This window comes from Shewanella sp. 10N.286.51.B8 (assembly GCF_041469325.1).
Lineage (GTDB): Bacteria > Pseudomonadota > Gammaproteobacteria > Enterobacterales > Shewanellaceae > Shewanella.
This window is the reverse complement of record NZ_JBFRKG010000031.1, coordinates 1-45713: the sequence shown is the minus strand read 5'-3', so window position 1 is coordinate 45713 and position 45713 is coordinate 1. Positions and strand designations below refer to the sequence as shown.

General features: G+C 41.6%; 44 protein-coding genes. 10 read left to right on the top strand and 34 right to left on the bottom strand.

What is annotated here, in order from left to right:
• From AB4160_RS11995 to AB4160_RS11975, 5 genes are all read right to left on the bottom strand, one after another.
• On the bottom strand, positions 1-649 hold a 649-nt coding region (locus tag AB4160_RS11995; RefSeq protein WP_372004765.1), incomplete at its 3' end, for a DUF502 domain-containing protein.
• A 208-nt stretch (positions 650-857) separates the two neighbouring features.
• The gene (phoU, locus tag AB4160_RS11990) at positions 858-1568 is read right to left on the bottom strand and encodes a phosphate signaling complex protein PhoU (RefSeq protein WP_102437679.1); all 711 of its coding nucleotides are present in this window, start codon (positions 1566-1568) and stop codon (positions 858-860) included.
• Between the two features lie 77 nt (positions 1569-1645).
• Positions 1646-2464: a phosphate ABC transporter ATP-binding protein PstB gene (pstB, locus tag AB4160_RS11985; protein ID WP_102437681.1), complete on the bottom strand. Its 819-nt coding sequence runs from the start codon at positions 2462-2464 to the stop codon at positions 1646-1648.
• Positions 2465-2492: 28 nt separating this feature from the next.
• On the bottom strand, positions 2493-4151 hold the full coding sequence (gene pstA, locus AB4160_RS11980) for a phosphate ABC transporter permease PstA (protein ID WP_102437683.1): 1659 nt from the start codon (positions 4149-4151) through the stop codon (positions 2493-2495).
• 58 nt (positions 4152-4209) lie between these two features.
• Complete coding sequence (locus AB4160_RS11975; protein WP_102475668.1) at positions 4210-6465, bottom strand: ABC transporter permease subunit; 2256 nt, start codon at positions 6463-6465, stop codon at positions 4210-4212.
• 253 nt (positions 6466-6718) lie between these two features.
• On the opposite strand from AB4160_RS11975, the gene AB4160_RS11970 reads away from it, so the two are divergent.
• Both AB4160_RS11970 and AB4160_RS11965 read left to right on the top strand, forming a co-directional pair.
• Complete coding sequence (locus tag AB4160_RS11970; RefSeq protein WP_102437687.1) at positions 6719-7225, top strand: glycine cleavage system protein R; 507 nt, start codon at positions 6719-6721, stop codon at positions 7223-7225.
• A gap of 229 nt (positions 7226-7454) precedes the next feature.
• Positions 7455-8273 carry a DUF2797 domain-containing protein gene (locus tag AB4160_RS11965; protein WP_102437689.1) on the top strand — a complete coding sequence of 273 codons (819 nt, stop codon included), beginning with the start codon at positions 7455-7457 and terminating at the stop codon, positions 8271-8273.
• Between the two features lie 153 nt (positions 8274-8426).
• Here AB4160_RS11965 and AB4160_RS11960 read toward each other — a convergent pair whose 3' ends face one another.
• Positions 8427-9008, bottom strand: coding sequence for a DUF4136 domain-containing protein (locus tag AB4160_RS11960; protein ID WP_372004762.1), 582 nt, complete (start codon positions 9006-9008; stop codon positions 8427-8429).
• Positions 9009-9353: 345 nt separating this feature from the next.
• On the opposite strand from AB4160_RS11960, the gene AB4160_RS11955 reads away from it, so the two are divergent.
• Positions 9354-9953 carry a LysE family translocator gene (locus AB4160_RS11955; RefSeq protein ID WP_102437693.1) on the top strand — a complete coding sequence of 200 codons (600 nt, stop codon included), beginning with the start codon at positions 9354-9356 and terminating at the stop codon, positions 9951-9953.
• Positions 9954-9977: 24 nt separating this feature from the next.
• Complete coding sequence (locus AB4160_RS11950; protein ID WP_102437695.1) at positions 9978-10526, top strand: DUF1415 domain-containing protein; 549 nt, start codon at positions 9978-9980, stop codon at positions 10524-10526.
• Positions 10527-10541: 15 nt separating this feature from the next.
• Here the strand turns inward: AB4160_RS11950 and AB4160_RS11945 are convergent, their stop codons facing one another.
• From AB4160_RS11945 to AB4160_RS11855, 19 genes are all read right to left on the bottom strand, one after another.
• Positions 10542-11849, bottom strand: coding sequence for a BamA/TamA family outer membrane protein (locus AB4160_RS11945; protein WP_102437697.1), 1308 nt, complete (start codon positions 11847-11849; stop codon positions 10542-10544).
• The gene (locus AB4160_RS11940; protein ID WP_198589253.1) at positions 11836-13251 is read right to left on the bottom strand and encodes a DUF4056 domain-containing protein; all 1416 of its coding nucleotides are present in this window, start codon (positions 13249-13251) and stop codon (positions 11836-11838) included. Before AB4160_RS11940 ends, AB4160_RS11945 begins: the two co-directional genes overlap by 14 nt.
• Positions 13248-14162 (bottom strand): alpha/beta fold hydrolase, encoded by a 915-nt coding sequence (locus tag AB4160_RS11935; RefSeq protein ID WP_372004759.1) that lies wholly within the window; start codon positions 14160-14162, stop codon positions 13248-13250. Before AB4160_RS11935 ends, AB4160_RS11940 begins: the two co-directional genes overlap by 4 nt.
• Positions 14163-14167: 5 nt before the next feature.
• A complete protein-coding gene (locus AB4160_RS11930; RefSeq protein WP_241900939.1) occupies positions 14168-15064 on the bottom strand; it encodes a virulence protein in 897 nt (298 codons plus the stop codon).
• A gap of 311 nt (positions 15065-15375) precedes the next feature.
• Positions 15376-15777, bottom strand: a complete 402-nt coding sequence (locus AB4160_RS11925) for a hypothetical protein (protein ID WP_102475670.1) — start codon at positions 15775-15777, stop codon at positions 15376-15378.
• Entirely contained in the window at positions 15778-16611 is an 834-nt protein-coding gene (locus tag AB4160_RS11920; RefSeq protein ID WP_372004756.1) for a class I SAM-dependent methyltransferase, read from the bottom strand. It lies immediately after the preceding gene.
• A gap of 194 nt (positions 16612-16805) precedes the next feature.
• Positions 16806-18794, bottom strand: coding sequence for a methyl-accepting chemotaxis protein (locus tag AB4160_RS11915; protein ID WP_372004753.1), 1989 nt, complete (start codon positions 18792-18794; stop codon positions 16806-16808).
• A 190-nt stretch (positions 18795-18984) separates the two neighbouring features.
• Positions 18985-20577, bottom strand: a complete 1593-nt coding sequence (locus AB4160_RS11910; protein WP_102437707.1) for an ABC-F family ATPase — start codon at positions 20575-20577, stop codon at positions 18985-18987.
• Positions 20578-20743: 166 nt separating this feature from the next.
• The gene (locus tag AB4160_RS11905; RefSeq protein WP_102437760.1) at positions 20744-21088 is read right to left on the bottom strand and encodes a hypothetical protein; all 345 of its coding nucleotides are present in this window, start codon (positions 21086-21088) and stop codon (positions 20744-20746) included.
• Positions 21089-21209: 121 nt separating this feature from the next.
• Positions 21210-22160, bottom strand: a complete 951-nt coding sequence (locus tag AB4160_RS11900) for a M14 family metallocarboxypeptidase (RefSeq protein WP_241904128.1) — start codon at positions 22158-22160, stop codon at positions 21210-21212.
• Positions 22161-22350: 190 nt separating this feature from the next.
• Positions 22351-22551, bottom strand: coding sequence for a hypothetical protein (locus tag AB4160_RS11895; protein ID WP_102437762.1), 201 nt, complete (start codon positions 22549-22551; stop codon positions 22351-22353).
• A 376-nt stretch (positions 22552-22927) separates the two neighbouring features.
• The gene (locus AB4160_RS11890) at positions 22928-23686 is read right to left on the bottom strand and encodes an SDR family oxidoreductase (protein WP_076539852.1); all 759 of its coding nucleotides are present in this window, start codon (positions 23684-23686) and stop codon (positions 22928-22930) included.
• 87 nt (positions 23687-23773) lie between these two features.
• Complete coding sequence (gene mmsB, locus AB4160_RS11885) at positions 23774-24682, bottom strand: 3-hydroxyisobutyrate dehydrogenase (RefSeq protein WP_102437711.1); 909 nt, start codon at positions 24680-24682, stop codon at positions 23774-23776.
• A gap of 72 nt (positions 24683-24754) precedes the next feature.
• Complete coding sequence (locus AB4160_RS11880; RefSeq protein WP_372004749.1) at positions 24755-25870, bottom strand: enoyl-CoA hydratase/isomerase family protein; 1116 nt, start codon at positions 25868-25870, stop codon at positions 24755-24757.
• 141 nt (positions 25871-26011) lie between these two features.
• Positions 26012-27169, bottom strand: a complete 1158-nt coding sequence (locus AB4160_RS11875; protein WP_102475676.1) for an acyl-CoA dehydrogenase family protein — start codon at positions 27167-27169, stop codon at positions 26012-26014.
• Between the two features lie 242 nt (positions 27170-27411).
• The gene (locus AB4160_RS11870; protein ID WP_372004746.1) at positions 27412-28905 is read right to left on the bottom strand and encodes a CoA-acylating methylmalonate-semialdehyde dehydrogenase; all 1494 of its coding nucleotides are present in this window, start codon (positions 28903-28905) and stop codon (positions 27412-27414) included.
• Positions 28906-29115: 210 nt separating this feature from the next.
• A complete protein-coding gene (locus AB4160_RS11865; RefSeq protein WP_102437719.1) occupies positions 29116-30318 on the bottom strand; it encodes an acetyl-CoA C-acyltransferase in 1203 nt (400 codons plus the stop codon).
• Positions 30319-30703: 385 nt separating this feature from the next.
• The gene (gene metA, locus AB4160_RS11860) at positions 30704-31648 is read right to left on the bottom strand and encodes a homoserine O-succinyltransferase (RefSeq protein ID WP_102532228.1); all 945 of its coding nucleotides are present in this window, start codon (positions 31646-31648) and stop codon (positions 30704-30706) included.
• 49 nt (positions 31649-31697) lie between these two features.
• Positions 31698-32108, bottom strand: coding sequence for a YbaY family lipoprotein (locus tag AB4160_RS11855; RefSeq protein WP_102437723.1), 411 nt, complete (start codon positions 32106-32108; stop codon positions 31698-31700).
• A 126-nt stretch (positions 32109-32234) separates the two neighbouring features.
• Between AB4160_RS11855 and AB4160_RS11850 the strand changes: the two genes are divergently transcribed.
• Positions 32235-32975 (top strand): SDR family NAD(P)-dependent oxidoreductase, encoded by a 741-nt coding sequence (locus AB4160_RS11850; protein ID WP_372004743.1) that lies wholly within the window; start codon positions 32235-32237, stop codon positions 32973-32975.
• A gap of 75 nt (positions 32976-33050) precedes the next feature.
• On the opposite strand, the gene ompW is transcribed toward AB4160_RS11850, so the two are convergent.
• Entirely contained in the window at positions 33051-33695 is a 645-nt protein-coding gene (gene ompW / locus AB4160_RS11845; protein WP_102437727.1) for an outer membrane protein OmpW, read from the bottom strand.
• 440 nt (positions 33696-34135) lie between these two features.
• On the opposite strand from ompW, the gene AB4160_RS11840 reads away from it, so the two are divergent.
• A complete protein-coding gene (locus AB4160_RS11840) occupies positions 34136-35236 on the top strand; it encodes a hypothetical protein (RefSeq protein ID WP_241900941.1) in 1101 nt (366 codons plus the stop codon).
• A 39-nt stretch (positions 35237-35275) separates the two neighbouring features.
• Positions 35276-35521 carry a hypothetical protein gene (locus tag AB4160_RS11835; RefSeq protein ID WP_372004741.1) on the top strand — a complete coding sequence of 82 codons (246 nt, stop codon included), beginning with the start codon at positions 35276-35278 and terminating at the stop codon, positions 35519-35521.
• 100 nt (positions 35522-35621) lie between these two features.
• Here AB4160_RS11835 and AB4160_RS11830 read toward each other — a convergent pair whose 3' ends face one another.
• The 6 genes from AB4160_RS11830 to phhA all read right to left on the bottom strand — a co-directional run bounded on the left by AB4160_RS11830 (position 35622) and on the right by phhA (position 41268).
• A complete protein-coding gene (locus tag AB4160_RS11830; protein ID WP_102437731.1) occupies positions 35622-36173 on the bottom strand; it encodes a nucleotidyltransferase family protein in 552 nt (183 codons plus the stop codon).
• Positions 36174-36205: 32 nt separating this feature from the next.
• Positions 36206-36856 (bottom strand): maleylacetoacetate isomerase, encoded by a 651-nt coding sequence (gene maiA, locus AB4160_RS11825; RefSeq protein WP_372004738.1) that lies wholly within the window; start codon positions 36854-36856, stop codon positions 36206-36208.
• 95 nt (positions 36857-36951) lie between these two features.
• The gene (locus tag AB4160_RS11820; protein WP_076539825.1) at positions 36952-37938 is read right to left on the bottom strand and encodes a fumarylacetoacetate hydrolase family protein; all 987 of its coding nucleotides are present in this window, start codon (positions 37936-37938) and stop codon (positions 36952-36954) included.
• Positions 37939-38301: 363 nt separating this feature from the next.
• Positions 38302-39840 carry a transcriptional regulator TyrR gene (gene tyrR / locus AB4160_RS11815; protein ID WP_102437737.1) on the bottom strand — a complete coding sequence of 513 codons (1539 nt, stop codon included), beginning with the start codon at positions 39838-39840 and terminating at the stop codon, positions 38302-38304.
• A gap of 203 nt (positions 39841-40043) precedes the next feature.
• The gene (locus tag AB4160_RS11810) at positions 40044-40382 is read right to left on the bottom strand and encodes a 4a-hydroxytetrahydrobiopterin dehydratase (protein WP_102437739.1); all 339 of its coding nucleotides are present in this window, start codon (positions 40380-40382) and stop codon (positions 40044-40046) included.
• A gap of 82 nt (positions 40383-40464) precedes the next feature.
• Positions 40465-41268: a phenylalanine 4-monooxygenase gene (phhA, locus tag AB4160_RS11805; protein ID WP_102437741.1), complete on the bottom strand. Its 804-nt coding sequence runs from the start codon at positions 41266-41268 to the stop codon at positions 40465-40467.
• 407 nt (positions 41269-41675) lie between these two features.
• On the opposite strand from phhA, the gene galE reads away from it, so the two are divergent.
• From galE to AB4160_RS11790, 3 genes are all read left to right on the top strand, one after another.
• Positions 41676-42689 (top strand): UDP-glucose 4-epimerase GalE, encoded by a 1014-nt coding sequence (galE, locus tag AB4160_RS11800; protein WP_102437743.1) that lies wholly within the window; start codon positions 41676-41678, stop codon positions 42687-42689.
• Positions 42690-42808: 119 nt separating this feature from the next.
• The gene (gene napF / locus AB4160_RS11795; protein ID WP_102519031.1) at positions 42809-43303 is read left to right on the top strand and encodes a ferredoxin-type protein NapF; all 495 of its coding nucleotides are present in this window, start codon (positions 42809-42811) and stop codon (positions 43301-43303) included.
• A gap of 196 nt (positions 43304-43499) precedes the next feature.
• Positions 43500-43928: a polymer-forming cytoskeletal protein gene (locus tag AB4160_RS11790; RefSeq protein WP_102437747.1), complete on the top strand. Its 429-nt coding sequence runs from the start codon at positions 43500-43502 to the stop codon at positions 43926-43928.
• Positions 43929-44098: 170 nt separating this feature from the next.
• Here AB4160_RS11790 and AB4160_RS11785 read toward each other — a convergent pair whose 3' ends face one another.
• Positions 44099-44791, bottom strand: a complete 693-nt coding sequence (locus AB4160_RS11785) for a DUF2982 domain-containing protein (RefSeq protein ID WP_372004734.1) — start codon at positions 44789-44791, stop codon at positions 44099-44101.
• Positions 44784-45584 (bottom strand): ElyC/SanA/YdcF family protein, encoded by an 801-nt coding sequence (locus AB4160_RS11780; protein WP_102475685.1) that lies wholly within the window; start codon positions 45582-45584, stop codon positions 44784-44786. Before AB4160_RS11780 ends, AB4160_RS11785 begins: the two co-directional genes overlap by 8 nt.
• Positions 45585-45713 lie beyond the last annotated feature (129 nt).

Here is a 45713-nt window from a genome sequence, read left to right as displayed (position 1 = left end):
CACTATTGGCATTAGCGTTTGTATTTGTATTTGTATTAGTATTAGTATTGGCATTAGCGTTTGTATTAGTATTGGCATTAGCAATCGAGATCCCCGCAGTTAAGTTAAAGCGCATGGCATCTTCAAATGACCAATAGACTTCAATTAAATCTTCACGCTTGACTAAACTCGTCACCCCAGCCATTTGGTAGCTAAGCTGAAACAATACTGGCACCCAATCACCTTCAGGTAGGGCTTCAGTAAGCGGTTTAGGCGCCTGTTGATTCATGATAAAGCCAACCACATAACCGCCATTGGCTTGCTTGATCAATACGGTTTTTTGATTCTTTGGCTTACCGTCTCGTTTCATTAAGTTCGCAATATCACGAATACTGCCATAGACAGATTTAAACAGCGGGAACTTCATTAATTGACGCTCAAGCCAAGCGTATAACCAAGCAAATGGGCTAAATGAAAATAACAGCCCTGAAATAAACACTAACACTGCCACCAAAATAAACCCGGCGCCGACAAAGCTGTTTTCTAAATTAACAATATCCAGCAGTAAATGGCCTAAACCATCTAAAGAAATAAATAATGACCAGAATAACCACAGACTCAGTGCCATTGGCAGTAAGTTAGTTAAACCACGAGAAAGGGTGTTTTTCATTGAGCCTACAAAACGAACGAGGAATTACAGAAATTTTAACACAGTTTGCTAATGCTCCAGCCTATTTAGCCCCCTTGTTGAGCAAAGGCTAATTAACTTTTGTGAGTTGGCTCACAGCATTAGCACTACCAGCATAAAAGTGACAGCAATAAAAAAGTCCCATTAACCATAATGAGACTGTTATTTTTTGCTTGCAGGCAAACATAGCTTACATATTTAGATCTTTTTCCATCTCTTCATAGGAAGTATGGCGAACATCTTTACCTTTAACGAAATAGATAATGTACTCACAAATGTTTTTACAGCGGTCCCCCACACGCTCAACCGCCCGCGCAGCCCAAAGTACATCTAACACACCAGGAATTGAGCGAGGATCTTCCATCATATAGGTCATTAACTGACGAATAATCCCTTCATATTCTTTGTCTAGTTTGGCATCTTCTTTGTGTAACTCTAAGGCATTATCAGCATCCATACGTGCAAGCGCGTCCAGTGTCGAATGCAAGGTACGGGTTGCATGGCGACCCATGTTTTCAATACTCACCAATAATGGCTGTTGATTGTTTAAACGTTTATCTAATGCTGCTTTTGCGATACGTACACAAGCATCACCAATACGCTCTAAATCTGTAATAGTTTTAGTTATGGTGATAATTAAACGTAAGTCACTTGCCGCTGGTTGGCGCTTAGCAATAATGCGGGTGCATTCTTCATCAATTGACACTTCCATGCCATTTACGCGGTGATCGCCATTAATCACTTTTTGGGCAAGCTCGGCATCTAAGCTACCAAGAGCATCAAGGGCTTGTTCAAGTTGGCGCTCAACTAAACCGCCCATGGCCAAAACACGGTTACGAATATCTTCTAATTCAGCATTAAACTGTCCAGAAATATGCTTATTTAAACTTTTGTTTTCCATTACTTTATTACCTTAATTATCTCTGACTTTCTCACCAATGACTTGCCATAAGCGCCAGCTTACTCACTTCGTTATTATTAACCGTAACGACCTGTGATGTAATCTTCGGTTTTACGCTTTTGCGGCGTGGTGAAAATGGTATTGGTATCCGCATATTCAATCAACTCGCCCATGTACATAAAGGCGGTTTGATCAGAAACCCGCGCCGCTTGTTGCATGTTATGGGTCACTATCACTACTGTGTATTTCGATTTAAGCTCAGTGATCAGCTCTTCGATGGTTAAGGTTGAAATAGGATCCAGTGCTGATGTGGGCTCATCAAGCAATAACACTTCAGGCTCAATAGCAATAGCGCGAGCAATAACCAAACGTTGTTGCTGACCACCCGATAGGCCAAAAGCATTATCGTGTAAGCGATCTTTCACTTCATCCCAAATCGCAGCGCCACGTAATGACATTTCAGCAGCTTCGTCTAGTTCGCGGCGATTACTCACCCCTTGTAGGCGTAAGCCATAAACCACATTCTCATAAATTGATTTAGGAAATGGGTTTGGGCGCTGGAAAACCATACCGACATTTCGACGCAACTGAGCGACATCAACATTTTTGTCATAAATATTTTGCCCGTTCAGTAAGATTTCACCACTGATTTTACAGGTTTCAACCAAGTCATTCATGCGGTTAATACAACGCAGTAAGGTTGATTTACCACAACCACTTGGGCCAATAAAGGCGGTGACTTGTTTTTTAGGAATTTTCATTCCAACGTTATATAACGCCTGCTTATCACCATAACGTAAATCAAGGTTACGAATTTCTAGGGCAGTATCCTGTGCGGGTAAGTTTGCTAAATCAATAATGTTAGATTTAGTTGCGCGTTGATCAATTGAAATCATTTTTGTATTTTCCTCAGGATATCGCTAATTAATGTTCTAGCGAACGGAATTTTTCACGTAAGTGATTACGTACACTAATTGCTGTTAAGTTAAGTGTCACAATCACAGATACTAATAAGAATGAAGTCGCGTAAACCAATGGTCTCGCCGCTTCAACGTTAGGGCTTTGAAAGCCAACGTCATAAATATGGAACCCAAGATGCATAAACTTACGTTCTAAATGCACAAACGGGAAGTTCATATCAATCGGTAATGTCGGCGCCAGTTTTACCACGCCCACTAACATCAGTGGTGCTACCTCACCTGCTGCTCGGGCGACCGCAAGAATAAGTCCGGTCATAATCGCAGGGCTTGCCATTGGAATAACAATGCGCCATAAGGTTTCAAATTTGGTTGCCCCTAAGGCTAAGCTGCCTTGACGCACGGCACTTGGAATACGGCTTAAGCCCTCTTCCGTAGATACAATCACCACAGGTAAAGTTAAGATAGCCAAGGTTAAGGCTGACCAAATCACCCCTGGTGAACCAAACGTTGGCGCAGGCAATGCTTCAGGGTAAAACAGCTGATCTAACGAACCACCAAGCATATACACAAAGAAGCCCAAACCAAATACACCATAAACGATTGATGGCACACCGGCTAAGTTAATCACCGCAATACGGATCATCTTAGTAATTGGCCCTTTTTTGGCGTACTCATGTAAATAAATTGCCGCGATTACGCCAAATGGGGTCACGATAACCGCCATGAGCATCACCATAAATACCGTACCAAAAATAGCAGGGAACACGCCGCCTTCGGTGTTAGCTTCACGTGGGTCTTGGCTAATAAAACGCCCCATGCCCACAAACCAATGACCGAGTTTATCGACGATGTTCATGTGATTGACATAGCTAACATCAAGCACGCTATCAAGTTTTAAGGTGACCTCTTCACCGCGCATATCACGCACAACCACTGAATCTCGCGCCGCTTTGTCGCGCAGGGCAAATAAGTCTTTTTCCATGACTAAGTAGTCTTGGTTTAACTGCTCTGCTTGGGCGTCCATCTCAGCTTTAATCGCTGGAGTGAGTTTGCCATCCAGTTCATATTTACGCTCTTTTAGGCGCAAACGCTCTAAGGCATAGTTCACTGAACCAATTTCAGACTTTTGCAGTGCCAGCGCCTCATCAGCAATATCAACTGCACGCTTGATATGTGCTACTAACGAAGTTTCAATGGCCTCGCCGGTAATATTTAAGCGCTTACCGTCTTCAATGACCGCAATTGGATAACCGTAAAAGTTACCATTTTTAGCCCTTTCGAGCATGGCCACATCAGCTGGCTTTTCACGGCTGACGATATCGGTGCCGAGGATCCAGCGAAAATCTAAGCCAACGAATTCACGGTTACCGGTTTTAACTAAGTAACGAGTCACAAACTCGCCAGGATGTTCATCAAACTGATGACCCGCTGCAATTAAACGTTCAGTGGGCACTTCTTCACGGTCGTAGATTTCACCAATTAGGGTTGTTTTAACGCCATTATTGTCTTCTAGCTGCCACTGATAAATATCGGCAGGCCAGAAGTAACTTAAGCCGCGCCACGCAATCAATAACAACAAACCCAGTACTGCAATCAAACAAATGCTCACCGCACCGCCAGTCATCCAAATCCATGGAGAACCTGATTTAAACCACTTACCCATTGCACAAACCTCTCAAGGCGATTGGCGAAATATTAAAAACTCTGTTCATCTTCATTCCTTAAAGTGAGCTATAACGTTCACGTAGACGTTGGCGTACCACTTCAGCAATGGTGTTAAAGACAAAGGTGAATACAAACAACACAAATGCCGCAAGGAATAGCACACGGTAATGGGAACTACCAATGGCAGACTCTGGCATCTCGACGGCGATATTTGCCGCTAGAGTACGCATCCCTTCAAACACACTCCACTCAAGGATTGCGGTGTTACCTGTTGCCATTAATACAATCATGGTCTCCCCCACTGCGCGGCCTAAACCCATCATGATGGCAGAGAAAATACCTGGGCTTGCCGTAAGCAGCACCACGCGGGTTAAGGTCTGCCAGTTAGTCGCGCCCAGTGCCAGTGAACCATTTGATAAATGACGTGGCACTGAGAAAATCGCATCTTCAGCAATGGAGAAAATTGTTGGAATAACCGCAAAACCCATCGCAATACCCACAACAAAGGCGTTGCGTTGATCGAATGTAATGCCTAAATCATTGGTAATGAACTGACGGGTATTACCATCAAAGAAGGCGATTTCGATTACAGGGCTAATCTCAAATGAGAACCAACCCACAAACAAAATCACTGGAATTAACATGATCTCTTGATAGGTTTCCGGTAGGCGTTGCTTCCATTTCGCTGGCAATTTACTCCAGGTAAATGCACTGACTAAAATACTGGTGGGCAGTAATGTGAGTAACACTAAAATGCCCGGTAAGTGATCTTCAATCAATGGCGCTAACCAAAGGCCAGCTAAGAAGCCTAAAATTACTGTCGGCAGTGCTTCCATGATTTCAATGGTCGGCTTAACCACGCCGCGCACTTTTGGCGACATAAAGTAGGCGGTATAAATCGCCCCTGCAATGGCCAGTGGCACGGCAAATAACATTGCATAAAATGCCGCTTTCATGGTGCCAAAAGCTAACGGCATTAAGCTTAATTTTGCTTCAAAATCATCTGAGCCCGAGGTTGACTGCCATACATATTGTGGCTCTGGGTAACCTTCGTACCAGACCTTTTCCCACAAAGCACTCCAAGACACTTCAGGGTGAGCATTATCAACCGCGAAAATGTTGAGCTTATTATTAGCTTCAACCACTAAGGCGTTTGAACGAGGGCTAAATGCCATCGCGCCCGGGTTGGCGATATCAAATGTTTCAGTGAATAAGTTGCGCTGACTGGTGGTATAAAGCAGTGATAGCTCACCTTCAGGGCTGACTACCGCAAAACTTTTACGGTAAAACTCTGTCGTCATGGCTCCGACTTTAGCGTCATTGTCAAAGTGTCTTATTTTTTGATACAAACGACCACTGCGACCACTGACTTGGAAATACTGGTCAATTAAGCCATTATCATAACTGACTAAAATTGAACTAGCACCTGCTAGCAGCATCACTTTCGACACCACTGACTTACCATTTTTCACATCGATAACTTGCAACAAGCTAGGTTCGTCACTATTGCGAATATCATAAATAAACAGTTTATTCGATGTTGGCAGGATCAATTGACGATGATCCGGTGTCATTAAGGCCGTAAAGGCATTATTGGGTGCATCTTTGATATAGGTTAAATCTGAATACCATTCGATTTCTTCAGTCATCATGTTTTCTTCGCCTTCAAGGCGACTTAGCTTCCACGAGCCATTGTCATCTTGATAAGCAAAACCAACACGATTATCGATATAATCAAAAACCAGATTGTTAAGGGCTTGGCCTTCATCCACCATAATCGGTGTTTCACCCAGTGGATAACGTAATCTTGGGGTAATGGTGCGCTTGTTATCTGGGTAAGTTACTCCAAAATCCACCCCGACGATTAATGCTTCACCAGTGCTTAAGCCTAAGGCAAAACGTTGCTCGTTAGGTTTAGCTTTAGCGCTACTAACAACCGTTGCGCCCTTAGGAAGCTTAGGTTTGAAGCTGGTGATTAACTGACGCCCTGCAACTGAATAAAAATCAACTTGGCCATCGACTAATACCCGATAAGCAATTTCATTTTGCTCATCACTGCCGACCATTAAGGTCGCGACCTCAGTTTGTTGATAGCTGATGGTTGAAATAGGCTCAACATCGGCGCCATCAAATATAGGTTTAATCACATACAATAAATAAAAGAAAATCAGCAACAAAGCGACAAATACCATGGTGCCACCCACAGTGACACCCACTTCAGCTGCCTTATCCATAAACGCTCTACGGCTGGTTTGTCTGTTTACTAACAAACTCTTCGCCGCAGAACCAGGCTGACTTACCTGACTTTCCATTAAGAACCTCTATAATTAATCGTTAACGATATTTCGCTATGATTGTTTGATTCGCTGTGTTACTAACTAAACGGTGCTTTTTACTTAAGCGAACTGTTTTTTCTTTAAGCAAATTGCCAGTTTTAAAACAGCTATTTAGCTTGTGTTTATGGCAGACTATAAATGCCATATTTTATTGAGCTGAATTATATGACGTCTTTATGACAGTAGTGTTACAGCAGATTTATTTGTTAAAATTTTGGGAGTTTATTTTATGCTTCATTACCTGATAACCCTTCAAGCACCTGATAGAAAAGGATTAGTTGAACAAATCGCCAATGTAATAAGTCGTCATAACGGTAACTGGCTGGACTCAGAAATGCGTCATATTGATGGCATTTTTGCGGCAATATTACAGTTAGAAGTATCAGCCCTTAAATGGGACGCATTATTAGATGCTTTAGAGTGCATTGACGGCCTAACCTGCAGCTTTAATAAAACCAGCCAAACCCCTGTACCAATAAAACGTCTCAGCTTCAATTTAGTCGCTTATGACCGTGAAGGCTTAGTGCTGGAAATCTCAAATAAGATCAATGCCCTTGGGATCAACATCGAGCAATTTAGTAGCAAACAAGAAACTGCTGGCCACACAGGCATCGCCTTGTTCAGGGCTACAATGGGCTTGGGGTTATCAGATCCATGCCAAGAAGAGCAACTTACTGACTCTTTGTATGAGTTAGGTGATGATGTGGTATTAGATAAGCTCAGTAAAAGCGCTTAATAGTCAATATTTTTCAAGGCACTTGAACAGCATATTCAGAAGTATTGAAAGCTTGAGATGCAAAATAATCAGTCATGGCCAAGTCCATGACTTTTTATCCCCTACTTGAGCGTATTTAAGGAGTATTTCTCCCTAAAGCCAATCTAAAAAAGCGGTTAATCTAACGGGCATTCATCTGGTAGACTGCATGACATAATCAACAATAACACCACAATATAAGAGAATACCGATGTTAGGCACCTTATCAAAAATGCGCACTCACCTTAATGAACAAGATGAAGTGCAGTACGAACTGCCGGTTGGCGATAATAGCGTTGCGCTAAACCCATTAATTGGTAAAACCCTAACCCTTAGCCATACAGGCAATATTTTCTGTTGTAATTGCGGTAAAAAAACCAAGAAGAGCTACTCTCAGGGCCACTGCTATGTGTGCATGCAAAAGCTGGCAAGCTGTGATTTATGCATCATGAAACCTGAAACCTGCCATTTTGATCAAGGTACTTGCCGTGAGCCAGAATGGGCGCAAACTCATTGTTTTGTGCCTCACTTTGTTTACCTATCAAATACTTCAGGCATCAAAGTCGGCATTACCCGTTACACCCAAATCCCCACGCGTTGGATTGACCAAGGTGCCACCCAAGGGCTACCTATTTTCAAGGTCTCAACTCGCCAATTGTCAGGTTTAGTGGAAGTTGAGTTTGCTAAACTCATCAATGATAAAACTAATTGGCAAGCCATGTTAAAGGGCAATGCTGATGATGTTGATTTAGTAGAAATGGCTCAGCAATTAATGCCTGAAGTAGAGCAGAGACTCGTTGAACTGCAGCAAGAAAACCCTGATTTTGTTATCGAAAGGCTCGATAATTCGATACAAAGCATTCATTTCCCTATCACTGAATTTCCTAAAAAAGTTAAGTCGCATAACTTTGATAAAACACCTGAGGTCACCGGGGTTTTACAAGGTATCAAAGGCCAGTACTTAATCTTTGACACTGGGGTGATTAACATCAGAAAGTTTTCATCTTACGAAGTAGAAATCGCGCAATAGCCAGTCACCTTGCGTTAATTCTTCATATAAATGTGATTGTTTAGATTAATACTAACAGCTTGCTTTAACAAAAAAGCCGCCGACATCACTGTCGGCGGCTTTTAGTTTTTGGACGCAATTGCTTAATTAAAGCCTTGTTAATTATTAAATAATTCAGTAGCTGTCATTATGTGGGATAGCTCTTAGCATCATGGTGGTTAATTTATCAAAGCGTTGTTCTCGATTTTGAACCGGTTTATCTGTTTCAGTGAAACCTTGAGCAAGTACACGCCAAATAGGTTGTTGACTATTAGGAATAAATATCGCTACAAGTACAGAACCCTTTTCAAACTCGTCATCTATCCCTGCTGTTGATAGTCCAGCGACTAAGCCAGCCTTGTCCATAATATCTTTATCGCTCATTTCAGACTCTAACGCCATGCCAAAGCCAATGACCATACTTGGTGATTGTGTTTCATCCACCAAAGAATAGCCTTTTTTATCCATAATTTTGGTGATTGACTGCCGCATATGGCGGATCAGTTCTTCATCATCTAGCTTATTAGCAGTATGAACACTAAACATCGTTGGATGCCAAGCAAAGGTTTTGCCATAAGGCGATATTGCGCCTAAATCACCAGTGGTAACCATAGTAACACTTGTTGGCACATGGACTTCTGTGGCCTCTTTACTGGTGCAGCCAGTTAAGAAAATCAATAATAAACTCACCCATAAAAAATGTTGTTTCTTTATCATTTACGCCTCAACTATCTATTTCAACCAGATTGGTAGTTTAGAAGGTTACAAAACCTCTTATTAATATAAATCTACCATATAAACCATAACCTAACCTGACTGAAATTCAACGAGATCACAAACTTAATAGCCAGTATTCACCATCCAAGCACTTATAAAACAAAACACAGGCGTAACACCAGCGCCACTCAAACCCATCATTTAGCAAACCAATGTAACTCACAAAAAATGCTGGCATTGTCATTCGCATCATTCAGGGATTAATTTTCACTAGGTTACTGTTTAAATTAAGGCTAATATGCAGTTCAAAAATCTTTTATCCTAACCCCCAAAACAAAACCTTATATGGAATTAATTTTTACTATTGCATTATTCGCCTTTTCAGCCGGTATAACCCCTGGGCCAAACAATATTATGTTGATGACCTCAGGAGTGAACTTTGGTGTTAAACGTAGTATTCCCCACTTGATGGGTATTTCTTTGGGCTTTCCGACCATGATACTGGCCATTGGTCTGGGGTTAAGTAGCTTATTTCAAACCTACCCCATCATGCACCAAATTATAAAAGTCGTTGGGATCACTTACTTACTTTACCTTTCTTGGCTAATTGCTAACAACAACAGTAATTTAGAAGGTAAACAAACCAGTAAACCCTTTAGCTTTATACAAGCTGCAGCCTTTCAATGGGTCAATCCTAAAGGCTGGATAATTGCAATTGGTACCATTGCGACTTTCACGAACATTGAGCAACCGCTAACACCTCAAGTGCTCACTATTGCCATGGTCTTTTTATGTATCGCACTGCCCTGTGGCTCTGTGTGGCTAAGTTTTGGGGTTGGGCTAAAAAAGTTATTAAAAAATCAACGACAGCAACGCATTTTCAATGTTTCGATGGCAGTGTTATTAGTGCTGTCGATCATTCCGATGATCCTACCCAATAGTTAACCCAAGTAGTAACAATAGGTTTATATGTCTGAAATTAGCCAAGTCGAATTAGAAACTGCCAACTGGGTTTCTAAAGTGATTATGAAATACAATATTTGTCCTTTTGCCCGCCGTGAAATCGAACGCAATAGCATTCGCTATTTCACTTGTGAACAAACCAAAGTAAAGCAGGTAATGAAGGATTTTTTAACTGAATGTCAGTATTTGGATGAAAATCCACAAGCAGAAACCACACTGTTTATCTTGCCTCGTGGCTTTGAAGGGTTTTACAGCTATCTTGATATTGTTGACTTGGCCAATGACAAGTTACTTGAGCATGACTATGAAGGGGTGTATCAGTTAGCAAGTTTTCACCCTGACTATTGTTTTGAGGGAGAGCCCCAAGACAGCGCAGCAAACTATACCAATCGTGCGCCTTATCCAACCATCCATATTATTCGCGAAGCCAGTATGGAAGCCGCCTTAGCCGAATATAACGAACCTGAAACCATACCAGAGCGTAATATTGCTTTTGCAGAAAGAAAAGGCAGCGACTTTTTTGAAGCGTTATTAAAGCAGTGCAAACAGAGTTAGCACTGCTAAGGGCCGCTAGAAGGCTTCATTGACGTTAAAGTAAAAGCCGCTGTCACCATCACCAAACGCTAAATCTAGGCGTAAATTGACTTTAGGCTTAACCTCTAAACGATAACCTATACCAATATTAGGCAGTAACTCATCAAAGGACAATTCGCCCACTTTGTCTGCAATACTGCCTGCACCAACCCAATAAACCATGCCGTGCCTGCCAGTTAAATGTTGTCGATACTCCACCTGAGCCAGCAGCATTTGTTTGTCACGATAGCGACCAGTGGTGTAGCCCCGTAATGAATTACCTCCACCGATTTTAGATAGCTGATCCCAAGGTACATCGCCGTGGGTGAAGCGTCCGCGTACTTGCCATGCTATGGTGTCATCATCAAGGATTGGATAATAGGCACTGTATAAAGCGTTATAGACTTCAAAGTCGTGCTTGCCGCCAAAATCTTCGCGATACACGCCAATCTCAAACTGGCTAATGCTCCCCTGCTGCGGGTTAAGCACATGATCGCGGGTATCATAGTTAATTAATAAATTGACCCCAACATTACGAGAAACTTCTTGTAAAGGGTCAACATCCACATCAATTGAGACCACATCAACATCCGTGGCCTTTGCATAGGTAAAATCAAAACCTGCTCCCACAAAACTATGGGCGGATATGCGCTGCAGGAACATAGGGTTAACTTGAAATGTTTGACTATTAAATTCAACCCGATTTAAGTCTTGCTGGTTAAATTCATAACCTACGCCGTAGTACACATCCGGTATGTCATACACATTGGCATTTAAATAAAGACGTTGGTTATCACCATTAAAAAAGGTTTTATTTTCAATCCCGACCCCTAGCGCGCCATTGATTGAGGCTAAACCATTAATAACCAAAGAAGATAAATCACTTACAGTATCCTCTGGGTCGACTTGATATAGCCCAACCACAGATATCCCAACACCTAAACTCATTTCAGGGTTATAAAATGGCCCAGGTAAATAGCTAAAATCAATGCCCTTATCTGGATCAAACTCACCATCGGCACCGAGGTTAGTCAGTAGGTTTTCAAACCAGCCTTGATCTTCAGCTTCATCGGTTATGGTTTCAAGCTGATCAGCGCCAACCAATACTGCCTCTCCTTCGCTTGTTGTTATTGGCGCTGACGTTTCTGGCTTTATTGTTGAATTTACTTGTGAATTTATTTCTGCGTTGGCAGAAATAGCCGCATTCGCCTCCGTTAATGGGGCAGCAATAGCGGCATTGATGGCAAAAAAGCTGGCACAATTTACAATCAGTAGGCGAGTAACAAACGGACTAATTATTTTCATTTAACAGCGCACCTATTGCTGGTTCAATTGTGGCAGCGTCATTAATAGCTGCACCAGTGTCTGCAGCATTTTGAGGCTCTGTTTGTTCGCGAGTGTCTGGCAAGTCATCTAGCGGCGTTTGTTGATGGGTCAAATGAGGGTTTTCAGCTAAATGCTGCTTTAACAACTTATAATCCTCACGTTCATCATATTTAGCAATCTCTACAAACTGCAAATGGGTAAAGCCATCAAGCCATAATTCTTCTGGTACGTGGCTAAATGAACCTGCAAACTTTTTATCTACACTAATGTGCTGCACAGCCACTTCATCAAAGTTAATCCCAAAAAGCTCAACGGCTAATGATAAGTGTTGTGGTGATGCAGGCGCGTCGTAAACTGCTGCTACCTTGTCCCATTGATCACTCGCCTGAGCTTGCTCTTTACTGACCAAATAAGGTGATTGTTTGTCGCCGAGTAGGTAATGACGTTTAAGTAATACGAATTTATTTGGTAGTGGCTCGTTTGAGTCCCACCAGTCACCATCGATTGCCCTAAAGAGCGCATTGGTTTGCTCTTTAGATAAAGGCTCCAACCAAGCCAATGTGGCCGCTAACCAACCCGTCATATGATAATCATATTGCTGCTTGGTCATGGCTAAATTGTTGGTCAGGATTGCTAACGCAATTTTGGCTCCCAGCATGTTTGAATATAAATCTTCTAACGAATAAGCCGATACAGCTTCTGTCCATAAGGCAAAACTGCGATAACCATGCCACTGGGATATTTCATGGGCTTCAGCCATAGTAAAGGCTAAGCGTACCGCCATGGCCGCCGCTAACTCCCAACGGTCATCTGCCGATAAATAACTCACATCAAAAGCGGCAAGTTCAAAGGTTCTATGGCCAATTTCTAATGGTAATTCAATTGACTGTGCCTGACCCAGTTTAGGCTGAATAAGATAAAACAGGGCAATAGCATTATCAGCGGTATCACGCACATGGGCTAAATCAATAAAGCCGCCTTTACGGGTATAAAGCATGCCATTGTTTTCCATGCTCTTACCGCTATCAGGTGAGCCTTTTTCATAACTAAATGTACCGGCATCAAATGCATGTGCGCCAATATCCTCAAGCGCTACTGTGTTAGCGTGACGATAAAAAGGGATCGGTAATAACCCCATAGCGACTTTTTGGTCAAAACCAAAAGCACAACAAGGTCTGACACTGGCGGGCATTGAAAGTGCTGCATTTTCAGGAAGGGTAATATCTCTGACTAAGGCATTATCAGGTATATCATCTAAAGCGGCACTGACCGCAATATCTGTGGGTAATGCGCGCACTTGCCACTCATTACTAGAGCAAGCGCCTAAGGTCATAACTAAGCCTAAAAATGATATCGCTACGGGAATTTTTATGATTTTCATTGAATAAAAGCCCTGATTTCTTTATTAATTTGTTTAGGAAAGTCATTACTCAATCCGTGAACACCGTCAGGTATAACTATGATAGGTGCATTTAAAAACTCAGCAAAACGATGACCGTTATCTAATGGGAACACCACATCCTTTTCCCCCCAGATTAAGATGGTTGACGGTAAAGAGTCGGCAAATTCGTCGGGGTTTAATTGATCCCGATAAGCCGGCAAGGTGGTAATAAGAGATTCTTTTTGTGGCAGAGAGTCGGCAAAGTAATATTCATAAACCTGCTGGTCGATGAACGCTGGCATCCATGGATAATCAACGAAAGTTTTTTCAAGTAAACGTCTTACTTCAGGGCCATTTTTAGGCACAAACACCGCTTCAGGCACATCGGCACCAAAACGCTTAGTCATTGCTAGCATATCCTCATCTGAAAATATCAGTCCAGGACTTGCTAGCATCACCACCTTATCCACTTTGGGCTCGTGGATCATTAAATCAAAAGTGACAAAACCACCAAAAGAAATACCCACCAGGTTAACGCTGCTTAACGCTAATTGGCTTATCAACTGTTGCATAGCTTGGGTTTCACTACTGATAGTGGCAGGTGCAGCGCTATAGGACTCACCAAACCACAGTAAATCCGGCACTATCACTTGATAATCCTCACTCAAGTCGAGCATCATTTCATACCAGCTGGTCATGCCATTACCACCAAAACCGTGTAGTAATAATAAAGTGGGTTTAGCGCTATCGCCCCCTTGCCAGTAATGTAACTCGCCTCCCTCAGTCAATGACATTTGATGACGCTCAAAACCGTTTTTGAGTAAATTGTTTTGTTGGTGATCATCAACCATGGCAACAATGCTGCAGCCACTAAGCAATAGCGCAAAAAAACTAAGGATTATGAGTCTCATCAATATTAAAACCTATATCCAATACCTGCCATAAAACTAGTACGAGTACCAATACCGCCCTCAAGCAGTAAATCAAACCCTTTACCCAACTCAATTTGGCCACCAATTAAACCATTCCATTTATCGGCTAAATGTTGGTTAACTTCGAATTTAGCACCAGGAATAGGCACGCCAATATCCTGTAAAAAACCACTGAAGGTTTGCTCAACATTTTGGTACATTCCGCCAATCCAAATTTGGGTATCGTGACCACGGATATCAAAACGGTAGCCAACTCTTGGTGAAACAACAATTGAACTGATTTCACCTTCTAAAATATCTAAATCTGTATTGGTATAATTAACATCGAGCAAGGCAAACCAGTTACCAATACCGCCAACAATGGTGCCACCGGCGCCATAGGTTAAGCCTTCGAAATTTAAGGCAAAGTCAAAAGGAGCGGTTTCTACCGGCTTAAATGGAGGAGGAAGATCTAAGTTGACCGTGACATTTGCAATACTACTACCTGAGGTTTTACCAATAATGCCGTATAAATTTAAAAAAGGCAGCACCCACATATCAGCACGAAAGGTAATTGTTTCTGACTCTTGAATCGCTTCACTGCCTTTAATTGAGACAATTTCATCAAGCAGACCTAATCCCGAGAAACTGACATTTTCTACCACCAATGGCTGATCCATATTCATATAGGTCACCCCTATGCCATACGGCTTAGGTAACTCATAGCCTAAATCAATGGCATCTTGTGCCCAAATAGGAAAAACTCGGTCATATTTAGGCTGAACTTCGATAGCTTCATCCGCAGCTTCTGTAACCGACTCGTTAACGGACGCATTCACGTTTGCTTGAGTGGCAAAAGCAGTAAAACCTAAAAAAATACCTGATAAAACTCTTAACATCATGTAGGGATATCCTTGAATAACCATGATTCTTTAATAGGCTATAAACTGAATAAATTCAACTTTAGCTATTATAGTGTACTGACAATAAAGCGTTGATATTTTGTACAAAAAATACCAAGCTGGGCATAGTAGAGACGGAAGCTGAATTTATATTAAAAGCCCTCAATATAAAAATAAATTCATTTAAACATAAGCACTTAATACGCAATTTCTCCATCAGGTTTACAGTCATAATGTTTTTGAATATAAAAACAAACAAATCTATAACAAACCTAATAACCTTGTTGAGACGCGATTGTTAGAAATGGTTATTAATTAACGCTGCAACTCATTGTCGCAGCCTCTGAAATCGTAATTACCACTCTTTTATGAATTTCAAAATTAGTAATATAACCGCACTCACCTGCGATGATCTCGCCACTATCAAGCTCTATGTGATAACGATATGCGCCATCTAACTGCGCTAAATCATAATACAGGGTGTTAGTATGCATGGCGGCGATGTCACCAAAGTCTAAGCGGCTATGGGGAAGTTTTACCACCGCGGATTCAACACCTTGAGCTGATTGATTACTGATGGTCAAACTGGGACTGAGATATAAGTACGACCAATATATTAATAAAATAAGCCCGCATAATAATATCGACACTTTGGCAAATAGTGCCCTCCAGCCAGTCACGACCTTAAGTTTATTACCCTTTGTAAAAACCATTTAGACTTTGGTTCCTTTCACTGTAAACACTAAAGGCACTGAGTTACCTTTAACAATAGAATGAAACTGATTAGGCGCTTGCTCTATCAAATTTTCAAAGCAGTTATAGGGGCTAAATGGATACTCGTTAAGACTATCAATTCTGATCCCTGCTTTGATTAGCGCATTAATAACATTACTTAATGAATGCGGCCAAGTCAGCATAGTTTGTGGTGTCGAAGCTGTTGATTGCGGTGAAGATGCAGACTCGAAATTACCGTGTGATTCGGTATAACTACCCTCAACGACCACATCAGCCTCAGTTTTATGAAAATAACTATAACCTTCTAAAACATCCTGTAGTGGATGAAACTCAGCCATATAAAAACAGCCACCCTGCTTTAAACTCTTGGCAATGATGTTTGCCCAACGATCAAGACAAGGCAGCCAACAAATGGTGCCGTATGAGGTAAATACAATGTCAAAATCAGTGACTTGCTTATCGGTAAATTGGGGCAAACTTTGATCGCCAAATTGATACACATCGGCGCAAATAAACTCGGCTTTTAGCTCACATTGCAATGCCAGCTCATTAGCTTTAGCAATGGCAACATCCGATAAATCAACTGCAGTGACAATTGCACCTTTACGAACCCAAGATAAGCTATCAAGACCAAAATGGCATTGCAGGTGTAATAAAGATTTTCCACTAACATCAGTAAGTTCAGCGGTTTCAATTTCGGTTAATGAAGATTTTCCCTTCAAAAAACCAGCCACATCATAAAATGATGAATCGAAATGCACTTTTGCTCTTTCATTCCAAGCAAGCTTGTTAATTGAAACATAATCCTGCATAAAAACCTTGTAAGTCATTATTAATATTGTTTATTTTTCACAACATACCATCTGTAATTACTGGCTAGCTAACTACGCACCAAATAAGTCACAACCAGAACACAATTTACAAACATTATGCCTAAAAATATTTCTTACGGATATAAAAAAAGCCGACAATTAATTGTCGGCTAAAAGGGGAATGACTCGATTTATTAACTTAGAGTAAACTTCTGCACTTGTTGTGACATTTCCGCCGCATCTTCTAACAAAGTTTCATTTAGCTGGCTCAAAGATGTCGCTATAGTTTGTGTTTGGCTATAAATTTCACTGATTTGCATGGCATTTCTATTCACCTCTTCTGCCACTGCAGCTTGCTCATGTGTCGCAGAAGCAATTTGTTGGTTCATGCTTTCAATGGTATCAATATGGCTAACAATTTGATGCAACTCATTACCTGCCGCTTCAACTTCAATGACGCTTTCATCAGCACTAACCATACCACGTTCCATGGTTTGCACCGCTAATTGAGCGCCAGATTTTAAACGTTCAGTCATGCGTTTAATATCGTCTGTTGAAGACTGTGTTCTTTGGGCGAGGGTTCTCACTTCATCGGCTACCACCGCAAAACCTCGGCCTTGCTCACCCGCCCTTGCCGCTTCAATAGCGGCATTTAACGCTAGCAAATTAGTTTGCTCTGAAATCGCACTAATCACTTCTAAAATGCTAGCAATGGATTGCACATCTTGATCTAAGGTCTTTATCGCTATTGATGCTTCGTTGATTTCACCTGCAAGGTGTTTAATTGAAGTAACCGTTTTTGAAACACCAACATTACCGATATTTGCCTCTTTATTGGCTAAAGTTGACGCATCAGATGCTTCTACGGCATTGGCTGCAATTTGCGTCACTGTAGCACTCATTTCCGTCATCGCAGAGGCTACCTGTTCAGCTTCTGAGTGACCTTTTTCGACATCTTGTCTCATGGTGCTAGCATAGTTATTAACTTGCTCAACCACATTAACAAGCTGACTAGCATTGTGTCTAACTTGACAAATAACACTCTCAAAATCAGACATCATCCCATTGAAGGCTTTTGCTAGCTGACCAAACTCATCGGTTGAGTCATGCTCAATGCGAGTACTTAAATCAAAATGATGCCCTGCATGGGTCACTTTATTAAATAATTGACTTAAACTGCGATTCAAATATCTAGAGATAGATAGACTCAGCCAGGCTAACAATAATATTGATACCGTTAATGTAATGAACGAGCTCCACATTTGTTGAGTCGCAGTGCTCAGTTTGCGCTGGGTTAGTGTCACGAGTTCATTGGCGAGGTATTGCTCAAATTTGGCAAATTGATTAATTCGGTTAGTGGATATTCTAAACCAAGTTTCAGGTTGCTGATTTTTAATGTCTGTCGCATCTTGTGAAAATGCAATTTGACGCATAGCCTCGACAGCATTCGCTTCATTAGAGCGATTATCTTGTTCAAAGCGCGCATTCGTATTGCTGGTCGCTAACGCAGAAAAACGTTCTGCATAGGTTTTTTGCTCAGCCACTAAAGTCACAAATTTAGCATAGCCGCCAGCCTTAAATCCTTGCTGGCCAAAGGTTGAACTCATTACTGCCCGCTCAATACCTGCACGTTCCTTTAATTGTAAAAAAGCACTAAATGAGGCCAGCTTCAAAGATAATTCACTAATGCTACTTTGCACTGCAGTTTCATCAACCACGGATAATAGGGTTTTATTTAAATCTGAATAATATTTCACTTCTTCAGCCACTGAGATACTCAGGTCATCTACCGAGCGGCGCATACTTTGAAGTTGTTGTAGTTGCGATTCTATTTGTCTTAATGTTGAACTGATTTTTGCAGGAAAGTGCTCTGCAGCTGGAATACTAGAAAAAATAACCACTTGTTGGTCTGTCATTGAGCGTTGCTGAGGTAAATCCTGAGCAAATGATTGACCTTTAGAGCCCAGAAAACCTGCACTCATGCCACGCTCCTTTTGTAATTCATGTACTAGGGCGCTGTTGATAACGGCCAGTTCACTTAACGAAAGTACCGTATTAAGCTCTGTTTGTATTTCATATTTATTGTGCACAAACATGCCACCATAAATTAAACAGATTAACAGTGGAGGAATAATTAATAGTGAAAGTTTGAGTCGAGTATTGAGATCGATAATCCATTTCATGACAGCTGTGACCCTTAAGAAGTGTGTTATGTTTCTAATTGAAATTACATTCATTAATGTAACTACAGCGACAGGATTTTCTAAAATATGTATTCTAAAATTCTAAAATTTATAATTATCTTTTTTAGGCAAAAAAAAACCTGTAAATCGCTTTACAGGTTTTCGGCTTAATGTAAAAAACTTTAATTAATTATCCTTCAACGCCTTTACTGGCAAGGAACTCATCATAAGTACCTTTAAAGTCATTGATGCCATCAGCAGTAATTTCAATGATGCGTGTTGCTAGTGACGATACAAATGCACGGTCATGAGACACAAACATTAATGTACCTTCATACAATTCTAATGCATTGTTTAATGACTCGATTGATTCCATGTCCATGTGGTTAGTTGGTTCATCAAGTAATAAGATATTTGGCTTTTGCATGATGAGCTTACCAAAGTACATACGACCCTTTTCACCACCAGATAACACTTTAACTGATTTTTTAATGTCGTCTGAGCCAAATAACATGCGGCCTAAGATGCCACGTACTGATTGGTCGTCATCTTCAGGTTTACGCCATTGGCTCATCCAGTCAAATAAGGTCATATCATTAGCAAAATCAGCTTCATGATCCTGCGCGTAATAACCAATGTTACTGTTTTCAGACCATTGAACCGTACCTGCATCTTGCGGGATGTCATGCACTAAAGTACGTAATAAGGTGGTTTTACCCACACCGTTATCACCTAAGATAGCAACACGCTCGCCAACTTCAACCATCAGGTCAAGTTTGCTGAATAATGGCTTATCAAAGCCTTTCGCTAATTGCTCAACCACTAAAGCATTACGGAATAATTTCTTTTCTTGCTCAAAACGAATGAACGGATTCACACGGCTTGAAGCCTTGATATCCTCAAGCTTAATCTTGTCAATTTGCTTAGCACGAGATGTTGCTTGCTTAGCTTTTGAAGCGTTAGCAGAGAATCGTGCTACGAAACCTTGTAGCTCAGCAATTTGGGCTTTTTTCTTAGCATTGTCAGATTGTAAACGCTCACGAGCTTGCTGGGCTGCCATCATGTATTCATCGTAGTTACCTGGGTAAACACGTAGTTCACCGTAATCGATGTCAGCCATATGGGTACAAACTGAGTTCAAGAAGTAACGGTCATGGGAAATAATCACCATGGTACTGTTACGTTGGTTAAGCATTTCTTGTAACCAGCGAATGGTGTCGATGTCCAAGTTGTTGGTTGGTTCGTCAAGTAGCAAAATATCTGGATCAGAGAACAAGGCTTGAGCCAAAAGTACACGCAGTTTAAAACCTGGTGCGATTTCACTCATTAGGCCAAAGTGCTGGTCTACACCAATACCTACGCCCATTAATAAATCACCAGCACGAGATTCAGCGGTATAACCGTCCATCTCAGCAAATTCCATTTCAAGCTCAGCGACTTTAATGCCGTCTTCTTCACTCATTTCTGCGAGTGAATAAATGCGGTCACGCTCTTGCTTCACTTCCCACAACTCTTTGTGGCCCATGATAACGGTATCAACCACTGAGAACTCTTCATAAGCAAATTGATCTTGATTCAATTTACCAAAACGTTCACCAGGATCGATTGATACATTACCGCTTGTTGGCTCAAGATCGCCAGTAAGGATCTTCATGAAGGTTGACTTACCACAACCGTTTGCACCAATTAGACCGTAGCGATTACCGCCACCGAATTTGACAGAGATATTTTCAAATAACGGCTTGCTGCCGAACTGCATGGTGATGTTGTTGCTGTATATCACGTAGGAGATTCCATTAGTTTTTGGACGAAAAATTGTCGCGATTATACATTATTCGACTCAAGCTTTACAGCCAGAATATTGATTGATTTATTTTTGCCTATTTGTCAGATTGTTGCAGTAGCTATACTCATGATTAACTCAAGATGTAATCTAAACTGAGCTAACGTTAGCCTTTCACAATTTCGATTAATCTTGTAATAAACAACTTAACTGATTCAGCCGTTTCAAACTTAAAAGCTAAACCATAGTGGCTTTCTTTTAAGCTTTTATGGCGACGAGTCGGGAAACGGGTCATCTGCGCATTATGGTGATAGTCATATTGTGCATGTACCCCGTCTAATGTGGCTAACTCACCAGAGAACACTTCAAAAGCCGGGCGAATAATGAGTACCGGAGTGTTGCTGTCAATATGTAAATACACCGGCTCTTTAAGCTTAGGCAGCATGTATTCGGTAACATTACTAATGGTGAAATTGGTACGGCAATCTAATTCATTTAATGCTGTGCGCATATCTTCTTGGCTAATAATCATTTCTTTTCGCTTGAGTAGTAAGGGCAATGACGCTAACTGTAATGCCAAATCAACAAAAAGCCTCGAAGTTTCGTTCGAGGCTTAGATATAAATCACTGACTTAGATTAAGTTTAACTGGGTTAAAATATAATCCAAACCACCAGTAATTGCTGCCACTTGGGCATCATTACATTCTTGGTCATTGACCAATGGGCTATCAGGATACACTTCAGTGGTGGTATTATAGTGATTGTTTGTCATCCCCGCACATAAGCCAAGCTTTTTAGTTGGGTAGTTAATGACCCCAAACTGCTCAATATCAACACCAATTAACTGACCATTATCATCTGGGGCAATATGGGTTACTTTGGCTACCGACTCAATAATCGCCTGTTGAAAGTCAGGAGTTGGATTTTCTGAGTCACCAACCAAATAAAAACCATCTGGAATAACGCCTTTTTCATAGTCTTTGCCATCACGAGCTGATAATGCGGGGCGAAATTCTAGCTCGTCAGTATCTGTGGTTTCATGCAAATCAATATGGGCATAAACGTCACCAAGGCTAGCTACAAATGCCATTAAATCTGCCGATTCATTGGCTGGGCTGTCAGCATAAAAAGAACGGTTTGGGTCCACTGCGTATGGGTTCCAGCGATTAATTGTTTCATAACCCCATGGGCTCACACACGGCGCTACCGCAATATTAAAGTATTGGCTGTAATGCTCAGCCTGAGTCGCTAAAAACTGAATCGCGCCATGTACGCCACTGGTTTCATAACCATGAACACCGCCAGTTACTAAGATAGTTTTTTTGCTGCTATCCCAATGTTTAGATTTAAATGCAAATAGCGGATATTTGTCGGCATCATAAGCTAGAGCACCATATTGCACTTGTTCAAAGCGTGAGGCTAAAGGCGCTAATTTTGTTAGCACTTCTTGTTGATAGCTACGTTTAATGGTTACTTGGGCAAGCCACTGGGCCTTTTCTTGTGCATTCCAAGGTTTGCCTGGGGTGCCAATGGGGAAACTTGACATAAAAAATACCTTATTTGCTGTCTTTCTCTTATTCATTGCTTTGAATCCTATCGCAATGTCAGCACAATTTCTATTTAAGTGGTGGTTCATTTGCGGATAACAGGGTGTTCGCAGCTAGGTAAATGATAACCACAAACGTCAGTAACGAAAAACTGCCATTAGGGCTAAATACCCATTGCCGCCAATAAAATAAGCTATCTGCCTGTTGCGGTTATAACGCGAGGAGTTATTTATTGGTAAAGGTAAATTTGTTTTTAAGCCAACTAAGACTGGCAATTTGCTGTGTTTTCGTTAGGCCAAAGTAAATACAAACCCATGGGCAAATTAATAAAAACCAAGGTAATGCTGCTGTTGGTACGCCACTAAAAAAGAAATACAAAAAGCCGCCATACATGACGATAACCCCAATAATGCCCACCACTAACATGACTTTTTTCATCAAACTTTCTAAGCGTACAATATTCACAACTATCCTTACTGTCATTGAGCACTGCCGAGATGCAGCTTTATTTCGATTGAAATAAACTAAGGCAAAAAATATAACCACAGGGTAACATTTTTAGAAACCCAGAAAAACTTATCTCTTTGCTTTTGTGCTCGCCTAAGCTGTAACCCGCCACCTAAATTAACCAATATAAATAAACACTTATAATCTTGTGTGCGCATACTTGCGGTTCAAAAACAAAAAATCCCTACCAGAAAACCGGCAGGGATTAATACTATTAATGAGCCAATATTATTATCGCTACTGCGACTAATATTGTTATCGCTAATGCGACTAATATTGTTATCGCTAATGCGACTTAAAGGCGAATACCGCCATCAATTTCAAACACACGGCCATTAACGTAATCATTCTCAACGATAAATTTAACCGTTGATGCGATTTCTTCAGCTTGACCTAAACGCCCAACTGGCACCATTTTCTCCATTCGCTCTAGGGCTTCTGGTTTCATTGCTGCGGTCATTTCAGTGGCAATCACACCAGGTGCTACCGCTGCGCTACGGATATTATAACGGGCTAGTTCTTTCGCCCAACCTACGCTCATGGCAGCCACACCCGCTTTAGAAGCTGAGTAGTTAGACTGACCCATGTTGCCTGCTTTAGCGACACTTGAGATATTAATAATCACCCCAGGCTGCGCGGTTTCAATCATCACAGCCGCAGCTTCACGCCCACACAGGAAAGTACCGGTTAAGTTGACATTGATAACTGACTGGAATTGCTCATATGACATACGGTCAGTAACCTTGCCATCTTTTGCCTTAACCATTAAGCCATCACGCAAGATCCCAGCGTTGTTGATAAGAATATTAACCTGACCAAAATCTTCACGGATGAAATTAAACCCCGCCACCACATCTTCTTCATCGGTGATATCTAACGCATAGCCTTGCACTTCAGTACTTGCACCTAAATCAGCACAAGCACGTTCTAGCTTTTCTTGATCAACATCGATAAGTGCTAATCTTGCGCCTTGGGCGGCAAACTCTTGCGCCATAGCCAGACCTAACCCACCTGCACCGCCAGTAATGACAACAACTTTATCTTTAATTTCCATTAACTGGATCCTTTCTCTATTTATTTAGTGTTTTGCATACTCACATTCCGGCGCGGTTGAATGGCTCAACCAGCCTTCAAGCAGCTGTTATTTATCTTCATCTGCTTTAGCAAACTGTTCAAAAATACTTGAAAAATCACGGCGACCATTGCCTTGACGGGCATGGTTAACATATAAACTGCGCGCCAATGCCCCCATAGGAGTGCTGGAATTCGATGCCAGCGATGCTTGCTGTGACAAGCCTAAATCTTTCACCATCAAATCAACCATAAAGCCGCCCTGATAATCATTTGAAGAAGGCACATTGTCCATTACATCAGGGCACGGGTTGTATTTTTCGAGGGTCCAGTTGCCACCGCTACTGACTTTCATGATATCAGATAACACTTTAGGGTCTAAACCATTATCAATACCTAGCTGCAAAGATTCACTGGTGCCGACCATTAATACTGATAACAGCATATTATTACAGATTTTGGCAATTTGGCCTGCGCCTGCCGCACCTGCATGAAAAATATTAGCCCCCATAACCGTTAATACTGTTTGCGCTTTATCATAGGCGTTATCACTGCCACCACAAATGAATGTTAGTGTGCCAGCAGCTGCGCCCGCTGTGCCGCCTGACACTGGCGCATCCATAAACTCAATGCCTTTGGCTGCAGCTTGTGCCCCAACCGTTTGCGCCGTGCCTGCATCTATGGTGGAGCAATCAATTAATATGGCATCTTTAGCGACCACATCCAGTAAGCCTTTGTTGTCATCATCGCCAATATATAAACTGTGTACATGCTTACCTGCAGGCAACATGGTAATGATATAATCTGCTGCTGCCGCTGCGCCGCAAGCGGTTTTTGCGCTTAACGCGCCCTGTTTAGTTAATGCCTCAACCGCCGCTGGTACTAAATCAAATACCGTGACTGTCATGCCTGCTTTAATTAAATTGGCTGCCATTGGGCCGCCCATATTACCTAAACCAATAAATGCTACTGTTGCCATGATAAATTCCTTTTAGATGTCTTTTAGCTAGATGCCTTTTACTTAGATGCCTTTTACTTAGATGCCTTTTACTTAGATGCCTTTTAACGGATGGTCATCGGCTTGCCAAGGTGATGTCAGCAATTGGGTCACTGCTTCTGCGGTCACTTCACTTGCATGACTAAATCGCCATTGTGGATTGCGATCTTTATCAATGAGTAATGCCCTTACCCCTTCACAAAAATCGCCATAGGAGCAGCAATTGACGCTAATACCTAGCTCCCACTTAAAGCACTCTGCTAATGTTTTATTCGTACCTAAGTTGGCTTGAGCAAAAATTAAAAACCAACTTAATGGGCTACCTTTTAAAGCCGTTTTTTGAGCCCGTTTAAGCCAATCTAATTCAGTGTCTAAACTGGTGAGTTGATGATGCACCTCTTCAATTTCACCCGCCATTAATTGATCAATCTCAGTTTGAAATTGCTCAAGTGGGCTTTGGCCTATTTTAGCTGTGGTATTTTGTTGCTGGGTATTTAACACCATACTTAGCTGCTGATGATTTAACTCAGCATCATCGCTCCAACTGACGTCAGCAAGGGCATCAAATAACGGCTGTTTATCATCGCTTGCTAAAAAGTGATTGCCCAGTCCAACATGCAAAGCATCGGCGGCGTTCATGTTATAAGCGGTTAAGCCTAAAAATAAGCCTAATTTACCCGGCATACGATTTAAGAAATAACTGCCGCCTACATCAGGGTACAAACCTATGGATATTTCAGGCATGGCAATGCGGCTTCGCTCTGTCACCACTCGGTGACTGCCACCCGCCATTAGCCCTAAACCGCCGCCCATAACAATGCCATCGCCCCACACCAGCACTGGTTTACCATACTGATGTAGTAAATAATCTAATTGATACTCTTGGGTGAAAAAATCGCATGCTTCTGCAGTCATGGTATTAGGATTAGCAATCGATGCATGGTAAATCGCCCTGACATCACCGCCAGCGCAAAAGGCTTTATCCCCTGCGCCATCAAGCACAACAAAAGCAATATCATCATTTTGCTGCCAAGCAAGCAGCTGCTTGGTCATGGCATTGACCATGTCTAAATTCAAGGCATTTAAGGCCTTTTCAATATTAAGGGTTACCACCCCAATTGATTTACCAGACAGGGTCCCTAGAGTTTGAAATATTACATCTTGAGTCATTAGCTATTATTCCAATTCAGTATATTGTTTTACAGCTTATTAAGGCTTATTTTCCGGTAATCCAAGCTATCATTGCGACTAGGGTAAATACCCATGTTGGCTAATTTCATTAGCCAACATAAAGCGCTTGGCTAGTAACTGTTACAAAATAGCGTGCGCATTTTCATCTAGCAAACGACGAGCAATAATTAAGCGCATGATTTCATTAGTGCCTTCAAGAATTTGATGTACCCGCACATCTCTAAAATGACGCTCTAATGGGTACTCACGAATATAGCCATAACCGCCGTGAAGTTGCAGGGCGTTATCACACACTTGAAAACCAATGTCGGTAGCAAATCGTTTTGCCATTGCGCAGTAAGCTGTGGCTTCTGGATCTTTTGAATCTAATTTGAAAGCAGCTAAGCGCACCAACTGCCTTGCAGCGACTAACTCTGTCGCCATATCAGCTAACTTAAACTGTAATCCTTGAAATGCCGCAATGGGCTTACCAAACTGCTTACGTTCATTCATGTATTCTGTGGCACGGCTCAGCGCAGCTTGCGCTGTACCGATAGAACAAGTGGCGATATTAATACGACCGCCATCGAGGCCCTTCATGGCAAAAGTGAAACCTTGGCCTTCTTCACCGAGTAAATTAGCCACTGGCACGCGGACATTTTCAAAGGTTATTGAACGTGTTGGCTGGGCATTCCAGCCCATTTTATCTTCGGCTTTACCATAGCTTACACCAGCAGTATCTGCTGGAATAGCTATAGCTGAAATACCTTTTGCGCCCGCTTCGCCTGTACGGCACATCACTACTAATAGCTCAGTTTCACCCGCACCAGAAATAAACACTTTTGAGCCATTAATGATGTAATCATCACCATCACGAACCGCTTTAGTCGCAAGTGATGCAGCGTCACTGCCTGCACCCGGCTCTGTTAGACAATATGATGCGAGTAATCGACCTGTGGTTAGACCTTCAGACCACTGCTGGCGCAATGTTTCACTACCCCAAGTGGTGACCATCCATGTGGCCATATTATGAATAGTCAACATGGCGGTAGTTGCTGTGCAGCCTTGTGATAACTCTTCAAAAATAATCGACGAATCTAATCGGCTTAGCCCCATTCCACCTTCTGACTCAGGCGAATACAAAGAGCAAAAACCTAGCTCGCCAGCCTTGTGAATTACATCCTTTGGAAAGTGATGCTCTTCATCCCATTTTGCGGCAAAGGGTGCCAGCTCATCTGCGGCAAATTGACGGGCTAATTCTGCGAATTGGCGTTGGTCTTCGGTTAAATTAAAGTCCATGGTGTTAATCCTTTTACTATGACTCTTTAGGTCATTTTATGGCTAAACAATCCTGTGCTTTTATGTGAGCGTGTTTGCAAAAACTGAGTGACTTTTGCAAACTGATTTTTACTAAATGCTTATAGCTAACCGCATTTTAGTTACACGCTATTTGGTTACACGCACAGTGATCATTAAGTGAGTCTTGTGGTTTGCTTGTCTGAATAATTAACTGGTCTTCTCCCATCAGAAGACCAGTACATTTACTTAAGATTGATGCTCATATTCGGGCCACTCACCACTTCGTCATCAAACCATCGTGAAGTGATGGTTTTAGTTTCAGTGTAAAAACGCACCGCTTGTTTACCGTAAGCGTGCTGATCGCCATAGAAACTGCCTTTCCAACCGGTAAATGAGAAGAATGGTAATGGCACAGGAATTGGCACGTTAATGCCCACTTGGCCCACTTCGATGTGGTGTTGATACTTACGCGCTGCGCCGCCGGATGCGGTAAAAATTGAAGTGCCGTTACCATATGGACTGTTATTGACTAACTCAATGGCGTCATCAAGGTTGTCAGCTTCCATGCAGCACAAAACAGGACCGAAGATCTCTTCTTTATAAATGCTCATATCGGTAGTGACTTTGTCGAACATGGTTGGACCAATCCAGTTACCTGACTCATAGCCCTCAACCGTAAAGTCGCTACCATCGAGTAAACAGTCCGCGCCTTCAGCTTTACCTTGGGCAATAAGCTTAAGTACACGCTCTTTGGCAGCGGGGCTAATAACTGGGCCATAGGCGGCATTGTCATCATTCCATAAACCTGGGCGTACTTTTGCTAGTGCTTCTTTAAGCTCTGGGATCCACTCTTTAGCAGCGCCAACAAACACTGCCACAGAAATCGCCATACAACGTTGACCAGCAGCGCCAACTGATGCGCCAACCATGTTATTGATCACTTGCTGCTTATTAGCATCAGGCATGATCACGCAGTGGTTTTTCGCGCCAGCAAAGGCTTGAACACGCTTTAAGTTATCAGTACCCGTTTTGTAAATGTATTGCCCTACAGCCACAGAACCAACAAATGAAATCGCTTTAATGGCAGGATCTGCCAACAAAATATCCACCGCGGTTTTATCACCATGAATAAGCTGCAGCACGCCTTTGGGCGCGCCCGCTTCAACAAACAATTCAACTAAACGCTGCGGCGTCATTGGATCTTGTTCTGAAGGCTTTAAAATAAAGGTATTACCGCAAGCAATCGCTAACGGGAACATCCATAACGGGATCATCGCCGGGAAGTTAAACGGGGTAATACCCGCACACACCCCTAATGGCTGGGTGTAGCTATAAGTATCAATATTACGCGCCACATTCTCAACGGTTTCGCCCATTAACATTGAGGCGATATTACAAGCATGCTCTGCCACTTCAATACCACGCCAAACATCACCTTTTGCATCTTCAAAGGTTTTACCGGTTTCTTGGGCCAGAATAGTGGCGATTTCATCGTGATGCTCTTTTAAAAGGTGTTGATAACGGAGCATTACGCGAGCACGCTCTGACACAGGTACTTCTTTCCACGTAGTGAATGCTTGTTTTGCACTGTCTATGGCTTGATTAACTTCTGCAACCGTTGCAGCGTTAATATTGGCAATAACGCTGTTGTTAGCTGGGTTAGTAACATCAATGTTTTGACTACCTGTACCTTCGGTGAATTCACCGGCAATATAATGTTTAACTTGTATGGTCATCTTGCTTCCTAAATCCTGTTACAGATTATTGTTGAGCCCCAAAGCTCTTGAGTAATAATAAGCACCAACCCAGCTGTTATTGTTAGCATCACTCTATGATGATTCTTTGCCATAGCCTTCACTGGTGCTTATTTGTTGTTAATAACGCCAACATCAAAAGTGACGCAATTAACAACGAGTCTTGTTAAATCTTAATCAATTACAACGAGGTTAAACTTCAATCGCCATAGCAGTTGCTTCGCCGCCGCCAATACATAATGACGCCACACCTTTAGCTGTGCCTTTAGCCAAACCTTTAGCTTGTAGCGCATGGATGAGGGTCACTAATACACGGGCGCCAGAACAACCAATTGGATGACCTAATGCACACGCTCCGCCATAGATGTTCACTTTATTGGCATCAAGTTGTAGCTCTTGGATTGCTAACATGGTCACCATGGCAAAGGCTTCGTTGATTTCAAATAAATCAACATCTGTTTTTGCCCAGTTAACCTTGTCGAATAATTTGTTCATCGCGCCCACTGGCGCTGTGGTAAACATTGATGGCTCTTGTGAGTGAGTGCTATGGCCTTTAATCGTGGCCATCACTTCCAAGCCTAATGACGCTGCCTTTTCTCGGGTCATTAGCATTACTGCTGCGGCGCCATCAGAAATCGAGCTTGAGTTGGCGGCGGTAATGGTGCCGTCTTTAGTAAATGCGGGGCGCAATGTCGGGATTTTTTCAGGGCGGGCATTGCCAGGTTGCTCATCGGTATCAACGGTCACATCTCCACGGCGATTTGCAATGGTAATTGGCACAATTTCAGCTTTAAACGCACCTGAATCAATCGCTTTATTGGCTTTTTCAAGTGAGCTTAAGGCAAAGTTATCCATTTGCTCTCGGGTGAGGCCGAAATCATCTGCAGTTTTTTGCGCGAATGTGCCCATAGCGCCGCCAGTGTAGGCATCTTCTAATCCATCAAGAAACATATGGTCTAACACTTTGCCATGCCCCATACGCATACCGCCGCGCGCTTTATCAAGTAAATATGGCGCTTGACTCATACTTTCCATACCACCAGCAATAACCACTTCGCTGCTGCCAGACTTAATTGCATCATGAGCTAACATCACGGTTTTCATGCCTGAACCACAAACCTTATTCACGGTTGTTGCGCCAACACTCAAAGGTAGGTCAGCGCCCAATGTCGCTTGTCTTGCTGGCGCTTGACCTAAGCCTGCCGGTAATACACAACCCATAAACACTTCATCAATTAAATCAGTATTGATTTGAGTTTGATTGACTAAGCCTTTAATTGCATTAGCCGCTAAGGTTGGCGCTGGTACGGCTGATAGTGCGCCTTGAAAGCCCCCCATTGGGGTGCGTTTAGCTGCAACAATGACAATATCTTGGGGTGATTGGTCTGTACTCATAACTTCTCCGGTCTAAACTGCTGGTAAGTAAGCGGACAAAATCAGCAAAAATGTGATCTAGTTCAACTATAAAATAATAGTTACACTCTGACGTTTACGCTAACGTAAAGCAAGTGGTTTGAATGTGATTATCAATAGTGAATATTTTATGAGTGTCACTGAAGATTTACATCAAGCGTAAAGCCCTGATTTAAAATAGCTAAAATGTAATAAATCCCACTAAAAAAGTCATAGCCAGCGTTAAATTATCAAGGTGTTTTTGAGGAGATTTGCCATAAAAAAGGGCGATATCGAAAACGATATCGCCCTTTTTATTAATACTTGTAGCATGATGTTTGGCCGAATTTACGCCATATTTTGTTTAAACACCTTAATCAATCTGTGATTAGCTTTTCAATTCCCACGGCGTTCTTGCGCTCATATCTGATAAATCATAAGGCGTAAGCTGGTAAACATAGTAGTTAAGCCAGTTGCTCACTAACAAACTGCCATGACTGTGCCAGCGAGCAATGGGCTCTTGGCTTGGATCATTATCACGATAGTAGTTGCTCGGTATATTAGGGTTGATACCTAAGCCAACATCTCGCTGATATTCATCATTTAAAGTAGGTTTTTGATACTCAGGATGCCCCATCACAAACAGGTTACGATTATTGCGGCTAAGCACAATATAGGCCCCAGCTTCAGCAGATTCAGCTAGCACTTCAACATCAGAATGTTGGTGTAAATCGTTAATATTCACTTCAGCATAACGTGAATGCGGCGCAAAAAACTCATCATCAAAACCGCGTAGTAATGGATGCGGCTCGTTGGTACGACTATGGTTAAACACCCCCGAACGCTTTTGCTCAAGTAAACTGCGATTAATACCATATAAATGAAACAAACCTGCATGCGCCGCCCAGCATAGAAACAATACTGAAGTAACATGTTCTTGAGACCAATCAATAATTTCTTTAATGTGATCCCAATACACCACATCTTCAAAATCCAGCTGCCCAAGTGGCGCACCGGTAATAATTAACCCATCATAATTGTTCGTTTTAACCGCTTCAAAATCCCGATAAAAAGCATTCATATGATCGACAGAAGTATGCTTAGATGCTTTGTCATGAATACGCAATAGGTCAACATCCACTTGCAGCGGGGTATTACCTAATAAGCGCAATAGCTGGGTTTCGGTTTCAATTTTATTGGGCATTAAATTTAGAATTAATACCCGCATAGGTCGAATATCTTGATTTGCAGCGCGAGTTTCCGACATCACAAAGATATTTTCAGACTCTAAGATTTCAGCTGCAGGTAAATCATCTGGAATTCTAACCGGCATAGGAGCACCTTTTTAATACAAAATAAATCGGTGCATAGGCATGATAAGCCTAACCACCAACTTTATTAACAATCACATTTATGGGCTGTGTCTCATTGACATCAATGCTATACGCTTGCGTATTGATAAACCACAGCTTGCCATTTACTTCTATTCGCGCCCCAATTGAGTAACTATGACCAACAATAAATTGGTCTGCAGCTATTTGAAACTCAAATGCTTGCGGCGCGCTCACTTGTTGGTACACTTTTTCAGCGATAACAATCGCTTTGGTATCTTGCAAAGACACATCCTTCACTTGCACGGTGAGTATTGCGTTGTCTGGCAATGCCATGCGCTCGCGATAACTCACATCACCACTTATAGACACTAAATGATCTACAGAGCTGCAGCCGAATAATCCGCCTAGCAGCATTAAAGAAATACATGCTTTGCTGATAAATGCTTTGATGATGTTCATATATCCTGTCCTTATAATACATTAAGACTTCTAGAAGTCTATACGTCTCATATTGAATAATATTCTTGCTTGTTATCCCTCGCAGTTGTTTTTATCATAGGCCATCATTTCGTCGTCTAAAAGCACATGACTACAGCAAACGCAATAATAGTGGGCGCTAGCTCACACCTTAGTAAAGAAATCGCCCGTCAATTAGCCGAGCAGAAAGTTTCTCTAGTGCTATTTGTACAAGATCCCGATGCCATGGCCGAGTTTGCCGCAAGCTTACCGACAAAAGTTGATGTGCTACCGTTAGATATTGAAAATCCAACAGCCATTATCAGCCAGCTTGAAAAAGTATGGTTAAGCCTTGAAGGCGCGCATTTAGTGTTAGTGAATACTGGACTTAATGCCTACAGTGAAGCACTGCCTTGGGAAATCGAACAAGATATCATTGACGTCAATGTGCGTGGTTTTGCCGCAATTTGTAATACCACCTTTCGATTAATGCGCGAGCAAGGCTATGGTCAAATTGCTGCAATCAACTCTATTGCCGGTTTACGTGGCGGCCCAAGTGTGACCTATCATGCATCAAAAGCCTTTGCAGAAAATTACCTTGAAGGCTTAAGCATGCATGCGCAGCGATTAAAGTTACCAATCACTATTACCGATATTCAGCTAGGCCTATTGGATAAAGCTGCAATGCAGAAAAGTAAACTGTGGTTGCCGCCATTGCCAAAAGTGGCTAAACAAATTGTCAGCGCGATGCAAAAAGGCAAGCGCAAAGTCTATGTCACTAAACGCTGGCGCTTAGTGGCTTGGTTAACCTTACTTTTACCTGAGTTTATTTATAATACTCGCCATTGGAAGGTTAAAAAGAAAAAGTAGCTTATTCCGTTATTAGCTCACATAAAAAAACAGGAGCCTAGCTCCTGTTTTTTTGCTCTAAATATTTTTCAAATATTAGAAGGTGTAACCAATGCTGACCATGTATACCCATGGGTCAATATCAGTTTCAACTGAAATAGCATCTTCACCTAAATTGAATTTAACATCCGTTGAGATATCAGCGTACCAAACCGATGCATTTACTAACCAGTTATCATTAAATTGATAATCAAGCCCAACTTGTGCCGCTAAGCCCCAAGAGTTACTCATGCTTAAATCAGTTAATGCGCCGTCTAAGTCATTGGTAAACTCGTTATCAAAAAAGTTAGTAAAGTTAACACCAACACCAATGTAAGGACGTAATTTAGATTGGCCATTACCAAAGTAATACTGCGCCACTAAGGTTGGTGGTAAATGCTTAGTTTCAGCAATTTTACCTAACTCACCAAGAGAAACATCATGACTAAAAGGAGTTGCTGCCAATAATTCTAAACCCCAATTATCAGTTAGCATGTAACCAAAGTTTAAGCCGACTTGGGTATTATCATCGACTGTAAACTCTGCAACATTAGCAACAACTGGACTAGACTCATTTGGCACAACCGCTACCGCACCAACACGAAAGATAAAATCACCAGCTTGATGAGCAACCGCAGCTGAAGAAACACCTGCAGATAATAAACTGGCAGCAACTAGACTAAGGGCTATTTTTTTATTCATTATGACAACTCCATGTGTACAACATAATTAGCGCTTTCGATAAACACCTTTAACAATTGCCGCTACACTGCCAGATAAAACCTTTAACAATCTTGATCCAGATCAACAAAGCCATTTACATCAAACTAGGTATAACGCTTTATTGACTTAGATCACATTTAGCTTGAACTTTGTCTACTAAGAAACTTTTAAAATGCCAGTTTAACTGATGAAAACGTTGGTTTTTTAACCAGGCACTTTCATGAGCAAAGCATGAGCCTGATATTAACTAAGCAATAACCATTTACCTTTTTGTAACATTTAATAGCGGTATTGCTTGTTAAGCAATCCTATAAAAATTCTGCCTATTAAAGCCTGTCTATAAAAAGACTCATAAAATAAACGCCGCTGCCAATGATTAAAAGATAAACCCCTCAATTGTTGTTACAAAGGTGCTACCCTTGAACAAAATACCTTTACCTTTGTTTATAGGCTGTAATTATCTTTCAATGACACAAATATGGATAACATCACTGTTTAGCCTCACGCTGTTTATTGCAGCTGATTTAGCTGCATCACAGCCCAAGGACATCGCTAAAGCTATCTTTGATAATGAGCCCATCTCTGATGATAAGCCTACCTCTGAAAAGACCATCACCGACAAAAAATCACCTTTGAATGAAACCCAGTCAGATGATGAAGTCGAGCCATCAGCTTGTTATAGCCGTTCACAAACTGATGAGAAAATTGATAAGGCTTTTGATTATCTCAACACCAAATTCTGCCAACCGGCCATTTGGTTTGACAGCTTCTTTGTCGATGATCGCATTGAAGATGATGCCAGAGCTGGCACGATTGTCCGTTGGTATAATGATTTTTCCTATTATGAAAAAGAAGGTTTTAAATATCATGCTAACGTCAATGCGCGGGTTAATTTACCTGGAGTCACTAAAAAGCTAAAACTCATTTTTGATTCAACTGGAGAAGATGATCCATTTTCATTTATACGCAGCCCTGACGATAACAACGACAGGGAATTTAGCTTACGCTATGACTGGCTAGCTCGAAATAGAAGTAGTTTTAATATAAAGCTCAGTTTTAAGCCTAAAATCGAAGCTCGTTATCGCTATACCTATCCTATTTCAGAAAATACCATCAGCCGCATCACCCAAAAGCTGTATCAAGAGAAAAATCTCACTGGTGAGTCTACTGAATTCGATATTGAACACTCTTTTAACGATGATTTTTTATTGCGCTGGAGTGCTGCGTTCCAATATGAAACTAACGATAATGGTTGGGAGCTAGGCTCAGGTCTGCAGTTATATCAATATATCAGTGATAAACAAGCCATTAGTTATCAAGCCCACATACACGGCGTCGACCAGCCCTATAAATATATTGATAGTGCAAAAATTGGCTTAACTTACCGACAAAACTTTGTCCGAGATTGGTTGTTTTTTGCCATCACGCCTGAATATACTTGGACTAAAGAAGATGATGAAGTGCGCATCAATCAAGTGGTGCTAACCTTTACCATAGAGTTTTTATTTCAAAATATTTAACTCTATGCCGATTAGCTAAACCACCGCCAAGAGGACAAGATGATGAATGAAAAATTTATAAAATTTGATGTGTTTGGTAAGTCCTTGTCAATTAAGCCCCAAGATAGACAAAGTGATCAGCCCCAATGGCTACTGTTTCGTGATTCAGGCACCGGGCTTAGATCGCGCATCCATGAGGTCATCATTCCACCTGAGCTTAAAGAAACAGAGCTTGCTGGTTATCTTGATGATATTTTCCATGAAAATGCCACTGCAAAACATTCACAAGTGTTAAAGCTGACATAAAAAAATGACATAAAAATGACATAAAAGGTGCAGCTAAAGGCTATAACTTAAACTCAAGAGCTAATTGACTAGTGATAAATGACAAGGGGTTACGGGGAGGTTAGAGCTCAAGTGAAAGCTTAGGATATTGCTTAAACCAAGGTTTACTGGCAACACGCTCCATAAACACATGTTTATCGGCATTGGGGTTATAGCTCACCGATAGGCTAAATAGGTTTTCATAACCAAATAATGCCTTTAGCACTAACTTGCCATCATTATCCAGTTTTACCGCTACCGCTGTTTGTTGCTCAGGCCAATAACACATCGCATCAAGGGTTGATGTATAGGCTGGGTGATGATTCCTTTTATGCATTCTGGCTTGGTTTTTCACCGACCAAGGCAGTTTTATCCGCTCAGATAATGCTTTTTCGATTAACTTATCACGATAGGCACAGGTTTGTTTGCTGCAATAATAAATCACATCAATATCAGTTAACGCACTGGGCGCTATTTGATGCTGTTTATCCCACACTAAATTACGCACAAACCCTGCAGCAATGTACCAATCTGTAATATTAAGCTCAGTAAAAAGCGCTGCAACTTGCTGCAAGGCACTAATGCGCATCTTGTCTGCTACAATCCAATTTTTTAACTGAGCTTCATAGTCCATATTTTACTCGAGCTTATCTAAAAAATGCTGGGTTAACTGGCATCATCTTGCTGCTCAGGCGCAGCTGCAGCAAAGGCTGGGTGAGCCTGACATGTATGCCAAATCCGCACAATATTAGGGTATGCAGATAAATCTACGTTGAAGCGATAGGCATTGTAAACCTGAGGGATAAGACAAATATCTGCCAAGCTTGGACTGTCGCCAAAACTAAATTTACCAGAGTGAACAGCTAATTGCTTTTCTAGCGCCGCAAAACCTAAATGGATCCAATGATGATACCAGTTCATTTTGTCTTCTTCAGATACGCCCATGTCATTAACGAGATACTGTAATACCCGTAAGTTGTCCAGTGGGTGAACTTCACAAGCGATCAATTGCGCCATGGCACGCACTACGGCTCTATTTTTAGCGCCTTGTGGCAATAAACTATATTGCGGATATTGCTCTTCTAAATACTCAATAATTGCCAATGACTGGGTTAAATTAAACTCTCCATGGTCATCTTCATCAACCAATGCCGGAACCAAATGCTGTGGGTTCAATTGGGCAAACATATCACTATGCTGCTCACCGCCATTTTTGACTAAATGCACTGAAATTTGCTCTGTATCCAGCTGCTTAAGATTAAGCGCGATACGCACCCGATATGCCGCACTGGAGCGCCAATAACCATATAATTTCATTGTATATCCTTATCAAATTAACTGAGTTAGCATTGATGATATAAAAAAAGCAATAACGTTAGACGCTATTGCTTTTTATCACAGCAAACACTTATTTAAGCTTTGTATTCAACCACTTTTTGATCGATAGAACCAAAGATTGAGTTATCTTGATCATCAAACATTTCAATTCTTACTGTATCGCCAAAACGCATAAATGGCGTTGAAGCTTTACCGTCTGCAATGATTTCTAGCATGCGTTTTTCAGCTAAACAGCTAGAACCGGCACTGCGATCATAATTTGAAATAGTACCAGAACCAATCACAGCTCCCGCTGCCAATGGACGGGTCTTAGCAACATGAGCGACCAATTGACTAAAGTTAAACGTCATATCTACGCCCGCATTAGGACGACCAAATAAATCACCATTTAAATGAGTTACCAATGGTAAGTGCACTTTGCTATCTTGCCATCTGTCACCTAATTCATCAGGGGTAATCGCCACTGGCGAAAACGCACTTGAAGGCTTTGATTGGAAAAAGCCAAACCCTTTCGCTAACTCCCCAGGTATAAGATTACGTAACGATACGTCATTCACTAGCATCAATAATTTGATGTGCTGGGCAGCGTTATCTGCATCTACGCCCATTTTAACGTCGTCAGTGACCACTGCGATTTCTGACTCGAAATCAATACCGTACTCTTCACTGGCCATTTCAATATCGGCTTTTGGCGCGATAAAGCAATCTGAGCCACCTTGATATACTAATGGATCAGTCCAAAACGTTGCTGGCATTTCTGCGCCGCGCGCTTTACGAACCAATTCAACGTGGTTGACGTATGCACTGCCATCAGCCCATTGATATGCACGAGGCAATGGCGATAAACATTTAGCTTCATCAAAATCAACGGCGTTGTCCATCATACCGGCATTTAATGCTTCATATAATTCTTGTAATTGCGGGTTTAATAAATCCCAAGCATCTAATAATTGCTGCATAGTATGCGCAATAGCAGGTACGGCAACGGCTTTGGTTAAATCTTTACTGACCAACATCAGTTGGCCATCACGGCGACCGTTGTTATAACTTGCAAGTTTCATTTTGACTCCTAGATGGGTACAAATAATGTTGCTACTACTCAAGACAATGTGATTACAAGACGTGCTAACTGGCTTGGCAATTCGATTAAATCAAATATGCTACCTGTAAAGCGCCTATGCTGAGTAATAACAACTAAAATAGCGTTGTTAACGATACAAATACCCTAAGCTTAACCGAATTAATATAGCGTGAGATAAATCACACTTTGTTTGCTTGAGAGTTAAATTGTAAAGGTTTCAATACAGAATGAGATCCCAGTATCAGAATGCGGATCTCAGGCTGGTAAACCTCAAAATGCCAGTGGCTTACTGACATTTTGATGGCATGAAATCGTTACACTAAAAAAGAACCGCTACGATTAATTAACGTTTTTTAGATATTTTGTAGTCGCGCAGCTTGTTAGCAATAGCGGTGTGAGAAACCCCCAGCTTTTTAGCTAATTGACGGGTACTTGGATAAGCTGGATATAAGCGCCTTAATAAGCTCGCCTCATATTCTTTCATGGCTTGATCTAAGCTGCCTTCAAACTCTTCATCAAAGTAGCCAAAGCCTTCAGCATAAGAAGGTAACTTAAGTTGCTCAACGGTTAGTTCTGCCGAGCCATCCCACATCGATACCGCTCTAAAAATAGCGTTTTTAAGCTGACGCACATTACCTGGCCAGGCATAGGTGAACAAGTAGTCCCGACATGATGCTGAAATACGTCGTAATGGACTCGATAACTGCTGGCTATAATGCTCTAAAAACATTTCAGTGAGCGGAATAACATCCACTTTACGTTCACGGAGCGACGGCATGTGATAACTAAGTACATGAATGCGATAGTAAAGATCTTCTCTGAATTCACCTGATTGGCACAGTTCTGCCAAGTTCTTTTGGGTAGAACAAATTATACGTACATCAGCGCGCACTTCTTCATCGCCGCCAATGCGTCTAAAAGTGCCATCTTGTAGTAAACGCAATAGTTTTACTTGAGCAGCTTTTGACATTTCGGCAATTTCATCTAAGAAAACAGTGCCACCTTTCGCCTCTTCAAACAAGCCACGTTTTACCACTTGGCCATTTGACACAAAGCCAAACAATTCTTCTTCTGCCACGCTATCTGGTAATGCAGCGCAGTTAATAGCAATAAAGGCGTGCTCTCGGCGCATACTGGCATCATGGCTCGCTTTGGCCATCAACTCTTTACCAGTACCCGTTTCACCAGTTATTAATAACGGTGCATCCAGTTGGGCCATACGTTTGGCTTGTTTAAGCACATCTTTCATTTTATCGCTAACGGCCAACACATTATCAAAGCCTGTGGTTTGATTTTGCAGCGCATTAAATTGCTTACCGACACGGGCTGGTGATTTTAGCGACACCACCGCGCCCGCTAAAATACTGGCATTGTTTTCATCAGGTAAATAGATAGGCAGCATTTCGGCTAAATATTCATTATTACCAATTTGCACCCGAGTGGCTTGCGCTAATACAGGGGCTTCAGTTAACCAGCGAGAAAAGTTAAATCCTTGCACCCAATGATTAAGCGATTCATCAATCACTTCATGCTCTTGCATATTAAGGGTTAATAATGCGGATTCATTAACAATACGAATACGGCCTTTAGCATTAATTGAAAAAACGGAGTCTGGCAGGGTTTGTAATAAGGTTTTGAGCGCGTAATGTTCTTGCTCGGAGGGCATAAACGATACGGTACGAACATCATGGACGCTTTCTACTTTGCGAATTAAAGGCATTAATTCACTTAAGGTTTCAAAGCCAATTTCGGCAAACTGTAGGTACAAAAAGCCTCTATTGCTGGCATCAATTGCAATTAAGTTAATGCCATAGTTTTCTAGCACTTCTAGAATATCTTTCGCAAGGCCGATACGATCTAAACAACTGACTTCCAAACGCATAAACAACTATTCCCTATTATATTGTTTTCTGGAATATCCGAGGACTCGATTCTGACCATGTCAGGGTGCCCTTCTTAATTTGTGAGCGATACGTTAAAAGGTTATCGGGCGCGTGGCAAGTGTTGTTTACAGCATAATTGTAACAGAGGACGTGCTAAAACAGGTTACGTTAACGTAACCTGCTGATATGATTAACTAAGATTTTAGTTAATTAACTGGTCGGTTTTCGCCGCCATAATGAAATCATTCTTATGAAGACCTTTAATGGAATGTGACCACCAAGTCACTGTCACTTTGCCCCATTCAGTTAAGATCCCCGGATGGTGAAAATCAGCTTCAGCAACATCAGCGAGTTTATTGGTGAATTCCATCGCCAGTTTGAAGTTTTTAAACTTAAAAACTCGCTCTAATTGATTAATACCATCACGGTTTTCAACGGTCCACTGGGGTACCATTTGACTAAATTCAACCAGCTCTTGCTCGGTTACTTTTGGGGCATCTATTTGGCAAGCCTCACATTTTAGTTCGGATAAATCTGACATAACAGCTCCTGTATTATCACACTAGTTTAATCTGGTGTTTATATTATTAATGTATAAATGAATGACTAGTTTTAACGAGTCCCTAAACGGCTATTGGGTTGGGTTTTGGGGCAAATTTAGCCGCAAACAAACCTAGCTGCCGTGCTTTAGCGACTTCAGCCATAATATCCATTCGAGTGATTTCATCTAAAAAGTCGATATTGTCGATAACGTAATAAATCGGCTGCATAATATCTATTCGATATGGGGTTCTCAGCACATCCAGTAGCTCAAAAGGCTTACGCTCCGGTTTATCACTTAATGCGTATAAGGTTTCACCTGGCGAGCTTAATATACCGCCACCATAGATATTAAGTTGATCATCTTTGGCTTTCATTAAACCAAACTCGACCGTAAACCAATATAATCTCGCTAAAAACACCCGTTCTTCTTTAGATGCCGCCAAACCTAATTGGCCATAAATATGCGAAAAATGTGCAAATGACGGATTGGTTAATAACGGGCAATGACCAAATATTTCATGAAAAATATCAGGTTCTTGTAGGTAGTCGAACTCTTCTTTTGAGCGAATAAAGGTCGCCACAGGAAACTGCTTATTGGCCAACAATTCAAAAAATTTACCGAATGAAATAAGTGCCGGCACTCCTGAAGTTTGCCAGCCTGTAGATGCAAGTAACACCTTATCGATTTCTTTTAATTGCGGTACCCGATTCGTGGGCATAGCTAAAGCATCAAGGCCATGCATATATGCCTCGCAAGCTCTGCCTGGCATATTGTTCACTTGGCGCTGATATAACTGATGCCAAATGTCATGTTCTTCATCGGTATATTGGATGTAACCCTGACTATCAGGGATCTTCGCGGTGTAATTTGTTACTTTGCTCATAAGTGCCACTTTACGTAAACTTCACTCCCTTCATAGTGTGCTAAGGATCACATTTTGTTAACTGCTTGGGGTTTTATTCTTCAGTGATTTGACAGTACAATTCGTAAACAAAACGCTACATTAGCAGTTTCTACTAAACTTAACTTAATAAAATTAGTCATATAAACTGCCACCTTTAAATTACAAAGTGGCCAACAACTCATCTCCCGATTCTGTCTTAAGTCAATGGATAAAACTTTTAAGCTTTAAACAGGTTAAAGCTTGATACCTTTTTTAGTGAGCTTGATAACTTAAGTAGAATAAAATCCAAGCAATTAACTCGCTTTACTTTGGCGCTATAGTTAAACTTTTAAGTAGACTGTCATTTTTGCATTCAATTTTATGTCATCCACAGTTAAGGACATTTCATGGCAATTTTAGTCACTGGCGGAGCCGGATATATAGGAAGCCACACTGTAGTTGAACTGTTAAATGCTAATCAACAGGTTATCATTGTCGATAATTTATCCAACGCCAATGTCATCGCCTTATCTCGCATTGAACAAATTACCGGTAAAAGCTGCATTTTTTATCAAGGCAGTGTGCTAAATAAAGCGCTATTACATAAAATATTTACTGATCATGTCATTGAATCAGTAATTCATTTTGCTGGTTTAAAAGCGGAGGCTGATTCAGTGTGTAAGCCATTGCAGTATTATGAAACTAATGTCACCGGCACAATAATTTTGTGCCAAGTCATGGCGGAACATCAGGTGAAAAAGTTAGTTTTTAGCTCTTCAGCTACGGTATACGGCATCCCTGATGGCTTGCCTATTAAAGAAACCGATTCAACCGGAGCCACGAACCCTTATGGTCAGTCAAAGCTGATGGTGGAACAACTACTGGCTGACTTACATACTGCTGATAATCAATGGGATATCACTATTTTACGCTACTTCAACCCAGTTGGTGCTCACCCAAGCGGACTGATCGGTGAAGATCCTAGCGATATTCCGAATAATCTTATGCCTTATATATGCCAAGTGGCTGTGGGCAAGCTAAAAGAATTACAGGTGTTTGGTAATGATTATCTTACCCCTGACGGCACAGGTGTACGAGATTACATCCATGTGGTTGATTTAGCCCAAGGCCACCTAAAAGCATTAGCTAAGCTCAACAGTAATTCAGGCATTGCCACCTACAATTTAGGCACAGGCCGTGGGTACAGCGTTATCGAAATTATTAATACCTTTGAGCAAATAACCGGTAAAGCGATACCCTATTGCTTTAGTGCTCGTAGAGAGGGCGATCTTGCGGCATACTTTGCTGACGTGTCTCAGGCGAAAACGGCATTAGATTGGCACGCTGAGCTGTCCCTTGAAACCATGGTTGAATCTAGCTGGCATTGGCAATCTAAAAATCCTGACGGCTACCGAAGTTAAGGGGTTAGTTGACATAGTTTTTTGAGCCTATTTATTTAAGCCCTGTAGATATTTACTAGCTAACTTTAGTCTCATTAATGTTAGCCTTGTTATTGTTAGCCAAAAATAGTGGAAGAAGTATGAGTCAGTCAGTCAATCACAGCCGCAGAAACCTATTTCGCAGACGTAAAATTGATGCCCAAAGACCGCCTTGGGTTAAGTCTGATATTGAGTTCACTGACGAATGTACTCGCTGTAATGCCTGCATCGATGCCTGCGAAACTAAGGTAATCATTAAAGGTGATGGTGGTTTTCCTGAAATATCATTCACAAACGACGAGTGCACATTCTGTCAGCAATGCGCCACAGTATGCAAAGAGCCCATTTTTGATCTTTCTCAACTCACGCCTTGGAACATAAAAGCCAGCGTCAATGACAGCTGTTTAACCTATCAAGGCGTATGGTGTCAAAGCTGTAAAGATGCCTGCGATCCCGCAGCAATAAGCTTTAAGATGGCCATTGGCCAAGTACCCAAACCTATGATTGATCTTGAGGCTTGTACAGGCTGCGGCGCTTGTGTTGCCCCCTGCCCATCAGCTTCTATCAGTGTCATTGAGCTTAACGTTACGAGTTAATGCTGTTTTAGCTAAGCTGTATCAATAAACTGTGTCAATAAGTCTTGGTAGTCAAAAAAGTCTTAATAGTCAAAATTTAATTGTTTTTTTTGCGATTAATTGTCGCTATATTAAATGTTAAATACTAACAACAAAATAAATTTAACCGCATAATTATCCTGGTCATTGCGGTCAAAAATGCATAAAGAGAGCGAATATGTTTAGTAAAAAAAGTCCCACAAGTAACCTGAGTTTTATTGCCAATGATTGTGAATTAAGCGGTAATATCAAAGTTAACGGCGACGTACTTATTGCAGGGAAAGTTGATGGCGAAATTCGCGCTTCTGGTAACATAACGGTTGAAGCTACTGGGGTTGTCACCGGTGGTGTTGTTTGTGTGGAAGCGACGGTTTCTGGCTTAATGACAGGTAATATTAATTGCGAAAAACTCACCATTACCAATACCGGAACTTTTGATGGTGAAGTGTACAGTAAGCGTATGGAAATTTTAGATAACGGTCAGTTCCTTGGTTATCGAAAAGCTTACGATAAACAAAGCAAAGCATTAGAAAATAATGAAAAATTGGTTTCCACTGTTGAAACTGAAAAAGAAAAGCCTCAACTCACTGCAGCTGTATCGGCATAGTCAATTTCAGCGTTTGGCTTATCCTTCATGAATATTTAAAACGAATGCCAAACATCGACGTTTGGCATTCGTTCAATAAGTTATTATTTAATAATTAAACACATCTCTTTTTGTAAGCACTTTTAATTAGCGCTTTGGCTATAAGTTAGCAATATCTACAAATAATCGCTTTAGGGCTTAATAGATTGCTGCTGCCATTGCCGCAGTAAGCTGACAAACTCCGCTGGCGCTCTATCTAGGCTATCAATAGATAAATAAAGGTGAAACCCTAGTTGAGCATCTAAGGTTTGGCAGCGATGGCCAAACATGGCTAATACGCCACGATAACGCTCACCATTAACCACGAATGGGGTAAATTCAGCGCCGACATAGGTTTCAAGGCTTTGTAAGTCTTCATCTTGAGTCGCTGCTGTCATGAGTAACGGCCGCTGCTCAGTCAATAACCCGGTGGCTAACCTTGGGGAGATACAATCTAAAATCGGATTGATGTGTTTGAGTTTAATGCCAATATACGGCAGTTCAATTAACTCAAGATTTTGGGTCACCCGTGACACGTCAATACGCTGCACATTATCCCAAGCTACGTGCACTGTGCCGCGGCCATGATAATAATCAAATCCTGCTGCAGATAATTTAAAACTGGCTTTCGGCTGATTTATTTTGGCAACACCTAGTACTAGCCCTACACTGCCAACGGCAAAAAACACCATACCGACACCAAATAGGCTTTTGTTGTTGATAAATAATATCAAGCTGATAAATACCGCAATGCCACCAGCAATGGTTAAACTAATGCCGTTGCGCTTATTATGCGGCGCGATAAACAATGGCTCTGAGCGCTCATGTTGGCTGGGATCAGACATCAGTTAATAATCCTTTTATGGTTAGCCATAACATGCCCACATACTCGTGAATTGCACGCTGGGATATATACAGATTTTCAGCACTAAAGCGCCACCAATAACCCGGTGAGCTGATAAAATTAGTCGGCGCGGCGATGGGGTTTAAATCAAGTGTGGTAAAAATCTTCATTGAGCGCGGCATATGGGTGGCAGAGGTAACCAATATAAAAGGCTTATTGGCAATTAACTCAGCCATAGATTTAGCTTCTTCAATGGTATCTAGCGCATCAGCAAACGTCACTATTTGGCTTGCTTGCACGCCCAGCTCAATCGCCGCTTGCTGCATAATTTCAGCATGGGGGGTTGGCGTTAAGCCGCCACTCCAACCACTGACCACCAACTGGCAACGATTATCTGCAAGTTTTAGCTGCCTTACGCCTTCTGATAATCTTGCTAATGCTGTCGATGATAACTGCTGCACCGCAGCTCGATTAGCATTTTCAGTGTGACCTGAACCCAGCACCATCACATAACAGGCTTGCTGCGCATTGGGGACAGTACCCGATTGATAAACAAGGGTTAACGGGGAGTTATTCACTGGATATTGGGACTCTAAACTAGCTGCTAACCCTGCACTAAATTGCGAATTACTCAATAGCAATAAAATAGCGAAAGCCGCGATTAAAGCGCTTTGCCCTAAGGTTTTCAATCGCTGGGATTGGCTGCGGAACACAAATATCGCCAATAACAGCAGTAATAATGTCAGCGGAATAGGCATAACCAATTGAGATAAGATTTTTTTAAGCCAAAACATCGAGATACCCAGTTTTTAATGAAACGATATTTTAGCTTGTCGCAGCCAAGATTACTATTTGAAGCGCAAGCAATCTGCAATTAAGCCTGCGTGTTGGCTTAAGGGAATGTTGTTCTGGTCTAATTCCAT

What these genes read in the sequence shown, in the direction of transcription:
- phoU (WP_102437679.1), bottom strand. Translation starts at nt 1,568, where the DNA reads ATGGAAAACAAAAGTTTAAATAAGCATATTTCTGGACAGTTTAATGCT.
- pstB (WP_102437681.1), bottom strand. Translation starts at nt 2,464, where the DNA reads ATGATTTCAATTGATCAACGCGCAACTAAATCTAACATTATTGATTTA.
- pstA (WP_102437683.1), bottom strand. Translation starts at nt 4,151, where the DNA reads ATGGGTAAGTGGTTTAAATCAGGTTCTCCATGGATTTGGATGACTGGC.
- AB4160_RS11975 (WP_102475668.1), bottom strand. Translation starts at nt 6,465, where the DNA reads ATGGAAAGTCAGGTAAGTCAGCCTGGTTCTGCGGCGAAGAGTTTGTTA.
- AB4160_RS11970 (WP_102437687.1), top strand. Translation starts at nt 6,719, where the DNA reads ATGCTTCATTACCTGATAACCCTTCAAGCACCTGATAGAAAAGGATTA.
- AB4160_RS11965 (WP_102437689.1), top strand. Translation starts at nt 7,455, where the DNA reads ATGTTAGGCACCTTATCAAAAATGCGCACTCACCTTAATGAACAAGAT.
- AB4160_RS11960 (WP_372004762.1), bottom strand. Translation starts at nt 9,008, where the DNA reads ATGATAAAGAAACAACATTTTTTATGGGTGAGTTTATTATTGATTTTC.
- AB4160_RS11955 (WP_102437693.1), top strand. Translation starts at nt 9,354, where the DNA reads ATGGAATTAATTTTTACTATTGCATTATTCGCCTTTTCAGCCGGTATA.
- AB4160_RS11950 (WP_102437695.1), top strand. Translation starts at nt 9,978, where the DNA reads ATGTCTGAAATTAGCCAAGTCGAATTAGAAACTGCCAACTGGGTTTCT.
- AB4160_RS11945 (WP_102437697.1), bottom strand. Translation starts at nt 11,849, where the DNA reads ATGAAAATAATTAGTCCGTTTGTTACTCGCCTACTGATTGTAAATTGT.
- AB4160_RS11940 (WP_198589253.1), bottom strand. Translation starts at nt 13,251, where the DNA reads ATGAAAATCATAAAAATTCCCGTAGCGATATCATTTTTAGGCTTAGTT.
- AB4160_RS11935 (WP_372004759.1), bottom strand. Translation starts at nt 14,162, where the DNA reads ATGAGACTCATAATCCTTAGTTTTTTTGCGCTATTGCTTAGTGGCTGC.
- AB4160_RS11930 (WP_241900939.1), bottom strand. Translation starts at nt 15,064, where the DNA reads ATGATGTTAAGAGTTTTATCAGGTATTTTTTTAGGTTTTACTGCTTTT.
- AB4160_RS11925 (WP_102475670.1), bottom strand. Translation starts at nt 15,777, where the DNA reads ATGGTTTTTACAAAGGGTAATAAACTTAAGGTCGTGACTGGCTGGAGG.
- AB4160_RS11920 (WP_372004756.1), bottom strand. Translation starts at nt 16,611, where the DNA reads ATGCAGGATTATGTTTCAATTAACAAGCTTGCTTGGAATGAAAGAGCA.
- AB4160_RS11915 (WP_372004753.1), bottom strand. Translation starts at nt 18,794, where the DNA reads ATGAAATGGATTATCGATCTCAATACTCGACTCAAACTTTCACTATTA.
- AB4160_RS11905 (WP_102437760.1), bottom strand. Translation starts at nt 21,088, where the DNA reads ATGCGCACAGCATTAAATGAATTAGATTGCCGTACCAATTTCACCATT.
- AB4160_RS11900 (WP_241904128.1), bottom strand. Translation starts at nt 22,160, where the DNA reads ATGAATAAGAGAAAGACAGCAAATAAGGTATTTTTTATGTCAAGTTTC.
- AB4160_RS11895 (WP_102437762.1), bottom strand. Translation starts at nt 22,551, where the DNA reads ATGTTAGTGGTGGGCATTATTGGGGTTATCGTCATGTATGGCGGCTTT.
- AB4160_RS11890 (WP_076539852.1), bottom strand. Translation starts at nt 23,686, where the DNA reads ATGGAAATTAAAGATAAAGTTGTTGTCATTACTGGCGGTGCAGGTGGG.
- mmsB (WP_102437711.1), bottom strand. Translation starts at nt 24,682, where the DNA reads ATGGCAACAGTAGCATTTATTGGTTTAGGTAATATGGGCGGCCCAATG.
- AB4160_RS11880 (WP_372004749.1), bottom strand. Translation starts at nt 25,870, where the DNA reads ATGACTCAAGATGTAATATTTCAAACTCTAGGGACCCTGTCTGGTAAA.
- AB4160_RS11875 (WP_102475676.1), bottom strand. Translation starts at nt 27,169, where the DNA reads ATGGACTTTAATTTAACCGAAGACCAACGCCAATTCGCAGAATTAGCC.
- AB4160_RS11870 (WP_372004746.1), bottom strand. Translation starts at nt 28,905, where the DNA reads ATGACCATACAAGTTAAACATTATATTGCCGGTGAATTCACCGAAGGT.
- AB4160_RS11865 (WP_102437719.1), bottom strand. Translation starts at nt 30,318, where the DNA reads ATGAGTACAGACCAATCACCCCAAGATATTGTCATTGTTGCAGCTAAA.
- metA (WP_102532228.1), bottom strand. Translation starts at nt 31,648, where the DNA reads ATGCCGGTTAGAATTCCAGATGATTTACCTGCAGCTGAAATCTTAGAG.
- AB4160_RS11855 (WP_102437723.1), bottom strand. Translation starts at nt 32,108, where the DNA reads ATGAACATCATCAAAGCATTTATCAGCAAAGCATGTATTTCTTTAATG.
- AB4160_RS11850 (WP_372004743.1), top strand. Translation starts at nt 32,235, where the DNA reads ATGACTACAGCAAACGCAATAATAGTGGGCGCTAGCTCACACCTTAGT.
- ompW (WP_102437727.1), bottom strand. Translation starts at nt 33,695, where the DNA reads ATGAATAAAAAAATAGCCCTTAGTCTAGTTGCTGCCAGTTTATTATCT.
- AB4160_RS11835 (WP_372004741.1), top strand. Translation starts at nt 35,276, where the DNA reads ATGATGAATGAAAAATTTATAAAATTTGATGTGTTTGGTAAGTCCTTG.
- AB4160_RS11830 (WP_102437731.1), bottom strand. Translation starts at nt 36,173, where the DNA reads ATGGACTATGAAGCTCAGTTAAAAAATTGGATTGTAGCAGACAAGATG.
- maiA (WP_372004738.1), bottom strand. Translation starts at nt 36,856, where the DNA reads ATGAAATTATATGGTTATTGGCGCTCCAGTGCGGCATATCGGGTGCGT.
- AB4160_RS11820 (WP_076539825.1), bottom strand. Translation starts at nt 37,938, where the DNA reads ATGAAACTTGCAAGTTATAACAACGGTCGCCGTGATGGCCAACTGATG.
- tyrR (WP_102437737.1), bottom strand. Translation starts at nt 39,840, where the DNA reads ATGCGTTTGGAAGTCAGTTGTTTAGATCGTATCGGCCTTGCGAAAGAT.
- AB4160_RS11810 (WP_102437739.1), bottom strand. Translation starts at nt 40,382, where the DNA reads ATGTCAGATTTATCCGAACTAAAATGTGAGGCTTGCCAAATAGATGCC.
- phhA (WP_102437741.1), bottom strand. Translation starts at nt 41,268, where the DNA reads ATGAGCAAAGTAACAAATTACACCGCGAAGATCCCTGATAGTCAGGGT.
- galE (WP_102437743.1), top strand. Translation starts at nt 41,676, where the DNA reads ATGGCAATTTTAGTCACTGGCGGAGCCGGATATATAGGAAGCCACACT.
- napF (WP_102519031.1), top strand. Translation starts at nt 42,809, where the DNA reads ATGAGTCAGTCAGTCAATCACAGCCGCAGAAACCTATTTCGCAGACGT.
- AB4160_RS11790 (WP_102437747.1), top strand. Translation starts at nt 43,500, where the DNA reads ATGTTTAGTAAAAAAAGTCCCACAAGTAACCTGAGTTTTATTGCCAAT.
- AB4160_RS11785 (WP_372004734.1), bottom strand. Translation starts at nt 44,791, where the DNA reads ATGTCTGATCCCAGCCAACATGAGCGCTCAGAGCCATTGTTTATCGCG.
- AB4160_RS11780 (WP_102475685.1), bottom strand. Translation starts at nt 45,584, where the DNA reads ATGTTTTGGCTTAAAAAAATCTTATCTCAATTGGTTATGCCTATTCCG.